Origin of the sequence: Streptomyces sp. NPDC005533, assembly GCF_042871845.1 — a bacterium.
In the GTDB taxonomy this organism is placed as follows: Bacteria; Actinomycetota; Actinomycetes; order Streptomycetales; family Streptomycetaceae; genus Streptomyces.
The window spans coordinates 1-55,175 of sequence record NZ_JBIAJH010000022.1 but is presented as its reverse complement, the minus strand read 5'-3'; the positions used below and the strand labels follow the sequence as shown (position 1 = coordinate 55,175).

Here is a 55,175-nt window from a genome sequence, read left to right as displayed (position 1 = left end):
CGCCCAGCACGCTGGACGGATGAGCAACGCACCGGTGATCGCAGCCGTCGACGGGTCCGAACACAGCCTCAAGGCCCTGGAGTGGGCGAGGGCCGCAGCCGTCCGGCACGGTACGGAGCTGATGATCGCCCATGTTCTGCCCGACCACGCCCAGTTGTATGCGGGCCGCCGGGCCGCCCTGCACGACGCCTCGCAGCCGGAGGAGTTCGCCGACCCCGTGAAGGACTGGGTCCACGCCCTGCTGGGCGGCGGCCCCGAGCTGCCCGAGGGGGTCCGGTACGAGGCCCTGGAGGGCTCCGTCCCCGAGGCGCTGCGGGTGACCGGCGCGGGGGCCCTGATGCTGGTGATGGGCTCCCGGGGCCGCGGCGGCTTCGCCAGCCTGCTGCTCGGTTCGAGCAGCCGCGCGGTGGCGTCGACGGCCCCGTGCCCGGTGGTGGTGGTCCCGCACGCCGAGCGCGACGCCGGGGCGGCCGCCGCCGAGGAGTCCGCCGGGCGCGTGGTGCTCGGGCTGCACGCCGCCGAGACGCCCGACGACGTCCTGTCCTTCGCCTTCGCGGAGGCGGCCGTGCGGGGGACCACCGTCCAGGTGGTCTCCGCGTACGCCGTGCCGCCCGCACCGGCCCTGGTGATCGACCGGCCCTTCGAGGTGATCCCGCCGGAGGGCCTCGCCGACGAGGGGGACGGCGTACCGGCCGAGCGGGAGATGCTCCGCTCCCAGACGGCGCGGCTGGCCCCCCTGCGCGCGCGCTACCCGGACGTCCCCGTCGAGCAGGTCGCGGTCCCCGGCGATCCGGCGGGCCGGCTGGTCGACGCCTCCCGCTCGGCGGCCCTGGTGGTGGTCGGCCGCCACCACCCGCGGCGCACCGCCCTGTCCCTGCAGATCGGCTCGGTGGCCCATGCGGTCCTGCACCACGCGCACGGCCCGGTCGCGATCGTCCCGACCCTCAAGGACGACGTCTGACCTGCGCAGGGGTGGCATCAAACGCCCCGTCCGGGGGAAGGTGGGTGCAGGGGGAAACGACCGACCAGCCCAGGGTGGTGGCCGATGCCCGACACGCAGCCGAGCGACGATGCGCCGGAGACCGCGGCCCAGCGCCGAGCGCGCCGCGCGCAGTTCCTGCGCGACCTCATGGAGGCCCGCGCCCTGCGCGACCGCGTCCAGCCCCGCCGCGCCCGCGCGGCCCGCATGCGCCAGCAGATGCGGATGCGCACCTTCCGCTGGTGACCGCGGAACCGGGCCCCGGCCCCGCCGGCGTTCGAGGCGCGGGGTCCGGGGCGGAGCTCCGAGAGCCGGCCGCGGGTCCGGCACGCCGCGACACGGCCGAGCCGTACCGCCCGCCGCGCACCCCCCGGCACGGCCCCGCCACCCCGCCCCCGCAACCCCGCCAGCCCCCCGCAGGGACACGGCACGGCACGACGCAAGCGTCGAAGACCTCTCGCAAAGCCGCTGTTTCTGCCACGATGCCGATTGGGCGGGGCACGAACGGCGAGCACGCGGCCGTCGCGGCCCCAACCTCCGGCCGGGGGGACCTCCAACCGGCACGCCTAAGACCAGTGGGAGAGTCACGGTGTATTTCGCCGCACTGCTCGCGCGCACCGAAGACGGGTGGGAAGCGAGCGACATGGAACTCGACGACGTCGAGTCCCTCAGTGATCTGATCGATCTCGCCCGTTCCGCCGCTGTCGACGACGACACGGTGGTCGCCCTCATCGAGCAGGAGGACGCCTGGTTCGGCGTCGTCCGCGTGGACGGCGAGGAGGACCCTCGGTACTTCGTATCGAACGCCTCCGTGGCCGCCCGCAGCTCCTACGGCTCGATGCTGACCAAAGAGCTGCTGGGCAGCGACGAGGAGGACGACGAACTCGACGAGCTGGACCTGGACGGCACCGAGGACGGCGAGGAGGACGCCGTCGCCGCCTACGCGGACGAGGAAGCCGACGAGGGCGGGGCGGGCGGGAGCGGCGCGGAGCCGGTACCGACCGGTCCGCTCGGCGACCCCCTGCTGCTGGACGACCTCGGGGTGACCAACAAACAACTGATGACCCTCGACGGGGACGCCCTCTCGGAGATCGCCGAGTCCCTCGGCGCCACCGAGGTGCTGGAGGCCGTCCGCTAGTGATCCGCACGCACGACACGCGCACCACCACCGATCCCGTACGGGACCCGTGGCGCGACTCCATGCGCCTGGCGCTCCAGGAGGCCGCCCGGGCGGTGCCGGCCGGCGATGTGCCGGTCGGCGCCGTCGTGCTGGGCCCGGACGGGGAACTCCTCGCCACCGGGTACAACGAACGCGAGGCGACCGGCGACCCCACGGCGCACGCCGAGGTCGTGGCGCTGCGCCGGGCGGCCGCCGCACGCGGCGAATGGCGCCTTCCGGGGTGCACCCTCGTGGTGACCCTGGAGCCGTGCGTGATGTGCGCGGGCGCGCTCGTGCAGTCGCGGGTCGCGCGCGTCGTCTACGGCGCGGACGACGAGAAGGCGGGCGCGGCCGGGTCCCTGTGGGACCTCGTACGGGACCGCCGGCTCAACCACCGCCCCGAGGTGGTCCGCGGCGTCCTCGCCGAGGAGTGCGCCCGGCAGCTGACGGACTTCTTCCGTGAGCTGTGACGGCGGGCCCCCGGAATTGGATTTCAGCGCACGGGCCACCTTGGGCTAAGCTCTCTCTCGGTAGCGTGTCCGAGCGGCCGAAGGAGCACGCCTCGAAAGCGTGTGATGGTGCAAGCTATCCGTGGGTTCAAATCCCACCGCTACCGCTCTGAACGAGAGCCCCGCCCCGCAAGGGTCGGGGCTCTCGGCGTTGGTGGCGCTCCCGTCCGGCGGACAGCCGCGTGACCGCCCGCCCCTTCGGCCGTTGTCACGGCATGACCAAGACCCAGCGCATCCTCGCCGCCATCGCCCTCGCGGGGGCCGCCGCGGGCCTCGCCGCACCCGCCGCCTCGGCCGCCCCGATCGCCCCGCTCGCCCTCCCGGACCTGCCGACGGCCGCGCCCGGGATGCCGGCGGGGGCCCAGCCCACTTCCGTCTCGGACATCGGGTCGAAGCTCAGCGAGGGTGCGAACCAGCTCAACGCCCTCATGGAGGTGCCGAACCAGCTGTACCCGGTGATCGCGCCCGTGGAGCCCGTGCTGGGCCTGGCCGGCGGCATCGAGTAGTCCCGTACGCGCACTCCCGTACGCCGGATTCCCGTGCGACCTGGTCCCGTACGACGCGGAGAAGGCCCCGACCGGGGTCGGGGCCTTCGACATGTGGGACGGGGGAAGTGGCATCGGGGGGACGAGGCCACTTCCCCCGACGAGGACGGACCTGCCGGTCCGGGCCGCGCTCAGGGGGAAGCCCGCGGCTCGGACCCCGCAGTGAGGCCCAGTCCCTCGCCCACCGATTTCCTGCCAGAACCGGTGGACTCACCCCCATCCTGCGCCCGCCTCGACCCCGCACCCAGCGGCAAAGGACCCGGAGCACCGGGTCATTGGTCCTTAAAGGACACGTCAGTGTCCAATCTTGACCGGTTAGACTCACCCGACTTGCAAGGACCGGTTGGGGAGGCCGCCCGCTCGTGGACACCAGGAAACTCATCACGGGTGCCCTCACCGTGTTCGTCCTCTTCGTGATCATCACCCAGCCGAAGAGGGCGGCCGAGATGGTGGAAATAGGCTTCCAGGGGATATCGGATGCCGCATCCGGCATCGGCGAGTTCATGACCGAACTGGTGCGCTGACCCCGTACGCTGAAGCGGTTCCCGGAATTCCGGCCCCCCACTCCGACGGGTGGGGGGCTTTTTGCATCCCCATCACTGGGGCATATTGCCCTGATATGCCCAACTTGCCCTCAACACGGCGTTATACGGTGCTTGCACACAGTGCACATCTCTTGTGATGCTATGACCGCTTTTGACGGATGAGTTGACTGAAGGGGTGGCGTGACCGTGCCGGCCAGTACTGCGCCTCAGGTGCCACCCCAGCAGGACCCCCAGGTACCGACCCAGCAGGAGCCCCGCCAGGAATCCGGGCAGGAGCCGGCACATGGGTCGGGGCACGGGTCGGGGCACGAACCGGCGCAGGAGCCGGCGCAAGGCTCCGGGCCGCAATCCCGTCCGGAGCCCCTTCTGGAGCCCCGCCAGGAGTCGCCTCCCGAGGAACCGCCGGCCGCCCCGAGACCTCCGAGCCGGGGCGCCGACACCCGCGCCCTCACCCAGGTCCTCTTCGGCCAGCTGAAGGGCCTGGAGGCGGGCACCAGCGAGCACACCCGGGTGCGCGGCGCCCTCATCGAGGCCAACCTCCCGCTCGTCCGGTACGCGGCCGCCCGCTTCCGCAGCCGCAACGAGCCGATGGAGGACGTGGTCCAGGTCGGCACCATCGGCCTGATCAACGCCATCGACCGCTTCGACCCGGACCGCGGCGTGCAGTTCCCGACCTTCGCGATGCCGACCGTCGTGGGCGAGATCAAGCGGTACTTCCGCGACAACGTCCGCACCGTCCACGTACCGCGCCGCCTCCACGAGCTGTGGGTCCAGGTCAACGCCGCCACCGAGGACCTCACCACGCTCCACGGACGCACCCCGACCACCTCGGAGATCGCCGAACGCCTGCGCATCACCGAGGACGAGGTGCTGTCCTGCATCGAGGCCGGGCGCAGCTACCACGCGACCTCGCTGGAGGCCGCCCAGGAGGGCGACGGCATGCCCGGGCTGCTGGACCGCCTCGGCTACGAGGACCCGGAGCTGGCCGGGGTCGAGCACCGCGACCTCGTCCGCCACCTCCTCGTACAACTGCCCGAGCGCGAACAGCGGATCCTGCTCCTGCGGTACTACAACAACCTGACGCAGTCACAGATCAGCGCCGAGCTCGGGGTCTCCCAAATGCACGTCTCACGGCTGCTCGCGCGGAGCTTCGCCCGACTGAGATCCGCAAACAGGATCGAGGCGTAATCCCAACGAGTGGAGATCATCCGCACGTTTCCCGACAGATCGGGCTGATCAGCCGAAGAGCAATCCTGTCGCTGGAGATATATGTCGACATGGCGCTACAGCGTGTTGCCGACATGTGACATTCTGCTTGAACCGCGTTTGCCGCAGCCCCGCCTCCGGTATTCAGGTGGAGGCTGCGTTCCTCCGACGGACGCGCCGTACGCGACCGTCCGCGACCTCAAGGGGGTGGCATGTCCGTAGACCAGGGCAGCTCCAAGGTGCTCACACTCGTCAAGAGCGTGACGCCGCCGGCAGCGTCCGACCGCTCGGAAGCCATCGACACCCGCACCCTCTCCCGCTCCCTCTTCCAGCGACTCGCCGCCCTGGACGCGGACAGCCCCGACCGGGCGTACGTACGCGACACCCTGATCGAGCTGAACCTGCCCCTCGTGCGGTACGCCGCGGCCCGCTTCCGCAGCCGCAACGAGCCGATGGAGGACATCGTCCAGGTCGGCACCATCGGCCTGATCAAGGCGATCGACCGGTTCGACTGCGAACGCGGGGTGGAGTTCCCGACGTTCGCGATGCCGACCGTCGTGGGCGAGATCAAACGATTCTTTAGGGACACCTCCTGGTCCGTCCGCGTCCCGCGGCGGCTCCAGGAGCTGCGCCTGGCGCTGACCAAGGCCAGTGACGAGCTCGCCCAGAAGCTGGACCGCTCGCCGACCGTGCCGGAGCTCGCCGCCGTGCTCGGGGTCTCGGAGGAGGACGTGGTCGACGGTCTCGCCGTCGGCAACGCCTACACCGCCTCCTCGCTCGACTCGCCCTCCCCGGAGGACGAGGGCGGCGAGGGCTCGCTCGCGGACCGCCTCGGCTACGAGGACACCGCGCTCGAAGGCGTCGAGTACCGCGAGTCCCTGAAGCCGCTGCTCGCCAAACTCCCGCCTCGGGAACGGCAGATCATCATGCTGCGCTTCTTCGCGAACATGACGCAGTCGCAGATCGGCGAGGAGGTCGGCATCTCCCAGATGCACGTCTCCCGGCTGCTGACCCGCACCCTCGCGCAGCTGCGCGCAGGCCTCATCGGAGAGTGACCGGGCGCCGCCCGCTTTCCAATTGACGATGCGTCAGCAAAACTGGCGCGATGCGAAAGGGATCGCGAGCGGCCACCGCCCTCCTCGCCCTGTGCTGCACGGCCGCCGCCGGCCTCACCGGCTGCGGCGGCCCGGCACGGGACGGCTACGTCGCCGTGGGCGCCGCTGCCCCGGGCCCCGAACGGGGTGCGGGGGAGAACGTGGCACCGCGGGGAGAGGTGGAGTTCCAGCAGCTCGGCGGCCCGTCCGCGGCGGGCGGATCCGCCGCGTCGTCCGGTACGCCGTCCGGTACGTCGTCCGGCGCGTCGGCCCCGGCTGCGGGATCCGGGCTCGCGGGCGGCTCCACCCCGGGCGGAGCCGCGACCACCGCCCCCGGCGGCGCGGGCGCTGCCGGCGCCCCGGCCGGCCCCGGGCGGACTCCGCCGACGGCGGGCACGCCGAACGCACCGGACACGCCGGGGACCCCGTCGACCCCCTCCACGGGCCCGGGCGGCCCGTCCACCAAGCCCGGCACCACGCCCCCGGCCCCGCCCACGACCCCGGCGAAGCTGACGCTGTCGGCCCCGAGCAGGGCGGCCGCGGCCGACCGCTGGTGCGAGCGGGTCACGGTGACCTTCACGAACACGGGCACGACCGCGGCCCGCGCGGGCACGGTCAGCTTCGCGACGCACATCATCGGCGCGCTCGGCATCGACTGGGCCACGATCACCACGACCCAGCCGCTGCCCGCGCCCCTCGCGGGCGGAGCCTCGAAGACGCAGACCTACACGGTGTGCGTGGAGGCCTGGCGGGTGCCGCTGGGCATGCACGTGGACACCCGGAGCGTCACCGCCACCTGGAGCTGAGGCCGGCGGACCCGGCCCGCGCCCCGGCGGTCAGTGCAGGACTGCCCGCGCCCCGGCCGGCCCGGCGGTCAGTGCAGGACCACCCAGGCGGCCGCGCCGATCATGAGGACGAGCCCGATGATCAGGGCCACCTTCGCGGTCGAGCCGGAGGATCCGGACCGCTCCTGCTCGGCGGCGCGGCGCTGCTGGCGGGAGCCCGGTGCCGTCTGGCGGGCCGGTGCGGCCTCCTCGACGAACGCCCGGAACATCTGCGTGCTGCCCGCGGGGTCGTAGTTGCCCTCGGGGACCTGTGAGTTGTGGTTCTCAGCCATGGAGCAGGACCCTAGCCGGTTTTCCGATTCTTTTACCGCCCCACCCCCCGGATTCGTTTGCCTGTAGCAACCATTCGCTTCTATGGTTGCCTGAAGCAACAAGATGGGGGGACCCGGTGACGATGACCGCGCGGACGACTGCGACCGCCCCGACCACTGCGCCCACTCCCCACGAGGAGCTGGCCCGCCAGCTCACCGGGATCGGCGCGGTCAAGCGCGAGCTCGCCCGCAGCCTGCCCGCCGACTGTCCGCCCGGCGCGGCCGCCGTCCTCACCGTGCTCGACCGGCACGGGGAGATGCGGCTGAGCCGGCTGGCCGAGTTCATGGCGGTGGACATCTCGGTGACCAGCCGGCACGTCACGCACGTCGCCGACCGCGGCTGGATCGAGCGCGAGACCGACCCCGGCGATGGACGCTGCCGGATCCTGCGGCTCACGCCGACCGGCCGGACCGTGCTCGCCGAGCTGGGCGCCCGCCACACGGCCGCGCTGGAAAGAGCCCTGCACGGCTGGTCCGTCCAGGACATCGACGTACTCAACACCCTGCTGGCCCGACTCCGATCGAGCTTCTAGACAAAGGAAAGACATGGCCCAGTCGGAGACGACAACCGACAACACACCCAAGGCCACGGCCGCGGGAGCATCCGCTTCCGCGGCCGTGACCATGACCCACCCGCAGATCATGAAGGCGCTGTCCGGGCTGATGCTCGGCATGTTCGTCGCGATCCTGTCCTCCACGATCGTCTCGAACGCCCTGCCCCAGATCATCAGCGACCTCGGCGGCACCCAGTCCTCGTACACCTGGGTGGTCACGGCGGCCCTGCTGTCGATGACGGCGGCCACCCCCCTGTGGGGCAAGCTGTCCGACCTCTTCAGCAAGAAGCTGCTGGTCCAGATCTCCCTCGTGATCTACGTCCTCGGCTCCGTGGTCGCGGGCCTGTCCCAGAACACCGGCACGCTCATCGCCTGCCGCGTGGTCCAGGGCATAGGCGTCGGCGGTCTGTCGGCCCTCGCCCAGATCGTCATGGCCGCGATGATCTCCCCGCGCGAGCGCGGCCGGTACAGCGGCTACCTCGGCGCGGTCTTCGCCGTCGCCACCGTCGGCGGCCCGCTGCTGGGCGGTGTCATCACCGACACCGACTGGCTGGGCTGGCGCTGGTGCTTCTACGTCGGCGTGCCCTTCGCGATCATCGCCCTGATCGTGCTCCAGCGGACCCTGCACCTCCCGGTCGTCCGCCGTGACGTCAAGGTCGACTGGCTGGGCGCCTTCCTGATCAGCGGGGCCGTCTCGCTGCTGCTGATCTGGGTCACCCAGGCCGGCGACTCCTACGAGTGGATCTCCTGGCAGACCTGGGCCATGACGGGCGGCGCGGTGGTGCTCGGCCTGCTCTTCGTCCTCGTCGAGTCCCGCGCGAGCGACCCGATCATCCCGCTGCGGCTCTTCCGCAACAAGACCATCAGCCTGGCCTCGGCGGCTTCGCTGTTCGTGGGCATCGCGATGTTCTCGGGCACCGTGTTTTTCAGCCAGTTCTTCCAGTTGGCCCGCGGCGAGTCCCCCACGATGTCCGGAATCCTCACGATTCCGATGATCGCCGGCCTCTTCGTCTCCTCCACCCTTTCCGGTCAGGTGATCACCAAGACCGGCAAGTGGAAGGCCTGGCTCGTCTCCGGCGGCGTGCTGCTGACCGTCGGCCTGGGCCTGCTGGGCACCCTGCGCTACGACACCCCGTACTGGCACATCGCGATCTACATGGCACTGACCGGCCTCGGTCTCGGCATGATGATGCAGAACCTGGTCCTCGCCACCCAGAACCAGGTGGCCCCCGAGGACCTGGGCGCGGCCAGCTCGGTCGTCACCTTCTTCCGCTCGCTCGGCGGCGCCATGGGCGTCTCCGCGCTCGGCGCGGTCATGGCCAACCGGGTCACGCACTACGTCCAGGACGGGCTGGCCGCACTCGGGCCCAAGGCCGCGGCCGCGGGCCGGGGCGGCGCCGCCGGGGGCGGCATCCCCGACCTGGACAAGCTGCCCGCGCCCATCCGTGAGGTCATCGAGTCCGCGTACGGGCACGGCGTCGGCGACGTCTTCCTCTACGCGGCACCGTTCGCGCTCCTCGGCCTGGTGCTGGTGGTGTTCATCAAGGAGGTCGCGCTGAAGTCGAAGGCGTCGGCCCACTCCCCGGCGGCTTCCTCGCCCGAGGCGGCGGCAGCCGCGGCCGAGACGCCGGTCAAGGCCTGAGCGGTCTCGGGGCCCTGGCTCGGTCAGGGCCCTGAGCCGCCGGGGGTGACGGCCTTGGGCCACGGCCTCAAGCAACGGGCTGGGCGTCGGCCTCGGGCCGCGCCTCGGCCTCGGGCCGCGCCTGGTCCTCGGACCGCGCCTTGGCCTCGGGCCCGGCTTTGGTCTCGATGCCCGCGATCAGGACGTCGAGCGCGAGGCAGAAGTCGGCCTCGGACGCCCGCCGGACCGCGCCCCCGCAGCCCTGCAGGAACTGCGACACGGCCAAGTGGGCGCCGGTCCGGGCGGCGTCGGCCAGGCCGGTGGCGTCCAGCAGCCGCTGGAGGGCGGCGTCGAAGGCCCGCGCGTGCGGGCCGATGTTCGGATAGGCGGCGGTGAGCGGAGCCACCCACGGGTGGTCCGCCAGCACCCTCCGGTAGCCCCGGGCCAGCGTCTGCAGCCGGCCCGGCCAGCCCGCCTCACCGGCCCCCGGCGGCACGGCCGGCAGCGCGAACTCGCCCAGGGCGCGGTCCAGGGCGAGTTCGAGCAGATCGTGCTTGGTGTCCACGTACCAGTACAGGGACATCGCGGTGACCCCGAGACCGGCGGCGAGCCGCCGCATCGAGAAGCGGGCCAGCCCCTCGGCGTCGAGCAACCGTACGGTGGCGGCGGTGATCCGCTCCCGGTCGAGCCCGGAGGGTGCCTCGGTGCGGCGTCTGGCGGGAGCGGCGGGCCTGGAGGTCAGCCACACACTGGTCCGGGTCTCACCCGGATCCGCCGCGGTCACCATCGAGGCACCCTCCTCACGACAGGTGGATCAGCCCGGAATGCCCGGTCCGCCCTCTTGATGCTAGGGGGTGTCCCCAGGATCGGGCCGGATGAGACCCGATCGGACCGGATCCGACCGGATCAGGACGTCGGGGCGGTGAGGTCGTAGAACGTGGCCCCGCCGACCGTGGACTTCTTGAAGCCCGCCGTGACCCAGTTCTCGATCTCGCTGCTGGTGCCGCCGCCGGGGCCGCCGCCCATCCGCGCGCCGCCCTCACCGGTGCCCGGTCCGCCGGTGGTGCCGCCCTGGCCGATGAACCAGTGGATCTTCCCTGCCCGCACGTACGCCTTGAACTGCTCCAGGGTCGGCGAGGGGTCGCTGCCGTTGAACCCCCCGAGCGCCATGACGGGCGCGCCCGAGGCCAGCTGGTAACCGGCCGCGTTCTGCGAGCCGATGGTGGCCGCCGCCCACGTGTACTCGTCGGCGTCGGTGGTGAGGGCCGCCTTCGCCTCGGCGCCGACCCGCGCCCCGTTCAGCAGACCGCCCGCGCCGCCCGGGCCGCCGCCCGTGCGCGCGCCGCCACGGCCGCCGTCGCGTGCGCCCGCGGTGCCCGGACCCGGGGCCGTACCGCCCTGCGACGGACCGCCGCCCGGCAGGCCGCCGCCCGGCAGCGCGGCACCCGGCTGCCCGGCACCCGGCTGACCGCCCTGGCTGCCCGGCCCGCCCTGCGGCAGCCCGCCGGGGATGCCCCTGAAGCCGCCCATCATCCCGCCGGGCCCGCCCCGGCCGCCGGCCACCGCCGGGCCGGCGGTCACGATGGAACCGGTGTGGCCGGTGTTCACCGTGGTCAGGCAGTACGCCAGCGGCCCGGCCAGGGCCGCCGCCACTCCCAGCGCGGCCACGGCCGGCAGCATCCGGCGGCCCGCCCGCGCGGCGAACGGCAGGGCGGCCGCGGCGAGCAGCCCGCCCACCAGCACCGCCCAGCGCAGCCACGGCAGATAGCCGGTGGCGCGGCCCAGCAGGACGTACGACCAGACGGCCGTGAGGGCCAGCGTCCCGGAGAGGGTGATCGCCGCGGCCGCGCTGCCCCGCTCCTCCCACAGGACGGCGACGCCCATGCCGATCAGAGCGGCCACGAACGGCGCCAGGGCCACGGTGTAGTACTCGTGGAAGATGCCCTGCATGTAACTGAAGACGATCGCGGTGATCAGCAGCGAGCCGCCCCAGGCCAGGAAGGCCGCCCGGGCCATGCCGTCCAGCGAGTCGGTGGCCCGGCGGGCCCGCCAGGTCACCACCAGCCCGGCCACCAGCAGCACCAGGGCTGCGGGGAGCAGCCAGGAGATCTGCCCGCCGATGTTGCCCGCGAACAGCCGGTCGATGCCGGTCTCCCCCCAGCCGCCTCCCCCGGCCCTGCCGCCCGGGCCGCCCATGGCGCCCTCGGGCAGGCCGTAGGCTGCGGCCCCGCCGGTCCGGGAGCCGCCGCCGACGCTGCCGGTCTCGTTGCCGTTGATCCGGCCCAGGCCGTTGTAGCCCAGGGTCAGTTCCAGGAAGGAGTTGTTCTGCGAACCGCCGATGTACGGGCGGGAGGACGCGGGCCACAGCTCCACGATCGCCACCCACCAGCCGCCGGCCGCCACCATCGCGAGCCCGGCCAGCAGCAGCTGGCCCAGGCGCCTGCGCAGCCGGGTCGGCGCGCACACCGCGTACAGCAGAGCGAGCGGCGGCAGGATGACGAAGGCCTGCAGGGTCTTGGTGAGGAAGGCGAAGCCGACGGCGACACCGGCCCAGACCAACCACCGGGTGCGGGCCCCGTCGAGGGCCCGCAGCACGCAGTACACGGTGACGGTCAGCAGCAGCGTCAGCAGCGCGTCGGGATTGTTGAAGCGGAACATCAGCGCGGCGACGGGCGTGAGCGCGAAGGCCGCCCCGCTCAGCAGCGCCGCACCGGGCCCGAACTGCCGGCATACGGCGGCGTACAGCACGGCCGTCGTGCCGACGCCCATCAGGGCCTGCGGGACGAGGATCTGCCAGGAGCCGAGCCCGAACAGCCGGACCGACAGCATCATCGGCCACAGCGCCGCCGGGGGCTTGTCGACGGTGATGGAGTTCCCGGCGTCGGAGGAGCCGAAGAAGAAGGCCTTCCAGCTCTCGCTGCCCGCCTGCGCGGCGGCGGAGTAGAAGGAGTTGGCGTAACCGGAGGAGCCCAGGTCCCACAGCAGCAGGGCGGCGGTGGCGATCAGCAGTCCGGCGAGGGCGGGCCGTTCCCAGCGGGGCCGTTCGACGGCGCGCCGACCGGTACGGGCCCGGGTCTCGGGGACCGGGAAGAGCGGAGTGGCTGCGGTCGTCATCGAATGTCGTCCTTCGCAGGAGTGTCGCGCCGGTCGGGGAAGACCCAGGCGCGGAAGAGCAGGAACCGCAGCACGGTGGCGGCGAGGTTGGCGGTGATCAGGACGGCCAGTTCGGTGCCGTGCGCGGGATCGGCGGTGGCCGCTCCGAGCGCCGCGAGGGAACCGCTCGTCAGGGCCAGCCCGATGCCGAACACCACCAGACCCTGGGCCTGGTGACGCACCGCCCGGTCCCGGCCTCGGACACCGAAGGTGAGCCGGCGATTGGCCGCGGTGTTGGCGACGGCGGAGAGCAGCAGGGCGGCGCCGTTGGCCGTCTGCGGGCCGGTCCCGCCGCGGAAGGCGGAGTAGAGCAACAGGTAGAGCAGGGTGGACAGGGCTCCGACGGCGCAGAAGCCGAGGAGCTGACGGGCCAGTCCGCCGTCCACCCCGGGCAGTGCGGTGCGGTCGCGCGGATCGTCGCCGAAGGGGCGGGCGAGCCGGTCGAGCGGGAGCGCTCCGACGGCCAGCGCGCGGCCCACGCGCCAGACCCCCTTCAGGTCCTCGGTGGCGGTCCTGACGATGTGGACGGTGGAGTCGGGGTCGTCGACCCAGTCCACGGGCACCTCGTGGATTCGCAGCCCGGCCCGCTCCGCGAGCACGAGCAGTTCGGTGTCGAAGAACCAGCCCGTGTCCTCCACCAGGGGCAGCAGCCGCTCGGCGACCTCGCGCCGGATGGCCTTGAACCCGCACTGGGCATCGCTGAACCGGGCGGCGAGCGAGGACCGCAGCAGGAGGTTGTAGGCCCGGGAGACGAACTCCCGCTTGGCTCCCCGCACCACCCGTGAGGACCGGGCGAGCCGGGTGCCGATGGCCAGGTCGGAGTGACCGGAGATCAGCGGTGCGACCAGCGGCAGCAGGGCGTTCAGGTCGGTGGAGAGGTCCACGTCCATATAGGCGAGGACGGGCGCTTCGGAGTCGGACCACACGGTGCGCAGCGCCCTGCCCCGGCCCTTCTCCTCCAGCCGGGTGCTGCGTACGCCGTCCAGTGCGGCGGCGAGCCCGGCCGCGACCTCGGGGGTGCGGTCGGTGCTCGCGTTGTCGGCGACCGTGATCCGGAAGGGGTAGGGGAAGGTCCTGGTGAGGTGCTCGTGCAGCCGGCGTACGCACGGGCCGAGGTCCTTCTCCTCGTTGAAGACCGGGATCACCACGTCGAGGACGGGCTCCCCCGGCACGGGCGCGAGGGGCGTTCGTGCCGGAAGGGCCCCGGGAGAGGTGTCGGTTGGCATGCTCCGACCCTCGTGGAGCGGCCTGTCACCGCTGTGTGGTGAGCCTGTGCCCCGTCTGTGAGTCCGGCTCCGCCGTGGCGGCGGGCCGGGCGAGCGGCAGCACGACCTCGAACCGGGTCCGCCCGGGCTCGCTCTGTACGCCGACCCGCCCGCCGTGCGCCGCGACCACGGCCTGGACGATGGCGAGCCCGAGACCGGTGGAGCCGGCCGTGCGGGAGCGGGAGGCGTCACCGCGGGCGAAGCGCTCGAAGACGTGGGGGAGCAGCTCCGGTGGAATACCGGGCCCGTCGTCCTCGACGCGCAGCCGGACGGCCGATGTTTCACGTGAAACGTCGGCGGTGACGGTGGTGCCGGGCGGGGTGTGCGTGCGGGCGTTGGCGAGGAGGTTCACGAGGACCTGCTGGATCCGGGCCGGGTCGGCCCGTACCGGCGCGGGCTCCTCGGGCAGGTTCAGGCGCCAGTGGTGCCCGGGGCCGGCGGCCCGGGCGTCGCTGAGGGCGTCGACGACGAGCGGGGCCAGATCGGTTTCGGCGTCGGCGGCGGAGAGCGGACGGCCCGCGTCGAGCCGGGCCAGCAGCAGCAGGTCCTCGACGAGGCCGGTCATCCGGGTGGCTTCCGACTCGATCCGGCCGAGGGCGTGCCGGGTGTCGGGGCCGGGCTCCTCACATCCCCGACGGGTCAGTTCGGCGTAGCCGCGGATGGAGGCGAGCGGGGTGCGCAGCTCGTGGCTGGCGTCCGCGACGAACTGCCGGACCCGCATCTCGCTCTGCTGGCGGGCCGTGAGGGCGGAGGAGACGTGGCCGAGCATCCGGTTGATGGCTGCGCCGACCTGGCCCACCTCGGTGCGGGGGTCGGCCTCCGCGTCGGGCACCCGCTCGTGGAGGGCGGGTTCGCCCTTGTGCAGGGGAAGTTCGGAGACCCGGGTGGCGGTGGCGGCCACCCGGCGCAGCGGGCGCAGTGCGACCCCGACCAGGGCCTGCCCGGCGAGGGAGGCCGCGATCAGCCCGGCCAGGGTGACGCAGACCTCCACCCCGACCAGGGTGCCCACGATGGAGTCGACCTCGCGCAACGGAAAGGCGAGGGCGAGGCTCCCGTCGGGCGCGGCCAGCACCCGGTAGGAACCCAGGCCCGGGAGGTCGGCGTCCACGGGCCCGGTCCCGGCCCGCGCGCCCTGACCGCCCTGCGCGGCCTTCCGGGCGGTCGCGGCGAGCACCTTGCTCTGGGCCTCGGTCAGGACGGGCACCTCGTCGGGCACGCCCTCGACACGGACGTTGCGGGCGGTCCCGAGCACGCTGCCGTCGGGGTCCAGACGTACCCCGGTGGCGTTCAGCGGGCTGCCGGGGGCCGTGACGAAGCCGACGCTGCTCTGCCAGGACGGCTTCCCGATGGGCCCCCGGGCGGCCAACCTGACGGAGGTTTTCAGCTGGTCGTCGAGCTCGTTGACCAGGTACGAGCGCAGGGCGAGGGTGGTGACGGTCCCGATGGCCGCCCCCACCACGGCGATCAGCGCCACGGCCGAGACGACGAGCCGGGTCCGCAGCGACCAGGGCCGGCGGAGACGCGGTCGCCGCGGCCTGCGGGAAGGGCGGCCGAGGCGGAAGCCCACTACTCGGCCGGCTTGATCAGGTATCCGGCGCCGCGCCGGGTGTGGATCATCGGAGCCAGGCCGGGACCGCTCTCCAGCTTCCGGCGCAGGTAGGAGATGTAGAGCTCGACCACATTGGCCTGGCCGCCGAAGTCGTACGACCACACCCGGTCCAGGATCTGCGCCTTGCTCAGCACCCGACGCGGGTTGCGCATCAGGTAGCGCAGCAGCTCGAACTCGGTGGCGGTCAGGTGGATCTCCCGGCCGCCCCGCACCACCTCGTGGCTGTCCTCGTCGAGCCGCAGGTCGCCGACGGCCAGCACCGAGCCGCCGCGTGCGGCCTGCGCCGCGCCCGAGCGCCGGACCAGGCCGCGCAGCCGGGCCACGACCTCCTCCAGGCTGAAGGGCTTGGTGACGTAGTCGTCGCCGCCCGCCGTGAGGCCGGCGATCCGGTCCTCCACGGAGTCGCGGGCGGTCAGGAACAGCACGGGGACCTGGGGGATCTCCCGGCGCAGCCGCCCGAGCACGGCGAGACCGTCCATGTCGGGGAGCATGATGTCGAGGACCACCACGTCGGGCCGGAACTCCCGCGCCGCCCGGACCGCACCGGCACCGTCGCCGGCGCTGCGGACCTCGCAGCCCTCGTACCGCAGGGCCATGGACAGCAGCTCGGAGAGCGAGGCCTCGTCGTCGACGACGAGCACCCGGCAGGGTCCGCCGTCGGGCCGCACGAGGGCCGTGGGGTTGCTGGTGGACGTGGACGCGTGGGAGGTGGTCGTCGCAGTCATACCGACCACGCTGGCCGGGACCTCTGAGAGCGATCTTGTCCCTGCCTGTGAATTTCCTGAGAAACGGAAGAGGGCCGGGCCGCCACCGCGGAACGGGCCCTCAGCCCTCAGCCGTCCAGTCGGAAGAGCCGAACGCCGTTGTCGTGGCAGACCGCCCGGAGCCAGTCGTCACCGAGGCCGAGCCGTTCGAGGGCCACGAGCTGGTGCTCGTAGGGGTAGGGGATGTTCGGGAAGTCGGTGCCGAGCAGGATCCGGTCGCCGAGATCGACGAGCCGGCCCAGGTCGCCGGGCGGGAAGGCGCTGATCCGCTCCGAGAAGTCGGTGAAGGCCATCGTGGTGTCCAGGCGCACCTCCGGGTACCTGTCGGCGAGGTCGAGGAAGTCGGCGTACTCGGGCATCCCCATGTGGGCGATGACCAGCGGCAGCCGTGGGTGGCGGGCCAGCAGCCGGCCGACCGGCTCGGGTCCGGTGTACTTGCCCGGCACGGGACCCGAGCCGCAGTGGATCACGATCGGGATGCCGGCCTCGGCGAGCAGACCCCACACCGGATCCAGCCGGTCGTCGTTGGGGTCGTAGCCGCCGACCTGGAGGTGTGCCTTGAAGATCCGGGCCCCTGAGTCGACGGCCTGGCGGACGTACGCCGCGACGCCCTCCTCCGGGAAGAAGGTCGCGGTGTGCAGGCAGTCGGGGGTGCGGGCGGCGAAACCGGCGGACCAGGCGTTGAGCCAGGCGGCCATCTCCGGCTTGTGCGGGTAGAGCATGGCCGTGAAGGCCCGGACCCCGAACTCCCGCAGCAGCGCGACCCGCTGCTCTTCCTCGTGCCGGTAGGTGATGGGCCATTCCACGCCGGTCAGCGGGCCGACCGCGTCGAAGTACTGCCAGACCTTGTCCAGGACCCGCTCGGGCATGAAGTGCGTGTGGACGTCGACCAGTCCGGGCAGCCCGAGGCGCTCCCGAAAGGCGCGGACCGCCTCAGCCGTTGCGGACAAAGCCGTGGCTCCGCTCGACCGTCGCGACGTGCAGGGTGTAGCTCTCGTACCAGTCGGCGCGGCCCTGCTTGATGGCCGCCCGGTGCTCCACGTCCTCCCGCCACGCGGTGAGGGACGCGTGGTCCCGGAAGTAGGCCACGGTGATACCGAGACCGCCGGGGGTGCGGGCGGACTCGTACCCGAGGTATCCGGGATTGGTCGCGACCATCTCCTCCATCCGGGCGAGCGTCTCGGGATATCCGCTGGCGTCGTCCGTGCGGACATTGCTGAAAACGGCCATGACGTAAGGCGGTTCGAAGGCCGGTACCGGCTGAATGCTCATGCCCTCCACCCTCCGTGGACCCTCCTGGCGTGTCCACCGCAAACGGCTCCCGGAGGCCAACGGGATCCAAGTTTTGACCTTGGCCGCCCGCCCCTGACCGGGGGCTGACCGGGGGGCGAACCCGGGCCGGCGGGAGGCCTCAGAACAGCCCGCCCTGCTCGGCGGGCGGCCCGGCGGCCGACGCGATCTCCGTCACCGGGACCGATGTCACCGCCCCGTCCCCCGGCGCGGTGAGCTCCCAGCCGGCCAACAGCCGGGTGTCCACGACGAGCCCGTCCTCGAGGTGCAGATCGGGACCGGCCGCGCCCACCAGCCGCCCCACGACGGCCCCGCCGGGAACCATCTCGGTGAGCACCCGCGCGGGCGCCGGCAACCCGTCCAGCCCGAACGCCCCCGCGTGGTCGACGACTTCGCACCCCACCCGCTCCAGTGACTCCGGCCATCCGGGCAGCGCCGCCGCCCGCGCGTGCAGTTCGGCCACCTCCCGGGCCCGGTCCGGCCCGTGCGGCAGCCGGGCCCGTACGGCGCGCTTGCGGGCGTACGCGATCCGGTCCGGCACCCCGAGGGCCGCCCGCAGCAGCTCCTCGGTGCGCCGGGTCGCCATCAAAGGTCCCCGGCCCAGCCAGGCCCACGCCACCGCGCCCTGCTCCAGCAGCCGGGCGGAGCCGCGCTCCTCGGCGGTGATCCCGACCTTGACCAAGCCGGGCCCGAACCAGGCCAGGTAGACCCGGTAGGTGCGCGGATCGGCGGCGTTGGTGTCGGCCGCCACGGAGAACGACCTGTCGAGGCGGGCGCATTCGGGGCACTGCGCGTTCCCCGCACGGCCGGGCACGAGGGCCGCAGTCGGACAGGGCGTCCGCCTCCCGGCCCGCCGCACACCGAGACAGTGCCGCTCCCCGCTCGCCGCGAAGGCCAGCCGCTGCCCGTACACCGGCACGCTCGTCCGCTCGCCACGCCCCTCGCCGTACCACCCGATGGCCGGTCGGCCGTCCTTCCACCGGACCCCGGTGCACCACCACGTCACAGCGGGAGCGGCCGTTCGAAGAAGGTGTTCAGCACGACCGTGGCGTGCGTGCCGCTGACTCCCTCGATGGCGTAGAGGCGGCGCAGGACGTCCTGCAGCTGCTCGGTCGAGGCCGTGCGCACCTTGACCAGCACGGAGGAACTGCCCGCGATGACGTGCGCCTCCTGGATCTCGGGGATCGCGGCGAAGTCGGCGCCGGACTCGCCCATCCAGGCGTTGGAGTCGACCATCACGTAGGCGAGGACCCCACTGCCGACGGCCGCCGGGTCGACGTCGATGGTGGTCCGCCGGATCACCCCGCGCTCCCGCAGTTTGCGTACGCGCTCGTGGGTGGCCCCCGCCGAGAGGCCGACGGCCGTGCCGAGAGCGGCGTACGACTGGCCGGCGTCCTGTTGGAGGCGCAGGACGAGCGCACGGTCGATGTCGTCCACGCATCTTCCCCTCTTGGGCCTGTCGACCCTTGCGGAGACGGTACCTGATCCTGCAATCGCGCCCTCAGACCGAACAGAATTCGGTAAAGCCTCACTCCCTGGTGATGTCGGTGACCGGCCTCCCCCGGGCCCTCCAGCTCCCGCCGCCTCCCGCTACCGAGCGACGAACTGCGTCAGGATCGCCTGCACCTCATAGATGTCGACACCCTTGGTGAAGGTCTTCTCGATCGGCGTCGAGCTCCCGGATATCCAGATCTTGAGCTCGGCGTCGAGATCGAAGTGGCCGGCGGTCTCCACGGAGAAGTGGGTGATGCTCCGGTAGGGGACGGAGTGGTACTCCACCTTCTTCCCCGTGAGCCCCTGCTTGTCGACGAGCACCAGCCGCCTGTCGGTGAACAGGATCGTATCCCGGATCAACAGGAAGGCGGCGTGCACCTGCTCCCCCTGCCCCAGCAGTCGCGCGTAGTCCCGCTGCGCCGACACGGGGTCGACGGTGTGCGCATTCCCGAACAGTCCCATGAGTGCCCCCGTTTTCAGCTTCGGACGATCTTCGAAAACCGTACCGAGGCCGACGGGTGGTCGGCGTCCCCCGCCAGAGCCATCCCACCCCTGAATACCTCCGGGGGACCCCCTCCCCATCAAGGAGGAGACACCCCGACAGGACATGCACAGGACATACGACGAAGGCCCCCGGGATTTCTCCCGGGGGCCTTCGTCTTGCTGTGCACTCGGCAGGATTCGAACCTGCAACCTTCTGATCCGTAGGCGGGTGCACCCCCAACTAGGTCCCGTTCGGGCCTAGCAACACGTGACGTGACACCACGTCTGCGCGATACGTGACATCCCTGGGTGTCCGCCGGCGTGCGCCGACGTTGATGTCAGCTACTGATGTCACCCCGCGTGGTGCTACTGCTTGCCGCCAACCGCTGCGAAGGCATCACAAACGAGATCCGGCGCTGGCATCCTGACGGTCACCAGCGGATCAGGGGGGGCCATGTCCTGGATCACCGAAGTTGCTCCAGTCATCACTTCGGTTGGAAGTCTTGCCGGCGTCGGCGCAGCCCTTTACGTGTCTGTCAAGACGCGGAAAGAAGTTCGCGCGGACCGATTGATTCGCGTACTTCCGGTCCTCGCATTCGAGCGCGGCGGATATCGAATCGACGTAAACCGAAGCGAATTCAATCACAGAATCGGATGCTTTTCGCCAGAATCAGTAAAGGAAGTATTCGCCGCTACCCCAGGGGACGCTTTGGTTAATCGCCTAATCGAAGCAAACTTCCCGGTGAGCGTGGGTAGCCTCATCAATCACGGCCAAGGCACGGCATTCGACATTCGAATTACCTGGGTTGCCCGAACTGTACACCTTAAATCTGAAAGCTTCGCAATCGACGCACGCAAGGGAGAGGAGCCCAGGTACCACACGGCGACCAACACGCTGCCGGCCGTACCTTCGAACCTGCCACCAGGCAGTTCAGCTCACATCCCCCAGATCCCAGCCTTCGCCTACATGGACACTGAGGCCCAACTGAAGTCCGCCGACGGCCACGTCGAGATCAACTACCGTGACGCGTTCGGAAATAACTGGAAAACCGTGCAAACTGTCTACATCGCCATGGGATACGAGGAAAAACCGTACTTCCATTGCACGTTTCTCGACTTGGAAGAACTGCCTTCGATCAAGCAATTGCCCTAGCGGCCGATCCGGTCGCAATCAAATTGCTGTCGGCGGCATAGTGATGTCCTCAAGATCGAGCTGTCCCGCCGGTCCTGCGGGGCGCTGAGCTAGCCATCCGGAGACCCGGGGGCCGCCATTTACTGCTCCACCTTCAGTGACCGTGCGAACGTGCGTGAAGCCATGTCGAAGGTAGTAGTCCTGGAGTCGAGGATTCGTCGTCCAGGCGTCTAGGCGAAGCCAAATTGCACCCGCGCGATGGGCACGGGCGCCCGCCCAATCGAGCAGCCGTCCACCGAGGTCGCAGCCCGCGTGGCTCCTAGCAACCGTCAATTTGTTCACGAACATTGACGGCTCGGCCAGCTCCTCGCGTGACCACAACCCCTCCTCGACATCAGGCGTCAGGGTGATCGTCGCGGCGGTGACACCTCCGTCGCGAACCATGAAGACCCTCCCGGCCTCGATCGTGGCCATGAGCCGGTCCGCCGGGTACGGGCGGCGCCACTGATCGGAGCCAAGCTCGCTCAGCCAGGCTGCTGCCTCCTCGCGAAAGGCCAGGAGCTTGGCCACGTCTGCGGCCGTCGCGCTTTCGATGATCACTTCGGCTCGCTCCCGGGCCGGGCGGACAGGTCACCGATCTCATAGTTCATCCGGTTGAGGTCACCCCGGAAGGTAGTGATCGTGCACCGAATGGGTCGCTCGTCCGAGTAGCCCGTGCGGGTCCAGAGCAGCACGGGAATGCCGGCTCCCATGTCCAGGAGCCGGGCCTCATCGGGCGTCGGCATCCGGGTGGCGATCTCGTCGAAGTACCCGATCTGCTCGATGCCGGCAGCAGCGAGATAGCGCGTCGTACCCTCTGCGATATCGCCCGGCTCGGCGAGCCGCGGCGCCTCCTTTGCGAGCCAATCCGGGTAGTACGTCGCCTGCGTCGACCACGGCACGTCATCCACGAACCGATGGCAGAAGCGGAGAACCGTCGTCGAGCTGGCATCCACGGTCAGTCGCTCGGCGACGTACTGAGTGGCTGGCGTCATCTCCACCCGGAACGTCTGGCTCGGTCGGCGTCCGGCGTTGGTGACGTCCGTGTTGTAGGCGTCGCCGTTCTGCTCGAAGGTCAGATTCTCGAAGCGCGACGCGTTCAACTTGAACACCTCGTGCTTGCGAACCTCGTACCCAAGACCTTGGCTGGACGAGATCAACCCTTCGCTGACCAGCTGGTTCAGCCCCGACCGCACGGTGTTCCGTGACGCGTCAAAGCGGGCTGAGAGTTCACTCTCAGACGGCAAACGAGATCCCGGCGGGTAGATGCCGTTGTCGATCTCCCGACGGAGCGCGTCGGCAACCTGCCGGTACTTCGGCTGCTTGTTCATCTGCCCATCATGACGCACTCGCTCAACTTGTTGGTACATGTGGGCCCCAATCCCTTGACGACTCACTGTCCGTGGGTGCAACATCACTGCATCAGCTTGTACCAACAAGTTGAGCAAGCAGTGCAGCAGGGGCAAGTGTGCCCTGAAGTGCGCTGTTCTCGTGTGGCTGCACCAGCCGGAAGTACCGGGAAGGCGACTTCGTCGCTCGCCGACGGGCTGGGAGCGATCGCTGTTTGAGAACTGAAAAGAGTGCCGACCCAGCCACCTGTTCACGGGTGGTCGATGGGTCCGAGTGAACGAACACCCCCGCGGCCAGGGTTGGCCGCGGGGAGCACCAGTACCCACGGTCCCTGGCATCCCCGGATGCCAGGGAGCCGTGGCCGCTCGTGCAATTCGAGAGGTCTCCTCAATCGACGGGCAGCCTCCGGCGCTGGAACGCCGGGGGCTGCTGAGTCCCGTTCCTCCTCAGAAGGAGCAAGACCCATGAAGTCCATCGCTGCACTTCACGACGTTGTTACCCCGTGGTCGGACGGTTTGGAGCCGTCGGCTGCGGAGCTGGACGCGATCGAGTGGGAGATGCCGCTGATCCTGGCGGACGTCGACCTGCTCGACGCGGAGATCGCGGTTCTGGACCGGACGCCGTCCGAGCTGGACGAGCGGCGGATCCGCCGGGCCCGCCGCAAGAAGCTGGCCATCCGCCGGGTACTGCTGAACCAGGCCGCCGCCGCGGCCACCACGAGCGTGCCGGGCGGTGCCGCATGACCACTCCGATCCCCCTCTCTGCCCTGGGCTCGCCATTGATGGCGCTGCGCATCTTCGCCGACGAATTCCGGCACCTGCCGGCGCCGTGCGTGTCGGTGTCCACGGTCTACCCGAACCTTCTGGAGCTGTCGTTCCACGACGACCTCGACGGGTTCGAGACGTGGTGCGAGGCGCTGAGGATTCCCTCCCGGAACGTCTCTCACGGTGTTCAGGGCGGTGGTCGCACTCGCGTGCTGAAGGCCGAGACCAGCTACTCCGGCGGGCGCGTGCGGCTGATCGGCTACGCCAGGATCCCGGTGTCCGACGGGGAGCGTTCATGGGCGGAGGTCACGCCGTGAAGGATGTTCAGATCCGTTCATCCGAGCGGGCCCTGTCGGTCGGAACGTGGCTGATCGTCGGTGGGGCCATGCTCTACTCCGTCCTCACCGTCACCCCGCTCATGGCCGACCACACGCCGGAGGCATGGCGGTGGACGGCCCCGATCCTGCCCCTCGTCGTGGACGCGGCGGTCGTCATCGTGGTCCGCCTCGACTCCGTCCTGGCCCGTCTCGGCGGGCACGGCGGGCCGTGGCCGGTGGCGCTGCGGTGGATGACGGGCGCCATGACCCTGGCCCTGAACATCGGCGCGTCCGCGCTGGCTGGGGACCTGGTCGGGGTCGCGATCCACTCCGTCGCACCGCTCCTCCTGATCGTCACCGCTGAAGCCGGACTCGCCTACCGGCGGGCCATCACCGCCGCCGTGCGCGGGCTCGAAGAGCGCGACCGCGCAGAGCGGCGGGCGCGGGAGGAGGCGGCCGAGGCTCGGGAGGAGGCTCGGCAGCAGCGGGTGCGTGAACGCCATGAGCATGAGGCGGCTTTGGCCCATGAACAGCGTGAACACGAGGCCCGGCTGATCCGCGAGGAAGCCGACAGGCAGGACCGCATTCGCCGCGAGGAGCGAGAGCGCGCCGAGGCTGCCGCAGCTGCTGAGCGCGAAGCCCGTGAACGCCGTGAACGCGAGCGCGAACAACAGCAGGCCGAGCGTGAACGCCTTGAGCGCCAGGCAGTGCAGCAGCGCGAGTTGAAGGCCCAGGAGCAGGCCGAGCGTGAACGCCGTGAAGGGGTCCGTGAACAGGAGCGGATGGAGCGTGAACGCGCCGCCCTCCTGGCCGCCGGCCCTCCGCCGGAGAAGCTGCCGGAGGAGCGGGCCCGCGCCATCGTGGCCGCCGCGTTCGCGGCCGGGGTGCCGGTGAGGGTCGCGGCCGAGCTGTCGGGCTGGTCCGTCGGCTGGGCCTCCGCCCGCTACCAGGAATACCGCGACGCCACCACCGCCAACGCTCCGGCCCTCGGCCGATGAGCACCCTCCCCGTCTACCGGTGGCGGCTGGCCCCTGACGGGCTTGCCACCCGCCGCCAACTCCGCGCGGTCGGACTCCGCCCTGGTGGTCAGGACGTCGTCGCACAGCTGGAGCGCCCCCGCCGCCGGCGCGGACCGCTCGTCGCCTACCTCTACCTGGTCGACCTGGCGAAGCCGGTCCGGCCGATGACGCCCAAGCGGGCCGCCGCACTCGCCAAGGCGAATGCTGCCCGCCGCCGGTGCCCGGCCTGCCACATGGACGCCGGGTACGTGATCCCGTCCTCGCTCGGCATGTGCGTCCCGTGTGCACACCCCGATGAACAGCGCGTCGCCTGAAACGTCCGCAAGGGCCCGGCCGCATGCCTCCTACAGCGCCGGCCGGGCCCTCTTCTCCCCTGAAGGAGCACGTTCAGCATGACCGACACCGTCACCGAACCGCAGGCTCCGCCCCAAGAACCCACCCCCACCCTTGCCGCGCCCGACGCCGGTACAACGGCGGAGGCGAAGCAGGTGGAGCACACCGCGGGGGGCTTCCCCGTGGTGCCGCTCTCCCTGTCCGGCACGAACACCGCCGCCGGCCTGCTGGCCACGGCCGCCCTGGCCGGTGGGCCCGTCGCCGCGGTCGTGGCGATGACCGGGGCCGCCGTCCTCGGCGTCGCCGCCGCTCGCCAACGCACCATCAAAGCGAAGAAGAAGGCCCCGAACGGCAAGTCCGCCCCGGCCGCCGGCCGCGATACGAGCGGGATCGGGGGGCGTGGTCTCGTGGGTCGTGTCCCGTCCCAGCCGCAGAGCGGATCCCGCTCGGTCGGCCGGGGCGGGGCCGGATCCCGCAAGGCGTCCGGTGGGCACGCCCGGTACCACACGGCCGGGGGTCCTGGAGGACGCCGATCCGGCTCGGCTGGGAAAGACGGCAAGCCGTCGGCCCGGCAGCGCGCGGCGCACGCCGCGGGCGGTCTGGCCGGTGGGCGGGCGGGGCAGGTGCAGGCGCTGCGTCAGCAGGCCAAGGCCCAGACGCCAACGCGGGCCGCGGCCCGTACGGCTGCGGTGCAGGCCCGCCGGCAGGTCGCCGACACCCGGCGGGCCGCCAAGGCCGCCACCCGCAACTCCGCCCCACCCAAGCACCGCACCGCCAGCGGCGCGGGTGGCGACACCCGAGGCGGGAAGGCCCGCGGCCCGGCGGCCCGCACGCTGGCCAGGACGATGGGCAAGGCGGCCGCGGTCCGGGATAGGGCCGTCGCCGCCGGGCGCAAGGCCCGGGACCGCAGCGCCGGCCGAACGGTAGCCGCAGGCCGGCAGGGAGCTCGGGGGGCCGCGCACCGCAAGCGGACCGCGCAGCTCAAAGCCCCCGCCCAGAAGGCCGCGAGGAAGTCCCTGCGCCGCTCCGCCGCACGATTCCAGGCCCGCCGCGCGGTCGCCGCCGTCCTCGGCGGACTGCTGGGCGCGCTCGGGATGGTCACCACCCGGCTCGGGCGCAAGCTCGGCTGGGCCTGGCTCCAGAACCCCGGCCGGCGCCTCTACCGGTTCCTCCTCGGGCGAGCCCGCGCCGAGCGTGAGGACCGGGACACAGACATCCACAACCAGCTCGAAGACGACGAGCGGGCCGCCATAGAACAGGCGGACGCCGAACGCGACCAGGACACCGACAGCGACACGATCGGGGACCGGGCCGCCCGTCCCACCACGCACGTTCCCGCACCTCCCACCCGTCAAGGAGTAGCCGTGAGCAACGTTTCCGGGTTCCGGTTCGAGGAGCTGGCCGCCGAGATGGAGCAGGCCGCCCAGTCCTACGAGCCCGAGAGCGCCATGGAGATCCTCGCCATGGTCGAAGGCCTGCCCGAGGCCCTCGCCTCGATCGCGAACATCATGCAGATCCTCGCGGAGCGCTCCGACTCGGAGTTCCCGCTGGAGAAGTCCATCGCGGACGGCTTCTCCGACATCTACGGCGCCCTCAACAGCGCCACGGCCGTCGCCGAAGACCTGGGGCCCGCGTTCCGGCAGGCCCACGAGCAGGACATCGCCCGCCACGAGGACCCCCGCAACGGTCCCGACGCCGAGAAGGGCTGGAACGTCTGAGATGAGCGCATCCACCATCAAGCACGAAGGCCTGGCCCTGGACTGGGCCGCCGGACACGGCCCCATCACCGGCGCCCTGTCCGCCACCACCGGCGCCTACGCGGTCGCCACCGTCGGCACCCTCGCCCACATGCCGCCCACCTGGGCCCTCGCGGTCGGCGTCGCCGGCGCGATCGGGCACACCGCCACCGGCCTACGCCAGAAGCTCGCCGCACGCACCATCGGCGCCCGCGCCGCGTCGTGGCTCCTCGGCTCCGGCTGGACCACCTGGGCGCTGGCCACCAACCCCCTCACCTGGAGTGCGCTGGGCTCCCTCGCCGTGATCGGCGTCGGCATGGGCGCCGCCGCTCGCTCCGTCGGGCTGTACGAGGAGGCCCGTGAGCTGGAGGCCATTGCCGCCGCAGAGCGGCAGGTCGCCCGGGAACTGTCCGCCGGGCGGCGGGCGATCGCCGCGGAGTGGGTGGACCGGGTCCAGCGGGTCTGCGGAATCACGCTGCGGGTGGTCGCGGTGGAGATGTGGCCCACGAACACCGGGTTCACCATCGACGCCGAACTCCCGCCGGGAGGAACCACCTACGACCGCATCGCCCGCGAGAACGCCCGCCTCTCGGCGGATGCCCGGCTGCCGCACGGCTGCACCGCCGCCGCCTCCCCGGGCATCGACCAAGGCCGCGTGCTGATCGACGTGACCACGGTCAACGTGCTGGCCGCCGAAGTCCCCTACCCCTCCGAGTACAGCGCCCTGTCGATCCACACAGGGATCCCGTGGGGCTACCGCACCAACGCCGAAGAGATCTGCGCCTACCTGCGCGAGCAGTGCGCACTCGTAATCGGGCCGACGGGATCGGGCAAGACGAACATGGTCCACGTGATCCTGGCCGGGTTCGCCCGCGCCGAGGACATCCTGACCTGGGTCATCGACCTCAACGCCGGATCCGCCGGCCTGCCGTGGATCCGCCCCGCGATGGAACCGACCGACGGCAACGAGAAGGCGGTGAGGCCGGGGATCGACTGGCTCGCCGCCAGCCACGAGGAAGCCCACCTGATGCTGGACGCGGCCCTGCGGGTCGGCAACTACCGCAAGCGGGCCTACCAGGACCTCATGGCCAAGGCGAACACCGACCTTCTGCCGATCAGCCACGAGATCCCGCAGATCATGCTCCTGATCGACGAGGGCGCGGAGGTCCTGATCAGCCGGGACCCGGAGACCCGCAAGCTCGCCAGGAAGATCATGGAAGTGATCCGGATGCTCCGCGCAATGGGGATCCGGACCGTCCTGACCGCCCTCGGCGCCACCGGGGCGGTGCTCGGGGACATGATGATCCGCCGCGAGGCCAAGACCCGCGTCGCCCTCACCGGCGGTGCAACGGAGGGCATGGACCTGGCCAAGCTGTTCCCCGGCGGGACCGGGCTGCGGATCGAACAGGCCCCCCACAAGGGCACCGGGTTCATGGGCACGCCCGAATCCCCGGCTGCCCTGTTCGGGACGTGGCGGATCCTGCCCAACCAGATCCGCGACATCGTCCACGCGACCTCGGACCGGCACCCCTACCTCGACGCCGTCTCCGCCCAGGCTGCCGGCCCTGACTACGCCCGCCGCTGGGACACCAACCGCACCGCCTGGATCACCGAACACCAGCACACCCACCCCGACAAGACCACCCCGGCCCCGGGCGGGACCGCACCGGCGGGCGGGGGACTGAACCTCTCCGCCCACCGCACCACCCCGACGGCACCGGCTGCCGTGGATGAGGACGCGCTCGCCGAGCAGTTCCGACGGGAGATCGATGCCCAGTTCGCCACCGCACCCGAACCGACCGAGCCGACGGAACAGCCGCGGCCGGGACTGAACCTGTCCGCCCACCGCGAGGACAGCGCGCGGGAGACCGGACCGGGATGGCTCGCGGACGCGATCACCGCGATCTACGCCGCAGGGGCCGACGGCATGAAGCCGGCCGCCGTTGCAGACCTCGTCGGCAAGGACCGCAAGACCGTCCGCGCCGCCCTGCGCGCCGCCGCCGAGCGCGGCGAGCTCGTCTACCGAGACAACGGACCGCACTCCGTCTACGTCCACCCCGACCACGCCTGAACACGATCACAGAAAGCTACTGGGTAGTGGGTAGTGGGGCACACCCCACTACCCACTAGAACACCCCACTAGCGCCCCCACCGGCCTCAAACAGGCCTTTCTACTGGGGACCCCACTACCCACTACCCAGTAGCCACCCACTGGAGACCACGCAGAGCGACCACCCACGCGGGCGGCCCCACCACCAAAGGGGCCGCCCGCACCGCGTCCAGGAGCCTGCAATGCCCTATGAGCACACGACCGCGAGCCCCACCGAGCCCGCCCGCTACGGCGACCCGATCTACTACCCGACGGCCGTACAGCAGCCGGTGATGCTGTCCGCCGAACTCCCGCCCGGGGTCGAGATGGTGACCCTGCCGAACGGCTACCGGACCCTCGCCTACACCCACCCCCAGCCCCTCACGCCCGCCCCGGCCGTGCAGCCGATCCCGGCGTGGGCCAAGACCACCGCCCTGCTCGCCCCGACCGTCGGCGGTGGGATCGCAGCGGCCGGGTTCGGGATCTCCTACGCCGCCCCGGGACTGATCGCCATGACCGAAGCCCTCTGGGCCGCTATCGCCCTCATTGCCGCCGGCACCCTCGCGCCCCTCCTCCTCCGCACCGGACGCGGAATGGGCGGGCGGGACAAGGCGCCGGTGCAGCACGTCACCCAGAACATCACCGCCACCGGCATGTTCGGCCGCGCCACCGGCACCCTCAACAACCGCTGACCAAGGAGCACCGCATGCCCGAGGACGACTACGCCTCCGAGCTGGTCGCCGTCGAACTCGACTGGGACGACCTCGACGAGCCGTATCGACGGAACATCACCCGCCGACAGCTCGGCCAGCTCCTCTTGCAACTCGACGACATGGCCGACACCACCGCCGGCCAGTAGCCCCGCCCCGGACACAACGAAGGCGGCCCCCTCTCACGCCAATGAAGCGGGGCCGCCCTCATCCACAACCCATCAAAAGACCTGTGGAGGTCACCAGCATGACCCAACTCACCGACATTCGGCGAGACCACAACGGCCAGCGGCCGTTACTCCTGGACGCCGCCCTAGCCATTGCCGGCCGAGGCTGGCCGCTCTTCCCGCTCCGCCCCGGGACGAAGACCCCCGCCCTGCACCGCCAGGCGAGCTGCCCCGAAACCGGCGTATGCGCGGGCGGGCACGTGAAGTGGGAGCAGCGCGCCACCACCGACCAGACCGCCATCGTCCGCTGCTGGAGCCACAAGCCGTACAACATCGGCCTGGCCACCGGCCCCGCCGGGCTGATCGTGGTCGACCTCGACATGCCCAAGGCGAACAGCAGTCAGGACGCGCCTGGCGGCGCGGACAACCTGTTGGCGCTCTCCGAGCGCGCCGGGCAGCCCGTCCCGACCACCCTCACCGTCCGGACTCCCTCCGGCGGGATCCACCTGTACTTCACCGCCCCCGACGGCGTCCGCCTCGGGAACACGGCGGGCAAACTGGCCCCGCTCATCGACACCCGCGCCCACGGCGGATACGTCGTCGCCCCCGGCAGCACCACAGCGGCCGGTACCTACGAGATCACCGACGACTCCCCGCCGGCCGAACTCCCCGCCTGGGTCCTGACCCTCCTTCAGCCCCCGGCGCCGCGCCCGCTCTGCATCCGGATGCCGGGAGCGGTCCGCACTGGCACCGCGGCCCGCGCGGCGCTGGACGCCGAATGCGACATGGTCCGCCGGGCGCCCGCGAAGCAGGCGAACAACACGCTTAACCGCAGCGCCTTCAAGGTGGGGCGCTTCGTCGCGTGGGGCGACCTCCCCCGCGAGGAGGTCGAGGAGGCCTTCCAAGCGGCGGGGGAAAACCGCGGACTCACCGTGGCCGAGTGCCGCGCCACGATCCGCAGTGCCCTCGACAGCTCCGCCCGCACGGTCCGCGCCCGGGAGACGGCATGACCACCCACCCCCATCCCCCCTTGGAAGGCCCCACCCCCACCCCTGCCGGCACCAGCCCCGCCGAACCAGCCTCCGCCCCCGACGGCAGTGGCGCGCCGAAGGTCGTCGCCGAAGGCGTCCCTTCATCTGTTCGCCCTAGCCCCCACAGTGACGACGGACGCCGGCCCGTCGCCTGGCTCCATATCGTCGCCCCCGGACGTGGCGTCACCCCGTCCGTGCGCTCGTGGTGCCAGTGCGGCCGGGATCTGTTCGCCGCAGGACAGATCCGGGCGCTTGCCCTGATCGACGACCACGTCCAGCACCGGACCCTCTGCCCGCTGCTCGTATCCCAGGAAGGGAAGGCCGCCTGATGAGCGACCACAAGCCCCAGGCCGCATCCATCGACGGGGCCGCGCTGCTGGACGAGGTGGAGGCCTTCCACCGCCGGTTCAACATCTTCCCCCGCGAGGGGGCCTACGTCGCTGTCGCGCTGTGGGACGCGCACGCCCACCTGCTCGACGCGTTCGACTCCACCCCCCGCATCGCGTTCCTCTCCCCGGAACCCGGCTCCGGAAAGTCGCGGGCGCTGGAGATCATGGAGACGCTCGTGCCCAACAAGATGGCCGCCGTGGACGCCTCGCCCTCCGCGCTCTTCCGGTCCGTGGCCGGTGTCGAGGGGGAACGGCCCACGATCCTCTACGACGAGATCGACACCGTGTTCGGCCCCAAGGCCGGAGAGAACGAACAGCTCCGAGGCTTCCTGAACGCCGGACACCGGCGAGGGCGGCTGATGTACCGGTGCGTGGGCGACGGCGCCAACCAGTCCGTGCAGGGCTTCCCGTCCTACTGCGCCGTGGCCATGGCCGGCCTCGGCGGCCTGCCCGACACGATCCTGGACCGCTCCGTCATCATCCGCATGCGGCGCCGCGCCCCCAACGAAAAGGTCGAGCCCTACCGGCTCGGCACCCACGAACCGCAGGGCAACGCCATCCGCGACCGCCTCGCCGCCTGGGCCGACCAGGTCCGCGACCAGGTCAAGGGCGCGTGGCCCGCCATGCCCGAAGGCGTTGCCGACCGCCCCGCCGACGTCTGGGAACCCCTCCTCGCCGTCGCCGATGCGGCCGGAGGCAACTGGCCCGAGCGGGCCCGCGCCGCCTGCGTCGAACTGATCAAGTCCTCCCAGACCAACGACAAGGCATCACTCGGGATCCGGCTGCTCACCGACCTGCGCGACCACGTCCTGATCGGGCTCGACAAGCTGCCCACCATCGCCGTCCTCGACAGGCTCAACGCCCTCGAAGACGCCCCCTGGGCCGACATGGACGGCAAGCCCCTCGACTCCCGCCGCCTGTCGAAGATGCTCAAGGAGTACCGGACCGGCACGGACGAGCCGATCGTCTCCCGCAACATCCGCACCGCCGGCGGCATCCTCAAGGGCTACTACGCCGTGGACCTCGAAGACGCGTGGACCCGCTACTGCCCGCCGCCGCAGAACAGCGCTACATCCGCTACGCCGCTACAGCCCAGCTCACAGCCGGTGCTCGCGTAGCGGCAACCCCACATGTAGCGGCTACACCCCCAACTGTCACAGGGCTCTCCCAGAGCAGCCCGACACGCCTTTCCGGCCCCGCCCGAGGACGTCGTGAAACGGGATGTAGCCGCTACATCGCACCCTTCCGCTACACCAGCACGCCCGCTGACCTGCGATGTAGCGGCGTAGCGGATGTAGCGGACCTGCCAGAGGGGGTGCGCCCCCACCTCACACCACTGGAGCCCGCATTGAGCTTCACGCTGCCCGCGACCCATGAAGCCATCACCGTGCCCGAGGCCATGCAGGCCCTTCGGCTCAGCCGCAGCAAGCTCTACGACCTGCTGCGCTCCGGAGCCTTGCCCAGCTACACCGAGGGCCGCGCACGGCGCATCCCTCTCGTCTCGCTCCAGACCTACATCCACAACAAGCTTGAGGAGGCTGCCTGATGGCCAAGAGGCGCGCCAACGGGGAAGGCACCATCACGAAGCGCAAGGACGGCCGCTACCAGGCGGCCGCCTACGTCTACCGGCCGGACGGCACGCGGGTCCGGAAGTTCGTCTACGGCAAGACCCGCGAGGAGGTGAGCGACAAACTCATCGAGCTGCAAGACAAGACGCGCCAGGGCATCCCGGCCGCCACGTCGTCGATGGCCTTCGGGGAGTACCTGACGTACTGGCTCGCGGCCATCGCTCCCAACCGGCTCAAGCCCGCAACGCTCAGCAGCTACGAGGGGCTGTCCCGCCTCTACATCCGTCCCGCGCTCGGCACGAAGCGGCTCAACCGCCTGTCGCCCACCGACGTCCGCAAGTTCCTCGCTGATTTCAAGGCCGGGTGTCTCTGCTGCATGCGCGGGGCCGATGCCGCTCGCGCCAAGGAGGACCGAACCTGCTGCGCGGTCAGCCGCTGCTGCGCGCGCCGGCCGTCGGCTCGAACCGTCCAGTACGTGCACGCCGTGCTCCGCTCGGCGCTCCAGCAGGCAGTCCGTGAAGAACTCGTGGCGCGCAATGTCGCCCGGATCGTGGAGACGCCCACCGTGAAGCGAGACGAAGTGCACCCCCTGGACGCGGCAGAGGTGCGGATGCTCCTGAAGACCGCCCGGCCTCACCGCCTGTACGCGCTGTGGCTCCTGCTGATCTCTACCGGGCTGCGGCGTGGAGAAGTCCTGGGACTCACCTGGTCGGACGTCGACCTGGTGGGCGGACAGCTCAGGGTCCGGCGCAACCTCCAGCGAATCCGGCGAGAGCTGATCTTCGGGACACCGAAAACGGCGCGCTCCATCCGTACCGTGTCGCTCCCCAAGCGGTGCGTGGACGCGCTGCTCGCTCACCAGGAGCAGCAGGAGACGGCCCGGAAGGTGGCCGGCGATAAGTGGCAGCCGCTCGCCCACCAGCCGAGCGGTCTGATCTTCACGACGGCGACAGGCCGCGCCACCGATCCGCGCAGCCTGAACCGAATGCTCACGATCTTGTGCGGTAACGCCAAGGTCCGCCGGGTCCGTGTGCACGACCTGCGTCACACCTGCGCCTCACTGCTGCTCGCACAGGGCGTGGACGCTCGCACGATCATGGAGACACTCGGGCACAGCACGATCACCATGACCCTGGACACCTACGCACACGTCATGCAGACGACACTGCGGGCTGCCGCTGACCGGATGGACGACGCACTCGGCGTTGACGAATCCGGCGAGGAGGAGGGTGACGCCCGGGAAGAGTCCCCGGCTGCCTGATCGGTCCGGCTTCACACGTTGATGTCACCCGCTGATGTCAAAGGCCCCCTGGAGAATCTCCAGGGGGCCTTTGATCTGCGTGCACTCGGCAGGATTCGAACCTGCAACCTTCTGATCCGTAGTCAGATGCTCTATCCGTTAAGCTACGAGTGCTTGGGCTTCTCGGGGTTTTGCGCCCCGTTGGCCTTGCGAGAACAACAATACATGGACCTCGCCGGGACGCGAAATCCATTAGCTCCACCCATGCTGACCTGCACAAACACCTCGGATGAAGATCGTCCGGATGGGTTCGCACAGAGGTCGGAGCGGAGCGGTTTGCCCCGGAACGCATCGAAGCCCCGGTCCGTCAGGACCGGGGCTTCGATGAGGTGCGGAGGCGGAGGGATTTGAACCCTCGATGGGGGGTAAGCCCCAAACCGCATTAGCAGTGCGGCGCCATAGACCGGACTAGGCGACGCCTCCAGCACACCCCCGCGTACGAAGGTGCGTGCAGATGATGACACAGGCGCAGGGCCCCTCACCAATCCGCTCCCACGGTACTAGCAGGGACGGGCGGAGGGCAAAGCCTTAAAGCAGCCGCAGCACGCAACGTCGGCGGGCCCGCGTCGTTGGTCAGGCGTACGACGTACGGACGACCTGGAGTGCCCCATGCTGCGTCTCGCCGCCTTCGCCGTCACCTCCGCCCTGGCCGCCGCGGCCGCGGGGCCGCTCCCGCCGCTGCCCGAACCCCTGAGCGGGCTGCTGGCGCCACCCGACCGCCTCACCATCGCCATGGCCGACACCGGGAACCGTCAGTTGGACCGGGAGTACCGGCTCGAATGCGACCCCGTCGGCGGCGACCACCCCCAGGCCGCGGGCGCCTGCGCACGGCTGGACCAGCTCGCCAAGGAGGGGAAGGACCCCTTCGCCCCGGTCTCCCAGCGGCAGCTCTGCACCATGCAGCACGGCGGCCCCGCCACCGCCCGCATCACCGGAACCTGGAACGGCCGCAAGGTGGACGCCACGTTTCGGCGGACGAACGGATGCGAAATCAGCCGCTGGGACGAGTTGGAACCTCTGCTTCCGAGTGGGCGTTCCTGACCTGGGAGGATGCGCGGAATGTGCGGTATCCACCGTACATCGGCCGCCCCGCCGCGGGGCTGTGGCCTTAGACTCCTCCCGTGACTTGCCGGTAGTTGTGGTCAGGGAGGAAGCTCGTCGTGAGCAGCAGGCCATCCCGAGGCGCTGCTCGCCTCGCAGCAATACTCGACGCCCTTCCGGACGCGCTGTTGCTCGTCAACGCCAACGGCACGGTCGTCAACGCCAATTCGATCGCCCTCGAGGTCATGGAGAGTCCCGGCACGGGACTCGTCGGCCGCGGCGTGCTCGACCTCCTGCCCGAGTTCGACTCCAAGCTGATCCCGGGCTCCATGCGCCGGCCCGGCGAGGACGACGGCGGCCGCGCCAAACCCAAGCGGATGATCGCGCGCCGCACCGACGGCTCCGAGTTCCCCGTAGAGATCACCAGCGCCCATCTCGACGGCCGCGACGCCTACCGCGAGCCGCAACCCTCGTACACCGGCGACGAGCTGCTGATGCTCGTGGTCCGGGACCTCTCGCAGACCGTGGACACCGAGGCCGAGCTGGCCCGCTCCCAGCGGCAGACCGAGATGATCCTGCGCGCCGCCGCCGAGGGCGTCGTGGGCACCGACACCGACGGCCGCGTCGTGCTGGTCAATCCGGCCGCCGCCCAGATCCTCGGCTACCGCGCCACCGACCTCGGCAACCGCGAACTGCACGGCCTGGTCCAGCACTCCCGCGCAGACGGCTCGCCGTTCCCCTTCGAGGAGTCCCCGCTCGCCGACACCCTGCGCAGCGGGCGCAAGCACCGCGTGCGCGGGCAGGTGCTGTGGAACAAGGCCGGCCAGCCGGTCTCCGTCGACCTGACGACCTCTCCCGTACGGGACGGGGAGCAGCTCGTCGGCGCCGTCATGACCTTCACCGACCGGCGGCCCTACGACGCCCTGGCCGCGCGGCACGCCCAGCTGCTGGCCGTCCTCGGCGACTCGCTGCGCGGCCCGCTGGACGAGCTGCGCGGTGAGCTGGCGACCCTGGCCGCCGACGACGCGGGACAGCTGTGGCCGGAGGCCAACCAGCTACTGCACCACCTGGCCGCCGGGTACTCGCGGATGACCACGCTGGTGGACAACGTCCTCGGCTTCCAGCGCCTGGACTCCGGCGGCGCGCGGCTCGCGAAGAAGAAGGTCCTGATCAACACCGTCGTGACGGCGGGCGTCGACGGCGCGGTCGAACTGATCGGTCCGGGCCGCGTGCAGTTCGCCGTCCACGCGCCGACCATCGAGGCCGAGGTGGACGGCGCCCGGATCGCGACCGCGCTCGCGCACCTCGTCGCGGACGTCGCCGGAGTGGACGCCACCGGCAAGACCGCCCAGGGCAGCGGGTACGGCGACTCGACGATCGTCGTGGCCGCCGCCCAGCGCGGAGACGTCGTACGGATCGAGGTGCGCGGGCCGTACGAGGGCGGGAGCCCGGTCCACGAGCCGATCGTGCGGGGGATCGTGACCGCGCACGGAGGCGTGCTGCAGACGGTGGAGGTGCCGGGCGCGCCCGGCGGGGCGTACGTGCTGGAGCTCCCGCTCGGCTCGGGTGCCGGGACGGTCACGCTGCCGGACCCCCCGGAGGAGCCGCCGGCCGGTCCGACCACGGACGGCGCCGGGACGTCCGGGGGCGCCGCCCCCGGCAAGGTCTCCGGCGGCCGACGGGGCCGCCGCGGAGTGGACGCCTTCCTGGACGACGAGGCCCCGGGTGCGGCAGCCGCGCCGGCCGGCCAGGGCGGTGGCGCACTGGCGCTGCCCTCCGGACGGCGGCGGGCCGGCGAGGCGGGCCTTCCCGACGCGGGCCCGGAGCTCGCCCAGTCACCGGTGAATCCGGCCGGACTCGGTACCGGGCGCAGGCGCGGCCGGGCCGGTGACGGCAGCGGGGAGGCCGACGGCGCCGGTGGTCCGGGCGGAGTCCGCGGTCCCGGCGGCCTCGGAGGCCCTGGCGGCCCTACTGGTCCCGAAGGCCTGGGCGGCCAGGGCGGATCCGGGCGTCCCGTGCCCCCGCAGGGCACCGCCATGCCGGCGCTCCCGCCCGTACCCGCCGTGCCGCCGGTTCCGCTGACCGAGCACCCCGCCGGGCGACGCCGGGCGCTGGGTCCGGCCGGTCCGGCGCAGCCCGGCGGTCCCGTTCCGGCGACGGGGCTCGGGCCGACGCCCGCTCCCGCGCGGCCCATCGCCCCCGAGGGCGGCTTCGCGCTGCCCGCCGGCCCGACTCCGGCTCCCTCCGCTCCGCAGACCCCCGCCATGGCCGGTCCGGCAGCCGCCCCCGCCGAGGGCGACGCCGACACTCCGGCCGGGCGCCGCGGTCGCCGCGTGCTGGGGGCGCCCGGCGGCGAACCCGAAGCCCCCGCCGCGCAGCCCGCCGAGTCCGCCGAGTCCGCCGCGAATCCGACCGGGCGGCGACGGGCATTGCCCGGCACCCCGGCCTGGCCCGTTCCGGCGGCCCGTACCGGTTCCGAGGACGACGAGGCCCCCGGGCCGGTCGCCGTACCGGGAGCGCGTCGGCCGCAGGACGCCCCGGCGGAGGGTCAGGCCGCGCAGCCGATCAGCGTGCGCGCCCTCGGCACCCTCGGGCAGGGCATCTCCGTGGACCCCAACGCCACCGGGGCCGGCGCCGGCTCCGGATCCGGCCGCCGCCGCCGGCTCGCCGAGCCCGCCCCGCAAGGCCGGGCGTTCGCCATAGGAGCCCCCGAGGCGGGCTCCGCCGAGGGCCCCGAGCCGCTCGACGGCCCGGGCGGCGCGGTCGAGGTGGTCAACCGGCCCGCACCCCGGCCCGTGGACGACGAGCTCCCGCCGGAGCCCCTGGACAACCCGCGCCGGCTGCTGGTGTGGCCCGCGCCCGACGTGCAGACGCAGCAGGCGCTCAGCGACCGCGGCTACCGTCCGGTGATCGTGCACTCCCGCGAGGAAGTGGACGCGCAGATCGCCGCGTTCCCCGCCGCGCTGTTCGTCGACCCGCTGACGGGTCCGATCACCCGGACCGCCCTGCAGTCCCTGCGCCAGGCCGCGGTGGCCGCCGAGGTGCCCGTACTGGTCACGGCCGGGCTGGGGCACGCCACGCGCGAAGCGGCGTACGGCGCCGATCCGGCGGTCCTGCTCAAGGCATTGGCGCCGCGCGACAGCGAACAGCACCCCTCCCGGGTCCTGCTGATCGAGGAGCACGACGAGATCGCGACCGCGCTGACCGCGGCCCTGGAACGGCGCGGCATGCAGGTCGCCCGGGCGGGCGCCGACACCGACGCCGTGGAGCTGGCGACCCGGATGCGGCCCAACCTGGTGGTCATGGACCTGATGCAGGTGCGCCGCCGCCGGGCCGGAATCGTGGACTGGCTGCGCGCCAACGGGCAGCTGAACCGGACCCCGCTGGTCGTCTACACGACGACGGGCATCGACCCGGCGGACCTGCCGCGGCTGGCCTCGGGCGAGAGCGTGCTCTTCCTCGCCGAGCGGGCCACCACGGCGGACGTACAGGGCCGCATCGTGGACCTGCTGGCCAAGATCGGCACCAACTAGTAATCCTGGGCCGATGGCCATCACCCACACGACCGAGCACACCGTCCCCGCCGACAACGGGGAGGTGAACCTGCTCATCGCGCGCCAGGTGGAGCCTGGGCACGAGGAGACCTTCGAGGCCTGGGCCCACGGGATCCTGGAGACGGCGGCCGGCTTTCCGGACCACCTCGGGTACGGGCTCTTCCGCCCGGCGACGGAGGGCGGGCCGTGGTTCCTGGTCCACCGCTTCCGCAACCAGGCGGCGTTCCAGCGCTGGCAGGACTCCCCGGAGCGGGCCCAGTGGTTCTCCAACTGCCTCGGCCACCACCACACGGAGATAGCCCGCCGGGAACTGCACGGCATGGAGACGTGGTTCGCCAAGCCGGGTACGACCCGGCCCGCGCCGCCTCGGTGGAAGATGGCGATCAGCTCGGGGCTGGCCATCTTCCCGATCTCGCTCGCCGGCAACGCGGTGCTCGGGCCGTACCTGGTGGATCTGCACTTCGTGCTGCGGACGGCGGCCTTCGCCGTCGTCTTCAGCACCCTGATGACCTACGTGGCCATGCCCGCCGTCAGCAGGCTGCTGCGGCCGTGGCTCACCGGGGGCCGGCCACCGGCCTCGCGCGTCAGTCGAGCTTCGTGACTTCCAGCGCGCCGTCCGCGTACTGCTGGCGGATCACCTTCTTGTCGAACTTGCCGACACTGGTCTTCGGTACGGCCTCGATGACCGTCCAGCGCTCCGGCAGCTGCCACTTGGCGATGGACTGTGAGAGGAACTCGCGCAGTCCGGTGTAGCTCACGGTCGCGCCCTCCCTGAGGACGACGGTGGCCAGCGGACGCTCGCCCCACTTCTCGTCCGGGACGGCGACGACGGCGGCCTCGGCGACCTCGGGGTGCGCCATCAGCGCGTTCTCCAGCTCCACGCTGGAGATCCACTCACCGCCGGACTTGATGACGTCCTTGGCGCGGTCGGTGAGGGTGAGGAAGCCGTCGGGGCTGATCACGCCGACGTCCCCGGTCTTGAGCCAGCCGTCGGCGCTGAACTTGTCCTCGGGCCGGAAGGGTTCGCCGGACGCCCCACCGTAGTAGGAGCTCGCGATCCAGTTGCCGCGCACCTCCAGCTCGCCCGCCGACGCTCCGTCCCAGGGCAGGAGGTCGCCGGCGGGACCGACCAGGCGGGCCTCGACCCCTGCGGGGAAGCGGCCCTGGGTGATCCGGTACGGCCACTCCTCCTCGGCGGTCAGACCGGCCGGCGGGTGGGCCATCGTGCCCAGCGGGGAGGTCTCGGTCATGCCCCAGGCGTGACAGACGCGGACGCCGATCTTGTCGTACGCCTCCATCAGGGAGGGCGGACAGGCCGAGCCGCCGATGGTGACGTGCTTCATCGAGGTCAGGTCACGCGGGTTCGCGGTGATCTCGGCCAGCAGGCCCTGCCAGATGGTCGGGACGGCCGCGGCGTGCGAGGGCTTCTCCCGCTCGATCATCTCGGCGAGCGGCGCGGGCTGCAGGAAGCGGTCCGGCATCAGCATGTTGACGCCGGTCATGAAGGTGGCGTGCGGCAGCCCCCACGCGTTCACGTGGAACTGCGGGACCACGACGAGGGTGGTGTCGCGGTCGGTCAGTCCCATCGACTCGGTCATGTTGACCTGCATGGAGTGCAGGTAGAGCGAACGGTGGGAGAAGACGACGCCCTTGGGGTCCCCGGTGGTGCCGGAGGTGTAGCACATGGCCGCCGCCTGGCGCTCGTCCAGCTCGGGCCAGTCGTAGCTGTCCGGGCGGCCCTCCAGCAGCTCCTCGTACTCGTGCACGCGCACGTTCAGGCCGTCGAGCACGGAGCGGTCACCGATGCCGGAGACCACTACGTGCTCGACGGTCGGCAGGTGCGGCAGCAGGGGCGCGAGCAGCGGCAGCAGGGTGCCGTTGACCAGCACGACCCGGTCTGCGGCGTGGTTGACGATGAAGACCAGCTGCTCGGGAGGCAGCCGCAGGTTGAGCGTGTGCAGAACGGCGCCCATGGAAGGGATCGCGAAGTACGCCTCGACGTGCTCGGCGTTGTTCCACATGAGCGTGGCGACCCGGTCGTCCTGCTGCACGCCGAGTTCGTCGCGCAGGGCGCTCGCGAGGCGGGTGGCGCGGGTGCCGATCTCGGCGAAGCTGCGGCGGTGCGGCTCAGCCTCCCCGGTCCAGGTCGTGACCTGGGACTTCCCGTGGATCGTCATCCCGTGACGGAGTATGCGGGTGACGAGGAGCGGTACGTCCTGCATGGTGCTGAGCAAAGCGTCCTCCCGATGAGCGCTGCGGCGCTGCGGCGGCTACGGATGCTGCCGATTCTGCGCACATACCGCTCGGCATGTCACTACCCGGAGGTGGAAACCGCACCGTGTTTCACGTGAAACATCCTCTGGTTTCACGTGAAACATCCACCGCCTCATCGGACCGGAGTGAGCTCCGGGTCCTCGCGGAGCTTGCCCAACGCGCGGGAGACCGCGCTCTTGACCGTGCCGACCGAGACGCCCAGCAGCTCCGCGGTCTGCACCTCGCTCAGGTCCTCGTAGTAGCGCAGGACGACCATGGCCCGTTGCCGGTCCGGGAGCCGGGTCACGGCGCGCCACATCGCGTCGCGCAGGGCCTGGGCCTCCGCGGGATCGGACGCCGGCACCCCCTCGGTCTCGGGGAGCTCGTCGCAGACGAACTCGTCGACCTTGCGCTTGCGCCACTGGGAGGTGCGGGTGTTGACCAAGGTCCGCCGGACGTAGCCGTCCAGGGCGCGGTGGTCCTCGATGCGGTCCCAGGCCACGTACGTCTTGGCCAGGGCGGTCTGGAGCAGGTCCTCCGCATCGCACGGGTTGGCGGTGAGGGAGCGCGCGGTGCGCATCAGGACCGTGCCGCGGGTCCGGACGTACGCCGAGAACGACGGATACGGCGTCGGGTTCGAGGCGAGCGTGCACACAGGCGTGGTCATGTCTCCACGCTAGGAGCGCCCGCCCGTCCTGGGATCGGCCGCAGGTGCCGATGGGGGATCCACCTCAGGTTGTAGGAGTAGGGCGGGCCCCACCCCCTGAAGGTGGAGGGGGCGGGGGCCCAGAGGACCGGGTCTCAGCCGTCGGCTCCGAGGATCAGCCCCGAGGTCGGCACCCCGGTCCCGGCCGTGACGAGGGCGTGCGCCGCGCCCGCGACCTGGTTGACGGAGGTGCCGCGCAGCTGGCGGACGGCCTCGGCGATGCCGTTCATCCCGTGCAGGTACGCCTCTCCGAGCTGGCCGCCGTGGGTGTTGATCGGCAGGGCGTCCGCGGCCACGAAATCGGCGGCCTCGCCGGGCCCGCAGAAGCCGAACTCCTCCAACTGCATCAGCACGAAGGGGGTGAAGTGGTCGTAGAGGATGCCCACGTCGATGTCCGAGGGCCGCAGTCCGCTGGTCCGCCACAGCTGGCGCGCGACCACGTCCATCTCCGGCAGCCCGGTGAGGTCGTCGCGGTAGAAGGAGGTCATGGCCTCCTGGCGGCGTCCGGCTCCCTGCGCCGCCGCGGTGATCACAGCGGGCGCGTGCCGCAGATCCCGGGCCCGCTCGGCCGTGGTGATGACGAGGGCCTGGCCGCCGTCGGTCTCCTGGCAGCAGTCCAGCAGCCGCAGCGGCTCCACGATCCAGCGGGAGGCGGCGTGGTCGGCGAGGGTGATGGGCTTGCCGTGGAAGTAAGCGGCCGGGTTGTTCGCGGCATGCCGGCGGTCGGTGACCGCAACGTGCCCGAAGGCCTCGGGGGTGAGGTGGTAGGTGTGCAGGTATCGCTGGGCCGCCATGGCCACCCAGGAGGCGGGGGTCAGCAGCCCCCAGGGCAGGGACCAGCCGAGGGCCGCACCCTCCGCCGAGGGTTCGCGTTGCTGGACCCCGGAGCCGAAGCGGCGCCCGGAACGCTCGTTGAAGGCGCGGTAGCAGACCACGACCTCCGCGACCCCGGTGGCGACGGCGAGGGCGGCCTGCTGGACGGTGGCACAGGCCGCGCCGCCGCCGTAGTGGATGCGGGAGAAGAAGGACAGGTCCCCGATTCCGGCCGCCTGGGCGACGGTGATCTCGGGGCTGCTGTCCATCGTGAAGGTGACCATGCCGTCGACGTCGGCGGGGGTGAGCCCGGCGTCGTCGAGGGCGGCGTGCACGGCCTCGACGGCCAGTTTGAGCTCGCTGCGGCCGGAGTCCTTGGAGAACTCGGTCGCGCCGATGCCTGCGATGGCGGCCCGGCCGCCGAGCTCGTCCCGCGTGCGGACGCTCATGCCGGCACCTCCGCGGTGACCGTCCCCGACACGTGGTGGCCGATGCCGTTGGCACCGACGACCCGGATCTCGACGGTGTTCCCGGACACGGCGGTGACCGTCCCGGTGAGGGTCATCGTGTCGCCCGGATAGTTGGGGGCGCCGAGGCGGATGGCCACCTTGCGCAGGACGGCGTGCGGCCCCAGGTGGTCGGTGACGTACCGGCCGACCAGGCCGTTCGTGGTCAGGATGTTCATGAAGATGTCCGGGGAGCCCTTCTCCCGCGCGAGCGCCGCGTCGTGGTGCACGTCCTGGTAGTCGCGGGAGGCGATCGCGCCCGCGACGATCAGCGTGAGGGTGACCGGGATCTCCAGCGGTGGCAGCGTGTCGCCGATGTTCATGCGTGTTCTCCCTCGGCTGTCGAAGCGATCGAAGCTCCCAGTTCGGCCAGCAGCTCGCTGCCGCAGCCCAGGTAGGCGTCCAGCTGGCGCCCCCACAGGAAGTGCCGGTGCACGGGGTGGTCCAGGTCGGCGCCCATGCCGCCGTGCAGGTGCTGGCCCGCGTGCACGACCCGCTTGCCCGCCTCCGAGGCCCACCAGGCCGCCGTCAGCGCGTGCTCCCGGGCCGGCAGGCCCTGGTCGATGCGCCAGGCCGCCTCGTACGCGGTGACCCTGATCGCCTCGGTGTCCATGTACGCGTCGGCGGCACGGAGCATCACCCCCTGATTGGTGGAGAGCGGCCGGCCGAACTGCTCACGGGTGGAGGTGTGTTCCACCGCACGGGCGAGCGATCCCGCGCAGACGCCCGCCTGGAGCCCGGCGAAGGCGGTCCGGGCAGCGGCGAGGGTGTCCTCGTAGGCGCTGTCGCTCCCGATGCGCTCGGCTTCGGCTCCGGTCAGGGTCAGCCGGCCCGCCGACCAGGGGGCGGTGGTCTCCACCGGCGCCGTCTCCACTCCGGGCGCGCCGGTCCGTACGAGCCACAGCGCCCGGTCCGCGTCCGGGACCAGTACGTGCGTGGCATCGCGCAGCCAGGGCACGGCGGGGGCGGTGCCGGTGAGGCGGCCATCGGAGGAGGCGGTGATGCGGCCGCGTGCGGGGAAGGCTCCGGTGGCGACGGCCTCGCCCGCACCGAGGGCGGGCAGCAGCCGGGCGCGCTGCTCGGGGCTGCCGTGCGCGGCCACGGGGAGGATCCCGTACGCGCAGGTGGCGGCGTACGGGACCTGCGCGGTGGTGCGGCCCTGTTCCTCCAGCAGCAGGACCAGCCCCAGCAGGCCGATCTCTTCGACGGCGGCGGTCAGTCCGGCCGTGGTGAGGGCCTTCCACAATGCGGCGTCGCTGCCGGTGCCGGCGGCGGCGAGGCGTTCGTGGGTGGCGAGATCGGCGAAGATCCGGGCGGCGAGACCGACCGCGGCGTCCTGTTCCTCGGTGGGGTGGAAGTCCATCAGCCCTCACTCCCCCGGAAGACGGGGAGTTCGAGGTCGTCGTCGACGCGCAGGAACTCCAGCTGGACGGGCAGGCCGATGCGCACCTTGTCGTACGGCACGCCGGTGATGTTGCTGATCATCCGGACGCCCTCGGCGAGCTCGACGAGGGCGACCGCGTAGGGCGGGTCGAACGCCGGGAAGGGCGGGTGGTGCATCACGACGTAGCTGAACACCGTGCCGGCGCCGGAGGCCTCGACGGTGTCCCAGTCGGGGCTCGCGCAGGCGTTGCAGCCGGGCAGCCACGGGAAACGGAGGGTGGCGCAGGAGGTGCAGCGCTGGATCAGCAGCCTGTGGTCCCGGACCCCGTCCCAGAAACCCTGGTTGTCGCGGTTGACCACCGGGCGGGGACGCCGGACCTCGGGCTTCTTCTCCCGCTTGGCCGCGGGGGCGTACTTGAGGATCCGGAAGCGGTGCGTCCCGGCCGGTTCGCCGTCCGCCTGGACGTCCATGCGTGTGGTCACGAAGTGGCCGGTGCCCAGCTTGGTCGTCTTGCGGGGCGACACGGACTCGATGACGGCGTCGAAGGTGATCGCGTCGCCCGGGCGCAGGGGGCGGAGGTACTCCTGCTCGCAGTCGGTGGCGACCACGGAGGTGAAGCCGGCGCCGTCGAGGAGCGCGAACAGCTCGTCGTAGGCGGAGGCGCGGTCGGAGTGACCGGAGAGACCGCCCATCGTCCAGGCCTGGAGCATGGTCGGCGGGGCGATGGCGTCAGGCCCGGTGTAGGCGGGGTTCGCATCGCCCATCGCCTCGCACCAGTGGCGGATCATGGGCGCGTTGACGGCGTCCTTGCCCCGACCCGCGGTGGCGGCCGGTTGGCCCTCGAAGGCGGCCAGCAGTGCGTGGAACCGGGCTGCCTCGTCGGCCGCACCAGTTCCCGCGTCAGCGCCGGCTGCCGCGCCCGTGGCGTCCGTGGTCATCGCTTCCTCCCCTTCATGCCGAGCCGCATCATGGCGACGATCTCCCGCTGGACCTCGCTCACCCCGCCGCCGAAGGTGTTGATCTGGGCGGCACGGTTCATCCGCTCCAGCTCCCCGCCCGCGAAGACGCCCGGCCCCGGTCCGCGGATCAGGGCCTCCTCGCCCACCACCTCCTGGCACATCCGGTACACCTCGACGGTGGACTCGGTGCCGAGGAACTTCACGCCGCTGGCATCGCCGGGGGCCAGGCTGCCACCGCCCACGTCCTGGACGAGGCGCCAGTTGAGGAGGCGTACGGCGGCCAGTCGCGCATGGGCCTCGGCCAGGCGGGCCTGCACCCAGGGCAGGTCGGCGGGCCGCTCTCCGGTGACCGGGTCGGGGGTGCGGGCACGGCTGAGGGCGTACCCGTAGAAGTCCTCCGCCTGCATGCCGATGGCGGCGAGGGCCACGCGCTCGTGGTTGAGCTGGTTGGTGATCAGGCCCCAGCCGCCGTGCTCGGGGCCGACGAGGTTGCCCGCGGGCACGCGGACGGAGTCGTAGTACGTCGCGGTGGTCGTGAGGCCTCCGACGGTCTCGATCGGGGTCCACGAGAAGCCGGGGGCGTCGGTGGGCACCAGGATGATCGAGATGCCCTTGTGTTTGGGGGCCTCGGGGTCGGTGCGGCAGGCGAGCCAGATCCAGTCCGCGTTCTGGGCGTTGGACGTGAAGATCTTCTGCCCGTCGATCAGCCAGTCCGCCCCGTCGCGGACCGCACGGGTGCGCAGGGAGGCGAGGTCGGTGCCGGCCTCGGGCTCGGAGTAGCCGATGGCGAAGACGAGCTCGCCCGCGAGGATCCGGGGCAGGAAGTAGTCCTTCTGCTCCTGCGTCCCGTACTTCATGAGGGTCGGCCCGACGGTGTTGAGCGTGACCATGGAGACGGGGGCGCCGGCCCGGTAGGCCTCGTCGAAGAACACGAACTGCTCGTCGGCGCCGCGACCCTGACCGCCGTACTCGACGGGCCAGCCGAGGCCGAGCAGCCCGTCGGCGCCTATGCGGCGCAGCAGTTCGCGCTGGCGTGCCGGGTCGTCGGGGACTCCGTCCGGCAGCAGGTCCTGGAAGTACTCGCGCAGCTCGGAGCGGAGCCGCAACTGGCCTTCGGTCGGGGCGAGGTGCACGGCGCGGGCCTCCCGGCATCACATCATCGAGGAAACCTGACTGTCCGTCAGATTTACCCGTGGTGTCAAGGTCGGGAGAGGAGGCGGGGCGGCGGGATTCCCCTCGCTCCGCGCCCGGGGAGGGCGGGCATGCGCGAGGGCGCCTGCGCTACCGGACCCCAGCCGGTCCGGTCGCACAGACGCCCTCAAGAATCGGAGCGGCTCAGGCCGCATTTACCACCAGGGGTGGAAGTTGACCGCCACGTTCGAGTTGGCCTGGTGGAGCGCCGTGAAGGCCGAGCCGTTGACCTGCGCGGTGTTGTTCTGGTTGGAGGCGCCGGAACCGGTGGCCACCTGCTGCGAGGTGGACGAGTTGCCGGTGTTGTTCCCACCCACGCCGCTGCCGATGATGCTGGCGACGCTCGCATTCGATCCGTCGTTCGCGAAGGAGCCGTTGTCGGCCGATGCCACGCCGCCGAAGAGCGCGACGGCGAGGGGCAGAGCGGCGACGGCGGCGATGACGCGGGCGGTACGGATGCTTGCCATGTCTTTGTCCTCCAGAAAACCGAAGTGGGACTTGCTCCAAGGCAGTTGGCCGACCGCCTCGGTCGTTCGTGGTGACGACGTCGCGAGACCAGAGTTGCCCACCGAATCCCCGGCGAACCACCCCGGAGTCCCCGATTCCCCCGCAAGTATGACCAACATCGGATAAACCTCATTCGCGCCCTCGAAGGCCCAGGTCAGCCCCTTGGGACCGGCTGCGGCCCGCGGCTCATCAGAGAGAAAACGTTCCGCCAGATCGACTGGTCGCGGACATGCCGAAAAGGGCCGCGCCGTCCGGGAACCCCACCGTCTCCCGGGCCTGCGGCCCTGCGATGCCAAGCTTCACGCCCCCTGCGCCCCCCGGCGCACGCCGGGGCGATCCATCCGTGCCCCGCTCCGGGGGCACCACGCGGCGCGATCCACGGTCGCGACCGACCGGGCTCCAGCGCCGTACGACTACGACTACGACTGCGGGTACGACTACAAGTACGTCTGCGACTGCGACTGCGGGATCACGCGGCCAGCGCGAGCGCTCCTCGGGCGGTGGCCACGGGGACTCCCACTGTGGATCCGACGCGTGCTCCGACCGGGGCCGGGAGGGGTGTGACGGTTTCCTGCCCGGCACCCATGGCCGCGGCGGTGGTGGAGCGGCGGACGGAGGGGGTCTTGCCGTGAGCCTCGGCGCGGATCCGCTGCTTGATGGTGGGCGGCAGCGAACCACCCCGCATCATCGCCCGCCAGGTCCGCCGGGCCGCGACGGCCGGCCGTACGACGGAGAGGGCGGCCCCGGCGGCCGGAACCGGGAGGTCTCCAGCGGGGGCGGCGGCCAGAGCAGCCTTCCCACCGAGGCCGAGAGCGGACAGGAAGGCCACGAGGGCGGTGAGGAGGGAGGTCCAGATCGACGTGAGGGCGCTGCGGTGAGCCATGACGGGGTGCCTCGATTCGCGATGTTCCGACGGGCGGATCTGAATACATTCGTCATGATGTGTTCGCAACCGCACCGCCCCCACCTTCCGCGCCGATGTTCCGACAAACACCACCCGGAAAGGCGTATGAACGCGAAACCAGACCTGGACGGACGGACATCCGCCGCCGGCGGGACCGCACACGGAGGGGACGACGAAGGGGCGCCCCTCGGTGAGGGACGCCCCTTGTGTCCTGCTACTTCTCTGACCTGGCGGTGGGTGTGGGATTTGAACCCACGGTGACATCGCTGCCACGACGGTTTTCAAGACCGTTCCCTTAGGCCGCTCGGGCAACCCACCCTCGCCCCTGCCGACCAGCGGCGGAGCGGGTACAGCGTACCGGCTGGCGGGGATGCTCGCGGCTCCGTTGATTCACCGTCGCCTCTTGCCGGGTGGGGAGCCCCGCTCACCCCGGAGGGGTGTGGCTCTGCCGGGCCCCCCACGCCGCGTCAGGACGCCTGGGCCTTGTCGTAGGCCGCCTTCGCCTCGTTGCCGAAGTAGGGGCCGTACATCCGGTTCGGCAGGAAGGTGTAGCCGAAGCTGTTGACCGAGACCTGGGTGCCCAGGCCCGTGGCCTCGTTGAAGTCCTGGAACCAGGGGCCGCCGCTGGAGCCGCCGGTCATGTTGCAGGCCAGGCCGTGGTCCCGGGTCAGCAGGAAGTCCTTGCTGCTGTTGCCGCTGCAGTAGACGAGCTTCGTGCCGTCGTAGGGGGCGGCCGCGGGGAAGCCGAAGGAGTACATCTTCTTGTTGTAGCCGCCGTTGAAGAGGATGCCCTGCGCGCCGACGGCCTGGCTGAGGGTCTGCCCGTTCAGCGGGGCGACGACGGCCAGGCCGACGTCCATGTTCATGTCCTCGCTCGCCGCCCACTGGTCGGTGGCGAAGGTCTTGGTGGCCGACCACTGGCCGTAGGGCGCGGACCCGTTGTTGTAGGCGGGGACGAAGACCCAGTTCGTGTGCCAGGCGCCCTGGTACTTCACGCAGTGGCCGGCCGTGATGACCGTGCTGCCGTTGGCGCTGGTCACCGAGTCCCCGGAACAGGAGGCGGTCCGGTCGCCCATCGTGAAGAAGACGCGGCCCGAGGTCTTCACGACCGCGCCGCCGCCCGTCCACGCGCCGCCCGCCTGGGGGAAGGCCGTGGGGGACGCCGCGGCCGTCGGCGCGACCCTGGTGGGCGCCGCCGAGGTGGCGACCGCGCTGCGGGCGGCACCCGGGACGGCCGTCACGTCGAGCGGGGTGGCGCTCCGCATCCGCTCGGCGGTCCAGAAGCCGGAGGTGTGCTGTTGCCGGAAGGACGCGGGGGCGTCCGCCGCGACCGAGGGGGTGGCCGCCGTCAGGGCGCCCGTGACCAGGGCGCCCGCTGCGAGCAGGACGGATAAGGCCGTGCGATGACGATTCACGCATGACTCCTTCTGCCGTGCCCGGTCCCGTTGAAGCCGGGCAGGGTGGGGGTGAAGAGCGGTCGGTGCGGATCGGCTGTGCCTGGTGCGGGGTGCCTGCGGTGCATGGTGCGGCCTTGCCGGGGCAGAGTGGCACGGCCGCGCGTCAATGTCAGCGGCCAGTCGGAACGTTCGGTCGGTTCCGGCCAGGAAATGGCCAACTCCCCGCCGTTGTGCCGTCATGCGGTGAGCAGCACGCCCGCGTAGGAGACGCCCGCGACCACCACCCACGCCCCGAGTCCCAGCGCCGCCGCCCGTCCCCCGGTCCGGGCCAGCGTCGGCAGGTGCACTGCGCTGCCCAGGCCGAACAGGGCCGCCGCGAGCAGTGCCTCCTGCGCCGTGTGCGCCCACTCCAGCGCCACGTCGGGCAGCACGCCGGTGGCGCGGAGCGCGGCCGCGGCCAGGAAGCCGGCCACGAACAACGGAACCGGGGCCGGGCGGCGGCCCGAGGCCGTGCGCACCCCGCGCCGCCGGGCCCGTACGGAGAAGGCCACGGCCGCCACCAGCGGGGCGAGCAGGGCCACCCGCATGAGCTTGACCAGGACCGCCTCGCCCAGGGCGTCGGGACCAGCGGTCTGCGCGGTCGCCACCACCTGGCCGACGTCGTGGACACCGGCGCCGACCCACCGGCCGAAGGCCGGGTCGGAGAGGCCCAACGGGCCCTGGAGGAGGGGGAGTACCGCGATAGCGAGGGTTCCGCACAGGGTGACCAGGGCCACCGACGCGGCCACGTCCTCCTCGTCGCTGCCCGAGACCTCGCTCACCGCACCGATGGCCGAGGCCCCGCAGATCGAATAGCCGGTGGCGATCAACAAGGGCTGATCGCCGGGGAGTCCTAGGCGCCGCCCCAGCCAGACCGTTCCGAGGAAGGTGGCCGCGACCACCAGCACCACCATCGCCACCGTGGCCCAGCCCAGCCGGAGCACCTGGTCCAGCCCCAGGCCGAGGCCCAGCAGGACGATGCCGATGCGCATCAGCCGCCGGCCGGCCAGGGAGAGGCCCAGGCGTGCGTTTCCTCGTACGAAAGCCCGCAGACCGGGGAGATGCGCCACGGCTATGCCCAGCACCACCGAGGCGGTCAGCATGGGTACAGCGGGCAGGACGCGGTGGATGCCCCACGCGGTCAGCGCCCCGCCTACGGCCATCGCCAACCCGGGCCAGGGCGTGGATGTTTCACGTGAAACATGCCGGACCGCCGCACCGTGCGGGCGGTGGAGGAGGGCCATCAGTCGACGGGGAGGGCGTAGACACGGCGGATGCTGGTGCCCAGCCTGGACACGTCGGCGCCGTAGACGTGCACGGATATCGCCTTGGTGTCACAGGCGTTGCGCACCTTGTGGATGTCTCCGGGCGGGGCGAAGCCACAGACCTCGCCCTGGGCGTTGACCACCTCCTCGGTGGCCACCAGGCGGGCCGGGCCGACGCCCGGCGCCAGACGGAAGCGGCGTTCGCTCTCCTCGCCCTGGTGCACCCCGGCCACGCACCACGACACGTGGTCGTGGATACAGGTCTCCTGCCCGGGCAGCCACACCAGGGCCACCACCGAGAAGCTGCCGTCCGACTCCGCGTGCAGGACGTGCTGCCGGTACCGCTCCGGGTCACCTTCCTGCTGCGCCGGCGCCAGCAGGTCGGGTGAGCCCAGGTGCGGGGCGAGCTTTTCACCCACCAGGTACGCGGTGAGGTCGGGAGCCAGGCCCCGTTCCACGACCGTGCGGATCTCACTGACGAGGGCGGCCATCCTCGTGGTGGTGCGGGCCGGTGTGGTGGTGGTCATATCGGCAGCGTGCTGCCGTCGTTCCATCACGTCCAACGACAGTTGTGACCTGAAATCCCAAGCAGCGCTTATGGGTTGGTCAGCAGCCGACCCGGTTCGCCGCCACCTGCTTCAGCGCGTCGAGCACCACCGCCGTCGCCGGTATCCGCAGGTGGTCCCGGTAGACGTAGGCGGCGATGTGCCGGCGGGCGGCGGGCTGGAGCGCCCGCCCGCAGACCCGGTTCAGCGAGAGGGAGGGCAGTACCAGCGCGGGCATCATCGCGACCCCCAGGCCCTGTGCGACCAGGCTCTGCACCACCAGGTTGTCGTCGGTGGCGAAGCGGATGTCGGGCACGAAGCCCAGCTCCGCGCACTCGTGCAGCAGGTTCGCCCGGCAGCGCGGACAGCCGGCGATCCAGCGTTCCTCGGCGAGGTCGGCCAGGTGCACGGCGCGACGGCGGGCCAGTGGATGCCCGGTCGGGAGCAGCACCGTCAGCTGGTCCTCCAGCAGCCTGACCTCGGCGACCTCCTCGGGGATCTCCTCGTGCAGGCCGGGATAGGTGAAGGCGAGGGTGATGTCGCACTCCCCGCGCTCCAGTCGGCGCAGGGACTCCGGCGGCTCGCCCTCCAGCAGCTCCACCTGTACGCCCGGATGGTCCTTGGCCAGGCCGCTCAGGGCCTCCGGGACGAGGGTGACGTTGGCGCTGGGGAAGCCGCACAGCCTGACGCGGCCGGTGCGCAGGCGGGCGTACGCCCTCAGCTGCGCCTCGGCGGCGGAGAGGTTGCCGAGGATGGTCTCGGCGTGCCGGGAGAGGGACACCCCGGCCTCGGTGAGCTGCATCCTGCGGCCCACGCGGGTGAACAGCGGAGTGCCGACGGCGCGTTCGAGCGCCTTCATCTGCTGGGTGATGGCGGGCTGGGTGTACCCCAGTACGCGGGCGGCGGCGGAGTACGACCCGGAGGCGACCACCGCGTGAAAGGTCCGTATGTGCCGAGAATCGAACACCAGCGAAGCATAAGCGGACGTTGGAGGGGGCCGTAGGCAGATTCCGCCTACGGCCCCCTCCTCGTCGGGCCACCGCCGTGGCCTGTGGTGCTACTTGTCGCCGACCCGCGAGCCGAGCGTGATGTCGACCGTGGTCGGCTTGCCGCTGCGCAGGTAGGTCAGCTTCACGGTGTCGCCGGGCTTGTACGTCCAGATCATGCTGATCAGGCTCGGGCCGCTGTCGACCGGCTTGCCGCCGAACTCGGTGATGATGTCGCCGGGCTTCAGACCGGCCTTGCCGGCCGGGCCGTTGGGGTCGACGAGCTCGTTGGCCGCCGCACCCTGCTCGGAGATCTTGGCGCCCTCCGCCTTGGCCTGGAGGTCCACGGAGACCGAGATCACCGGGTAGACCGGCTTGCCCGTCTTGATCAGCGATTCGGCCACGTTCTTGGCCTGGTTGATCGGGATGGCGAAACCGAGCCCGATCGAACCGGCCTGGCCGCCGCCGAAGCCGCCGTTGCCGGCCGACTGGATCGCGGAGTTGATGCCGATGACCGCGCCACGGCCGTCAAGCAGCGGGCCTCCGGAGTTGCCCGGGTTGATCGAGGCGTCCGTCTGGAGGGCGCTCATGTACGAGTTCTTGCTGCCGCTGCCGTCTCCGGAGGCGACCGGGCGGTTCTTGGCGCTGACGATGCCGGTGGTGACCGTGTTGGACAGGCCGAAGGGGGCGCCGATCGCGATGGTCGAGTCGCCGACCGCGACCTTGTCGGAGTCGCCGAGCGGCAGCGGCTTGAGGCCGGCCGGCGGGTTCTTCAGCTTGAGGACCGCGACGTCGTAGCCCTGGGCACGGCCCACGACCTCGGCGTCGTACTTCTTGCCGTCGGAGAAGGTCGCGAAGAGCTTGCCGCCGTTCGCGGCGGAGGCCACGACGTGGTTGTTGGTGAGGATGTGGCCCTGCTGGTCGTAGACGAACCCGGTGCCGGTGCCGCCCTCGCCGTCGCCGGCCGAGGCCTCGATGGTGACCACGCTGGGCAGTGCGCCCGCGGCCAGGCCGGCGATGGAGCCGGCCTCGCGCTTCAGGTCCTTGGGGGTGTTGGTCGCACTGATCGTGGTCGAGCCGGTGCCGTTGTTGCTGCGCTCGGCGGCCCAGTAGCCGACACTGCCGCCGATGCCGCCCGCGAGGAGGGCCGCCACCAGCACGGCCGCGATCAATCCGCCCTTGCCCTTCGACTTGGGCGCGGGGGAGCCGTCGGCGGTCAGGGGAGCGCCCCAGGCGCCGCCGTGGCCACCGCCGCCGTACGCCGGCACGGTGGGCGGCGGGGGCGGCCAGGCCTCGGCCCCGTGCGCGGCCGGGGCGGGAGCGTGGCCGTAGGCCGGGGCGGGCGGGATCTGCTGGGTGTGCTCCGTGCCCGGCGCGGGCGTCGGCGGCAGCTGCTGGGTGGCCGGCTCGGCGGCGGCGTGCCCGGGCTCCGGAGCGGCCGGGACCGGCGCCAGGGGCTGCGCCGCCGCCTGCGGCGCGGCGTCGGCCGGCTGTGAAGCGGGCGCGGGTCCGGGCGCCTGCGTCTCGGAGGCCGGAGCAGGGGGTACGGACGGGGCCGCGGGGGGTGTGGGGGCCGCGGTGCCCTCGTTCTCGGTGCTCACAGCGCTCTCTCCTCGTCACACACGGCTTCGAAAAATCTCTGGCGATCGGTCCGACTGAACGTTCGACGTGCCGCACAAGTTCCTGGGCAAAGCCTTTCCCATGACCCGTCAGAGCACTGTAAGCCGGACCTGTGCATCTCTCCCCATTCTTTATATCCGACATTTCGGACGCATCCACAGGATGGACCTCGACGCCGGGGGCCCTGGCGATGGCACCATGACCCGGTGACCCACGCAATGCCGCGCACCATCCAGGTCGTCGCCCACCGCGGCGCTTCGGAGGATGCCCCCGAGCACACCCTGGCCGCCTACCGCAAGGCGATCGAGGACGGCGCCGACGGCCTCGAATGCGATGTCCGGCTCACCGCCGACGGGCACCTGGTTCTGGTCCACGACCGCCGGGTGAACCGCACCTCGAACGGCCGCGGCGCCGTCTCGGCCCTGGAGCTGGCCGATCTCGCCGCCCTCGACTTCGGCTCCTGGAAGGACCGCGAGGAGTCCCCCGACTGGGACGCGGACCCCGAACGGACCTCCGTCCTCACCTTGGAGCGCCTGCTGGAGCTCGTCTCCGACGCCGGACGGCCGGTGCAGCTCGCGATCGAGACGAAGCACCCGACCCGCTGGGCCGGACAGGTGGAGGAGCGCCTCCTCTTCCTCCTCAAGCGCTTCGGACTGGACGCCCCGCCCGCCGAGGGGCCGCACCCGGTCCGCGTCATGAGCTTCTCCGCGCGCTCCCTGCACCGGGTGCGGGCGACCGCCCCGACGATCCCGACCGTGTACCTGATGCAGTTCATCTCGCCCCGGATGCGGGACGGGCGCCTGCCGGCGGGTGTGACGATCGCCGGCCCGGGCATGCGGATCGCACGCAACCATCCCGGCTACATCCGCAAGCTCCAGGACGCGGGCCACTCCGTCCACGTATGGACAGTGAACGAACCAGAAGACGTTCAGCTCTGCGCTGATCTGGGTGTGGAAGCGATCATCACGAACAGACCCCGCCAAGTTCTGTCCCAACTAGGGCGCTGACGTCCCGATTTGCGCACCCGTCACCCCCGACCCACCCGTAACAGGGTGTGCTCCGGCGCATCCGCTCCGCATTCGTTCGGCATGAATGCGTCAGAGCGGCCCGCTTCGGCGGTTTCCGGTCCAGGCCATTGGGGCATCCAGACCATGCGTGGGGCTAAGGAGGTTCCGGGGGTGGCGTTGGTGGTGGCACAGGAAGTGCCCACGTCGTCGTGCATGGACGTACGCCATGGTCCTGCGGGCGTGAGCGAGGCGCGACACCGGATGCGCGAACAACTGCGTATCAGCGGTGTGCCCGAATCGGTCGTGGACGATGCCGTACTGATCCTTTCCGAACTGCTCAGCAACGCCTGCCGACACGGCAGGCCCCTGGGCACACGGGAAGTCGGGGACGGGGAGATACGCGCCGCATGGCGCGTCGACAGAGCGGGGCGGCTGACGGTCGAGGTCACGGACGGGGGCGGTCCCACCCGCCCTGTTCCTGCCACGCCCTCGGTCACCGCGCGCGGCGGCCGGGGGCTGAACATCATCAGCGCCCTTGCCCAGGACTGGGGTGTCCGGGACGGAGCGGCGGGTGAGGTCACCGTGTGGGTGGTCGTTGCCTGTGGGCTCCGGCACGAGGATTTCGCTACGCGCGTTGCGCCCCCGGCGATCGACTTCAACACGGCGTTCGACGACCTGGATCCCTGACCACGGATCCCTGACAGCACAGCCCCGCAGCACGCGAAAGCACAACCACAGCACAACCACAGCACAGCGAAAGCACAGCGAAAGCACAGCGAAAGCACAACGAACGACGCAGAGAACAGAACAGCAGTACCGGTCATCCGTACAGGCGGCCGTCCGGGAGCGCACGCCGACCGTGCTCCCGGCCGCACCCCACCGGTTCCGGCGGTACGAACAGCTAGGCTCGCGCCCAGACACGACGCCGTACCGCCGCAACCGGGAGACACGCACGATGGCCAAGAAGCGCCCCGCAGCCAAGACTGCAAAGCCGCAGCTCAACAACGGTGAGATCCCCGTTGTAGGCGCGCGCGAGCCCTGCCCCTGCGGGTCCGGGCGCCGCTACAAGGCCTGTCACGGCGCGGCCGCCGCGCACGCCGTCACCGAGCACGTGCGCCGCCCGTTCGA

General features: G+C 71.5%; 56 protein-coding genes, 4 tRNA genes and 1 pseudogene. 31 read left to right on the top strand and 30 right to left on the bottom strand.

What is annotated here, in order from left to right; all coding sequences use genetic code 11:
* Positions 1 to 19: 19 nt before the first annotated feature.
* The 10 genes from ACFYP3_RS22525 (at position 20) to ACFYP3_RS22480 (ending at position 6,843) form a co-directional block, all read left to right on the top strand.
* The gene (locus tag ACFYP3_RS22525; protein ID WP_388835282.1) at positions 20 to 961 is read left to right on the top strand and encodes a universal stress protein; all 942 of its coding nucleotides are present in this window, start codon (positions 20 to 22) and stop codon (positions 959 to 961) included.
* An 84-nt stretch (positions 962 to 1,045) separates the two neighbouring features.
* On the top strand, positions 1,046 to 1,225 hold the full coding sequence (locus tag ACFYP3_RS22520) for a hypothetical protein (RefSeq protein WP_030027564.1): 180 nt from the start codon (positions 1,046 to 1,048) through the stop codon (positions 1,223 to 1,225).
* A gap of 343 nt (positions 1,226 to 1,568) precedes the next feature.
* On the top strand, positions 1,569 to 2,117 hold the full coding sequence (locus ACFYP3_RS22515; RefSeq protein ID WP_388835279.1) for a hypothetical protein: 549 nt from the start codon (positions 1,569 to 1,571) through the stop codon (positions 2,115 to 2,117).
* A 62-nt stretch (positions 2,118 to 2,179) separates the two neighbouring features.
* Positions 2,180 to 2,608 (top strand): tRNA adenosine(34) deaminase TadA, encoded by a 429-nt coding sequence (tadA, locus tag ACFYP3_RS22510; RefSeq protein WP_051836524.1) that lies wholly within the window; start codon positions 2,180 to 2,182, stop codon positions 2,606 to 2,608.
* Between the two features lie 59 nt (positions 2,609 to 2,667).
* Positions 2,668 to 2,754: transfer RNA gene (locus tag ACFYP3_RS22505), tRNA-Ser, on the top strand.
* A gap of 108 nt (positions 2,755 to 2,862) precedes the next feature.
* Positions 2,863 to 3,153: a hypothetical protein gene (locus ACFYP3_RS22500; RefSeq protein ID WP_388835276.1), complete on the top strand. Its 291-nt coding sequence runs from the start codon at positions 2,863 to 2,865 to the stop codon at positions 3,151 to 3,153.
* Positions 3,154 to 3,554: 401 nt separating this feature from the next.
* Positions 3,555 to 3,716: a hypothetical protein gene (locus ACFYP3_RS22495; protein WP_199808029.1), complete on the top strand. Its 162-nt coding sequence runs from the start codon at positions 3,555 to 3,557 to the stop codon at positions 3,714 to 3,716.
* A 387-nt stretch (positions 3,717 to 4,103) separates the two neighbouring features.
* Positions 4,104 to 4,925, top strand: a complete 822-nt coding sequence (locus ACFYP3_RS22490) for an RNA polymerase sigma factor SigF (protein WP_388835477.1) — start codon at positions 4,104 to 4,106, stop codon at positions 4,923 to 4,925.
* Positions 4,926 to 5,155: 230 nt separating this feature from the next.
* Positions 5,156 to 5,998: an RNA polymerase sigma factor SigF gene (locus tag ACFYP3_RS22485; protein WP_362856503.1), complete on the top strand. Its 843-nt coding sequence runs from the start codon at positions 5,156 to 5,158 to the stop codon at positions 5,996 to 5,998.
* A gap of 50 nt (positions 5,999 to 6,048) precedes the next feature.
* Positions 6,049 to 6,843: a hypothetical protein gene (locus tag ACFYP3_RS22480; RefSeq protein WP_388835272.1), complete on the top strand. Its 795-nt coding sequence runs from the start codon at positions 6,049 to 6,051 to the stop codon at positions 6,841 to 6,843.
* Positions 6,844 to 6,911: 68 nt separating this feature from the next.
* Here the strand turns inward: ACFYP3_RS22480 and ACFYP3_RS22475 are convergent, their stop codons facing one another.
* Entirely contained in the window at positions 6,912 to 7,154 is a 243-nt protein-coding gene (locus ACFYP3_RS22475) for a hypothetical protein (RefSeq protein WP_388835270.1), read from the bottom strand.
* Positions 7,155 to 7,276: 122 nt separating this feature from the next.
* On the opposite strand from ACFYP3_RS22475, the gene ACFYP3_RS22470 reads away from it, so the two are divergent.
* Together ACFYP3_RS22470 and ACFYP3_RS22465 are read left to right on the top strand one after the other, a co-directional pair.
* Complete coding sequence (locus tag ACFYP3_RS22470; RefSeq protein WP_388835474.1) at positions 7,277 to 7,726, top strand: MarR family winged helix-turn-helix transcriptional regulator; 450 nt, start codon at positions 7,277 to 7,279, stop codon at positions 7,724 to 7,726.
* 91 nt (positions 7,727 to 7,817) lie between these two features.
* Positions 7,818 to 9,386: pseudogene (locus tag ACFYP3_RS22465) on the top strand (MDR family MFS transporter); the annotation flags it as partial.
* Positions 9,387 to 9,456: 70 nt separating this feature from the next.
* On the opposite strand, the gene ACFYP3_RS22460 reads toward ACFYP3_RS22465, so the two are convergent.
* The 10 genes from ACFYP3_RS22460 to ACFYP3_RS22415 form a co-directional block, all read right to left on the bottom strand.
* The gene (locus ACFYP3_RS22460) at positions 9,457 to 10,155 is read right to left on the bottom strand and encodes a TetR/AcrR family transcriptional regulator (protein WP_388835268.1); all 699 of its coding nucleotides are present in this window, start codon (positions 10,153 to 10,155) and stop codon (positions 9,457 to 9,459) included.
* A 119-nt stretch (positions 10,156 to 10,274) separates the two neighbouring features.
* Complete coding sequence (locus ACFYP3_RS22455; RefSeq protein WP_388835265.1) at positions 10,275 to 12,482, bottom strand: ArnT family glycosyltransferase; 2,208 nt, start codon at positions 12,480 to 12,482, stop codon at positions 10,275 to 10,277.
* A complete protein-coding gene (locus ACFYP3_RS22450) occupies positions 12,479 to 13,747 on the bottom strand; it encodes a glycosyltransferase (RefSeq protein ID WP_388835262.1) in 1,269 nt (422 codons plus the stop codon). The genes ACFYP3_RS22455 and ACFYP3_RS22450 overlap by 4 nt, the downstream gene beginning before the upstream one ends.
* A 25-nt stretch (positions 13,748 to 13,772) precedes the next feature.
* On the bottom strand, positions 13,773 to 15,353 hold the full coding sequence (locus ACFYP3_RS22445; protein WP_388835260.1) for a sensor histidine kinase: 1,581 nt from the start codon (positions 15,351 to 15,353) through the stop codon (positions 13,773 to 13,775).
* Entirely contained in the window at positions 15,353 to 16,120 is a 768-nt protein-coding gene (locus tag ACFYP3_RS22440) for a response regulator transcription factor (RefSeq protein ID WP_388835257.1), read from the bottom strand. The genes ACFYP3_RS22445 and ACFYP3_RS22440 overlap by 1 nt, the downstream gene beginning before the upstream one ends.
* A 107-nt stretch (positions 16,121 to 16,227) precedes the next feature.
* Positions 16,228 to 17,109, bottom strand: coding sequence for an amidohydrolase family protein (locus tag ACFYP3_RS22435; protein WP_388835254.1), 882 nt, complete (start codon positions 17,107 to 17,109; stop codon positions 16,228 to 16,230).
* On the bottom strand, positions 17,093 to 17,431 hold the full coding sequence (locus ACFYP3_RS22430; RefSeq protein ID WP_388835251.1) for an antibiotic biosynthesis monooxygenase family protein: 339 nt from the start codon (positions 17,429 to 17,431) through the stop codon (positions 17,093 to 17,095). The genes ACFYP3_RS22435 and ACFYP3_RS22430 overlap by 17 nt, the downstream gene beginning before the upstream one ends.
* 139 nt (positions 17,432 to 17,570) lie before the next feature.
* Entirely contained in the window at positions 17,571 to 18,455 is an 885-nt protein-coding gene (locus ACFYP3_RS22425) for a DUF2797 domain-containing protein (protein ID WP_388835248.1), read from the bottom strand.
* Positions 18,452 to 18,886, bottom strand: a complete 435-nt coding sequence (locus ACFYP3_RS22420) for an Lrp/AsnC family transcriptional regulator (protein ID WP_388835245.1) — start codon at positions 18,884 to 18,886, stop codon at positions 18,452 to 18,454. Before ACFYP3_RS22420 ends, ACFYP3_RS22425 begins: the two co-directional genes overlap by 4 nt.
* Positions 18,887 to 19,039: 153 nt before the next feature.
* The gene (locus ACFYP3_RS22415; protein ID WP_030839590.1) at positions 19,040 to 19,405 is read right to left on the bottom strand and encodes a PH domain-containing protein; all 366 of its coding nucleotides are present in this window, start codon (positions 19,403 to 19,405) and stop codon (positions 19,040 to 19,042) included.
* A gap of 475 nt (positions 19,406 to 19,880) precedes the next feature.
* Here ACFYP3_RS22415 and ACFYP3_RS22410 point away from each other — a divergent pair, with 475 nt between their 5' ends.
* Positions 19,881 to 20,579, top strand: a complete 699-nt coding sequence (locus ACFYP3_RS22410) for a hypothetical protein (protein ID WP_388835242.1) — start codon at positions 19,881 to 19,883, stop codon at positions 20,577 to 20,579.
* 18 nt (positions 20,580 to 20,597) lie between these two features.
* Here ACFYP3_RS22410 and ACFYP3_RS22405 read toward each other — a convergent pair whose 3' ends face one another.
* Both ACFYP3_RS22405 and ACFYP3_RS22400 read right to left on the bottom strand, forming a co-directional pair.
* On the bottom strand, positions 20,598 to 21,158 hold the full coding sequence (locus ACFYP3_RS22405) for a GNAT family N-acetyltransferase (RefSeq protein ID WP_388835240.1): 561 nt from the start codon (positions 21,156 to 21,158) through the stop codon (positions 20,598 to 20,600).
* A complete protein-coding gene (locus ACFYP3_RS22400) occupies positions 21,155 to 21,928 on the bottom strand; it encodes a GntR family transcriptional regulator (RefSeq protein ID WP_388835237.1) in 774 nt (257 codons plus the stop codon). Before ACFYP3_RS22400 ends, ACFYP3_RS22405 begins: the two co-directional genes overlap by 4 nt.
* A 483-nt stretch (positions 21,929 to 22,411) precedes the next feature.
* Between ACFYP3_RS22400 and ACFYP3_RS22395 the strand changes: the two genes are divergently transcribed.
* The 12 genes from ACFYP3_RS22395 to ACFYP3_RS22340 all read left to right on the top strand — a co-directional run bounded on the left by ACFYP3_RS22395 (position 22,412) and on the right by ACFYP3_RS22340 (position 33,331).
* On the top strand, positions 22,412 to 22,690 hold the full coding sequence (locus ACFYP3_RS22395; RefSeq protein ID WP_388835234.1) for a DUF6284 family protein: 279 nt from the start codon (positions 22,412 to 22,414) through the stop codon (positions 22,688 to 22,690).
* The gene (locus ACFYP3_RS22390) at positions 22,687 to 23,028 is read left to right on the top strand and encodes a hypothetical protein (RefSeq protein ID WP_388835231.1); all 342 of its coding nucleotides are present in this window, start codon (positions 22,687 to 22,689) and stop codon (positions 23,026 to 23,028) included. The genes ACFYP3_RS22395 and ACFYP3_RS22390 overlap by 4 nt, the downstream gene beginning before the upstream one ends.
* Positions 23,025 to 24,026 (top strand): DUF2637 domain-containing protein, encoded by a 1,002-nt coding sequence (locus ACFYP3_RS22385; protein ID WP_388835228.1) that lies wholly within the window; start codon positions 23,025 to 23,027, stop codon positions 24,024 to 24,026. The genes ACFYP3_RS22390 and ACFYP3_RS22385 overlap by 4 nt, the downstream gene beginning before the upstream one ends.
* Positions 24,023 to 24,361: an RRQRL motif-containing zinc-binding protein gene (locus tag ACFYP3_RS22380; protein ID WP_388835225.1), complete on the top strand. Its 339-nt coding sequence runs from the start codon at positions 24,023 to 24,025 to the stop codon at positions 24,359 to 24,361. Before ACFYP3_RS22385 ends, ACFYP3_RS22380 begins: the two co-directional genes overlap by 4 nt.
* Positions 24,362 to 24,439: 78 nt before the next feature.
* A complete protein-coding gene (locus ACFYP3_RS22375) occupies positions 24,440 to 26,098 on the top strand; it encodes a hypothetical protein (protein ID WP_388835222.1) in 1,659 nt (552 codons plus the stop codon).
* Between the two features lies 1 nt (position 26,099).
* On the top strand, positions 26,100 to 28,187 hold the full coding sequence (locus tag ACFYP3_RS22370; RefSeq protein WP_388835219.1) for a hypothetical protein: 2,088 nt from the start codon (positions 26,100 to 26,102) through the stop codon (positions 28,185 to 28,187).
* 221 nt (positions 28,188 to 28,408) lie between these two features.
* Positions 28,409 to 28,897: a hypothetical protein gene (locus ACFYP3_RS22365; RefSeq protein ID WP_388835216.1), complete on the top strand. Its 489-nt coding sequence runs from the start codon at positions 28,409 to 28,411 to the stop codon at positions 28,895 to 28,897.
* Positions 28,898 to 28,911: 14 nt separating this feature from the next.
* Entirely contained in the window at positions 28,912 to 29,064 is a 153-nt protein-coding gene (locus ACFYP3_RS22360) for a hypothetical protein (protein ID WP_388835213.1), read from the top strand.
* Between the two features lie 98 nt (positions 29,065 to 29,162).
* Positions 29,163 to 30,092 carry a bifunctional DNA primase/polymerase gene (locus tag ACFYP3_RS22355; RefSeq protein ID WP_388835210.1) on the top strand — a complete coding sequence of 310 codons (930 nt, stop codon included), beginning with the start codon at positions 29,163 to 29,165 and terminating at the stop codon, positions 30,090 to 30,092.
* 349 nt (positions 30,093 to 30,441) lie between these two features.
* A complete protein-coding gene (locus ACFYP3_RS22350; RefSeq protein WP_388835207.1) occupies positions 30,442 to 31,620 on the top strand; it encodes a DUF3631 domain-containing protein in 1,179 nt (392 codons plus the stop codon).
* Positions 31,621 to 31,850: 230 nt separating this feature from the next.
* Positions 31,851 to 32,048, top strand: coding sequence for a helix-turn-helix domain-containing protein (locus ACFYP3_RS22345; protein ID WP_388835205.1), 198 nt, complete (start codon positions 31,851 to 31,853; stop codon positions 32,046 to 32,048).
* The gene (locus ACFYP3_RS22340) at positions 32,048 to 33,331 is read left to right on the top strand and encodes a tyrosine-type recombinase/integrase (RefSeq protein ID WP_388835202.1); all 1,284 of its coding nucleotides are present in this window, start codon (positions 32,048 to 32,050) and stop codon (positions 33,329 to 33,331) included. Before ACFYP3_RS22345 ends, ACFYP3_RS22340 begins: the two co-directional genes overlap by 1 nt.
* Positions 33,332 to 33,411: 80 nt before the next feature.
* On the opposite strand, the gene ACFYP3_RS22335 is transcribed toward ACFYP3_RS22340, so the two are convergent.
* Together ACFYP3_RS22335 and ACFYP3_RS22330 are read right to left on the bottom strand one after the other, a co-directional pair.
* Positions 33,412 to 33,484, bottom strand: a tRNA-Arg gene (locus tag ACFYP3_RS22335).
* 218 nt (positions 33,485 to 33,702) lie between these two features.
* Positions 33,703 to 33,793, bottom strand: a tRNA-Ser gene (locus ACFYP3_RS22330).
* 186 nt (positions 33,794 to 33,979) lie between these two features.
* On the opposite strand from ACFYP3_RS22330, the gene ACFYP3_RS22325 reads away from it, so the two are divergent.
* The 3 genes from ACFYP3_RS22325 (at position 33,980) to ACFYP3_RS22315 (ending at position 38,566) form a co-directional block, all read left to right on the top strand.
* Positions 33,980 to 34,411 (top strand): SSI family serine proteinase inhibitor, encoded by a 432-nt coding sequence (locus ACFYP3_RS22325; RefSeq protein WP_388835199.1) that lies wholly within the window; start codon positions 33,980 to 33,982, stop codon positions 34,409 to 34,411.
* Positions 34,412 to 34,530: 119 nt separating this feature from the next.
* Positions 34,531 to 37,944: a PAS domain-containing protein gene (locus ACFYP3_RS22320; RefSeq protein WP_388835196.1), complete on the top strand. Its 3,414-nt coding sequence runs from the start codon at positions 34,531 to 34,533 to the stop codon at positions 37,942 to 37,944.
* A 13-nt stretch (positions 37,945 to 37,957) separates the two neighbouring features.
* Positions 37,958 to 38,566: an antibiotic biosynthesis monooxygenase gene (locus ACFYP3_RS22315; RefSeq protein WP_388835193.1), complete on the top strand. Its 609-nt coding sequence runs from the start codon at positions 37,958 to 37,960 to the stop codon at positions 38,564 to 38,566.
* Here ACFYP3_RS22315 and ACFYP3_RS22310 read toward each other — a convergent pair.
* The 15 genes from ACFYP3_RS22310 to ACFYP3_RS22240 all read right to left on the bottom strand — a co-directional run bounded on the left by ACFYP3_RS22310 (position 38,550) and on the right by ACFYP3_RS22240 (position 53,021).
* Complete coding sequence (locus ACFYP3_RS22310) at positions 38,550 to 40,199, bottom strand: long-chain fatty acid--CoA ligase (protein ID WP_388835191.1); 1,650 nt, start codon at positions 40,197 to 40,199, stop codon at positions 38,550 to 38,552. The two genes, ACFYP3_RS22315 and ACFYP3_RS22310, sit on opposite strands and share 17 nt — an antisense overlap.
* Before the next feature lie 152 nt (positions 40,200 to 40,351).
* Positions 40,352 to 40,885 carry a SigE family RNA polymerase sigma factor gene (locus ACFYP3_RS22305; RefSeq protein ID WP_388835188.1) on the bottom strand — a complete coding sequence of 178 codons (534 nt, stop codon included), beginning with the start codon at positions 40,883 to 40,885 and terminating at the stop codon, positions 40,352 to 40,354.
* 134 nt (positions 40,886 to 41,019) lie between these two features.
* The gene (locus tag ACFYP3_RS22300; protein ID WP_388835185.1) at positions 41,020 to 42,186 is read right to left on the bottom strand and encodes a lipid-transfer protein; all 1,167 of its coding nucleotides are present in this window, start codon (positions 42,184 to 42,186) and stop codon (positions 41,020 to 41,022) included.
* Positions 42,183 to 42,566: a MaoC family dehydratase gene (locus tag ACFYP3_RS22295; RefSeq protein ID WP_388835182.1), complete on the bottom strand. Its 384-nt coding sequence runs from the start codon at positions 42,564 to 42,566 to the stop codon at positions 42,183 to 42,185. Before ACFYP3_RS22295 ends, ACFYP3_RS22300 begins: the two co-directional genes overlap by 4 nt.
* Complete coding sequence (locus ACFYP3_RS22290) at positions 42,563 to 43,606, bottom strand: acyl-CoA dehydrogenase family protein (protein WP_388835179.1); 1,044 nt, start codon at positions 43,604 to 43,606, stop codon at positions 42,563 to 42,565. Before ACFYP3_RS22290 ends, ACFYP3_RS22295 begins: the two co-directional genes overlap by 4 nt.
* Positions 43,606 to 44,565, bottom strand: coding sequence for a bifunctional MaoC family dehydratase N-terminal/OB-fold nucleic acid binding domain-containing protein (locus tag ACFYP3_RS22285; protein ID WP_388835176.1), 960 nt, complete (start codon positions 44,563 to 44,565; stop codon positions 43,606 to 43,608). The genes ACFYP3_RS22290 and ACFYP3_RS22285 overlap by 1 nt, the downstream gene beginning before the upstream one ends.
* The gene (locus ACFYP3_RS22280) at positions 44,562 to 45,719 is read right to left on the bottom strand and encodes an acyl-CoA dehydrogenase family protein (protein WP_388835173.1); all 1,158 of its coding nucleotides are present in this window, start codon (positions 45,717 to 45,719) and stop codon (positions 44,562 to 44,564) included. The genes ACFYP3_RS22285 and ACFYP3_RS22280 overlap by 4 nt, the downstream gene beginning before the upstream one ends.
* A 213-nt stretch (positions 45,720 to 45,932) precedes the next feature.
* A complete protein-coding gene (locus ACFYP3_RS22275) occupies positions 45,933 to 46,244 on the bottom strand; it encodes a hypothetical protein (protein WP_388835170.1) in 312 nt (103 codons plus the stop codon).
* 509 nt (positions 46,245 to 46,753) lie between these two features.
* Positions 46,754 to 47,167 carry a DUF6344 domain-containing protein gene (locus ACFYP3_RS22270; protein ID WP_388835167.1) on the bottom strand — a complete coding sequence of 138 codons (414 nt, stop codon included), beginning with the start codon at positions 47,165 to 47,167 and terminating at the stop codon, positions 46,754 to 46,756.
* A 249-nt stretch (positions 47,168 to 47,416) separates the two neighbouring features.
* Positions 47,417 to 47,506: transfer RNA gene (locus tag ACFYP3_RS22265), tRNA-Ser, on the bottom strand.
* 149 nt (positions 47,507 to 47,655) lie between these two features.
* The gene (locus tag ACFYP3_RS22260; protein ID WP_388835164.1) at positions 47,656 to 48,603 is read right to left on the bottom strand and encodes a trypsin-like serine peptidase; all 948 of its coding nucleotides are present in this window, start codon (positions 48,601 to 48,603) and stop codon (positions 47,656 to 47,658) included.
* Between the two features lie 218 nt (positions 48,604 to 48,821).
* Positions 48,822 to 49,787 (bottom strand): YeiH family protein, encoded by a 966-nt coding sequence (locus tag ACFYP3_RS22255; RefSeq protein ID WP_388835161.1) that lies wholly within the window; start codon positions 49,785 to 49,787, stop codon positions 48,822 to 48,824.
* A gap of 80 nt (positions 49,788 to 49,867) precedes the next feature.
* On the bottom strand, positions 49,868 to 50,416 hold the full coding sequence (locus ACFYP3_RS22250; RefSeq protein WP_388835158.1) for a cysteine dioxygenase: 549 nt from the start codon (positions 50,414 to 50,416) through the stop codon (positions 49,868 to 49,870).
* Between the two features lie 79 nt (positions 50,417 to 50,495).
* The gene (locus tag ACFYP3_RS22245) at positions 50,496 to 51,401 is read right to left on the bottom strand and encodes a LysR family transcriptional regulator (RefSeq protein WP_388835155.1); all 906 of its coding nucleotides are present in this window, start codon (positions 51,399 to 51,401) and stop codon (positions 50,496 to 50,498) included.
* Positions 51,402 to 51,491: 90 nt separating this feature from the next.
* A complete protein-coding gene (locus ACFYP3_RS22240) occupies positions 51,492 to 53,021 on the bottom strand; it encodes a S1C family serine protease (RefSeq protein ID WP_388835152.1) in 1,530 nt (509 codons plus the stop codon).
* 237 nt (positions 53,022 to 53,258) lie between these two features.
* Between ACFYP3_RS22240 and ACFYP3_RS22235 the strand changes: the two genes are divergently transcribed.
* From ACFYP3_RS22235 to ACFYP3_RS22225, 3 genes are all read left to right on the top strand, one after another.
* The gene (locus tag ACFYP3_RS22235) at positions 53,259 to 54,047 is read left to right on the top strand and encodes a glycerophosphodiester phosphodiesterase (protein ID WP_388835471.1); all 789 of its coding nucleotides are present in this window, start codon (positions 53,259 to 53,261) and stop codon (positions 54,045 to 54,047) included.
* 171 nt (positions 54,048 to 54,218) lie between these two features.
* A complete protein-coding gene (locus ACFYP3_RS22230) occupies positions 54,219 to 54,734 on the top strand; it encodes an ATP-binding protein (RefSeq protein WP_388835149.1) in 516 nt (171 codons plus the stop codon).
* Between the two features lie 268 nt (positions 54,735 to 55,002).
* Positions 55,003 to 55,175 (top strand): SEC-C metal-binding domain-containing protein (locus ACFYP3_RS22225; RefSeq protein ID WP_388835469.1); only part of this gene is annotated, 173 nt, incomplete at its 3' end.

Excerpts from the sequence above, each read along its gene's own strand:
- ACFYP3_RS22525 (WP_388835282.1), top strand. The coding sequence starts at position 20 with ATGAGCAACGCACCGGTGATCGCAGCCGTCGACGGGTCCGAACACAGC.
- ACFYP3_RS22520 (WP_030027564.1), top strand. The coding sequence starts at position 1,046 with ATGCCCGACACGCAGCCGAGCGACGATGCGCCGGAGACCGCGGCCCAG.
- tadA (WP_051836524.1), top strand. The coding sequence starts at position 2,180 with ATGCGCCTGGCGCTCCAGGAGGCCGCCCGGGCGGTGCCGGCCGGCGAT.
- ACFYP3_RS22500 (WP_388835276.1), top strand. The coding sequence starts at position 2,863 with ATGACCAAGACCCAGCGCATCCTCGCCGCCATCGCCCTCGCGGGGGCC.
- ACFYP3_RS22485 (WP_362856503.1), top strand. The coding sequence starts at position 5,156 with ATGTCCGTAGACCAGGGCAGCTCCAAGGTGCTCACACTCGTCAAGAGC.
- ACFYP3_RS22480 (WP_388835272.1), top strand. The coding sequence starts at position 6,049 with ATGCGAAAGGGATCGCGAGCGGCCACCGCCCTCCTCGCCCTGTGCTGC.
- ACFYP3_RS22475 (WP_388835270.1), bottom strand. The coding sequence starts at position 7,154 with ATGGCTGAGAACCACAACTCACAGGTCCCCGAGGGCAACTACGACCCC.
- ACFYP3_RS22470 (WP_388835474.1), top strand. The coding sequence starts at position 7,277 with ATGACCGCGCGGACGACTGCGACCGCCCCGACCACTGCGCCCACTCCC.
- ACFYP3_RS22460 (WP_388835268.1), bottom strand. The coding sequence starts at position 10,155 with ATGGTGACCGCGGCGGATCCGGGTGAGACCCGGACCAGTGTGTGGCTG.
- ACFYP3_RS22455 (WP_388835265.1), bottom strand. The coding sequence starts at position 12,482 with ATGACGACCGCAGCCACTCCGCTCTTCCCGGTCCCCGAGACCCGGGCC.
- ACFYP3_RS22450 (WP_388835262.1), bottom strand. The coding sequence starts at position 13,747 with ATGCCAACCGACACCTCTCCCGGGGCCCTTCCGGCACGAACGCCCCTC.
- ACFYP3_RS22440 (WP_388835257.1), bottom strand. The coding sequence starts at position 16,120 with ATGACTGCGACGACCACCTCCCACGCGTCCACGTCCACCAGCAACCCC.
- ACFYP3_RS22430 (WP_388835251.1), bottom strand. The coding sequence starts at position 17,431 with ATGAGCATTCAGCCGGTACCGGCCTTCGAACCGCCTTACGTCATGGCC.
- ACFYP3_RS22415 (WP_030839590.1), bottom strand. The coding sequence starts at position 19,405 with ATGGGACTGTTCGGGAATGCGCACACCGTCGACCCCGTGTCGGCGCAG.
- ACFYP3_RS22410 (WP_388835242.1), top strand. The coding sequence starts at position 19,881 with ATGTCCTGGATCACCGAAGTTGCTCCAGTCATCACTTCGGTTGGAAGT.
- ACFYP3_RS22400 (WP_388835237.1), bottom strand. The coding sequence starts at position 21,928 with ATGAACAAGCAGCCGAAGTACCGGCAGGTTGCCGACGCGCTCCGTCGG.
- ACFYP3_RS22395 (WP_388835234.1), top strand. The coding sequence starts at position 22,412 with ATGAAGTCCATCGCTGCACTTCACGACGTTGTTACCCCGTGGTCGGAC.
- ACFYP3_RS22390 (WP_388835231.1), top strand. The coding sequence starts at position 22,687 with ATGACCACTCCGATCCCCCTCTCTGCCCTGGGCTCGCCATTGATGGCG.
- ACFYP3_RS22380 (WP_388835225.1), top strand. The coding sequence starts at position 24,023 with ATGAGCACCCTCCCCGTCTACCGGTGGCGGCTGGCCCCTGACGGGCTT.
- ACFYP3_RS22375 (WP_388835222.1), top strand. The coding sequence starts at position 24,440 with ATGACCGACACCGTCACCGAACCGCAGGCTCCGCCCCAAGAACCCACC.
- ACFYP3_RS22370 (WP_388835219.1), top strand. The coding sequence starts at position 26,100 with ATGAGCGCATCCACCATCAAGCACGAAGGCCTGGCCCTGGACTGGGCC.
- ACFYP3_RS22365 (WP_388835216.1), top strand. The coding sequence starts at position 28,409 with ATGCCCTATGAGCACACGACCGCGAGCCCCACCGAGCCCGCCCGCTAC.
- ACFYP3_RS22360 (WP_388835213.1), top strand. The coding sequence starts at position 28,912 with ATGCCCGAGGACGACTACGCCTCCGAGCTGGTCGCCGTCGAACTCGAC.
- ACFYP3_RS22355 (WP_388835210.1), top strand. The coding sequence starts at position 29,163 with ATGACCCAACTCACCGACATTCGGCGAGACCACAACGGCCAGCGGCCG.
- ACFYP3_RS22350 (WP_388835207.1), top strand. The coding sequence starts at position 30,442 with ATGAGCGACCACAAGCCCCAGGCCGCATCCATCGACGGGGCCGCGCTG.
- ACFYP3_RS22340 (WP_388835202.1), top strand. The coding sequence starts at position 32,048 with ATGGCCAAGAGGCGCGCCAACGGGGAAGGCACCATCACGAAGCGCAAG.
- ACFYP3_RS22325 (WP_388835199.1), top strand. The coding sequence starts at position 33,980 with ATGCTGCGTCTCGCCGCCTTCGCCGTCACCTCCGCCCTGGCCGCCGCG.
- ACFYP3_RS22315 (WP_388835193.1), top strand. The coding sequence starts at position 37,958 with ATGGCCATCACCCACACGACCGAGCACACCGTCCCCGCCGACAACGGG.
- ACFYP3_RS22305 (WP_388835188.1), bottom strand. The coding sequence starts at position 40,885 with ATGACCACGCCTGTGTGCACGCTCGCCTCGAACCCGACGCCGTATCCG.
- ACFYP3_RS22300 (WP_388835185.1), bottom strand. The coding sequence starts at position 42,186 with ATGAGCGTCCGCACGCGGGACGAGCTCGGCGGCCGGGCCGCCATCGCA.
- ACFYP3_RS22295 (WP_388835182.1), bottom strand. The coding sequence starts at position 42,566 with ATGAACATCGGCGACACGCTGCCACCGCTGGAGATCCCGGTCACCCTC.
- ACFYP3_RS22290 (WP_388835179.1), bottom strand. The coding sequence starts at position 43,606 with ATGGACTTCCACCCCACCGAGGAACAGGACGCCGCGGTCGGTCTCGCC.
- ACFYP3_RS22285 (WP_388835176.1), bottom strand. The coding sequence starts at position 44,565 with ATGACCACGGACGCCACGGGCGCGGCAGCCGGCGCTGACGCGGGAACT.
- ACFYP3_RS22275 (WP_388835170.1), bottom strand. The coding sequence starts at position 46,244 with ATGGCAAGCATCCGTACCGCCCGCGTCATCGCCGCCGTCGCCGCTCTG.
- ACFYP3_RS22270 (WP_388835167.1), bottom strand. The coding sequence starts at position 47,167 with ATGGCTCACCGCAGCGCCCTCACGTCGATCTGGACCTCCCTCCTCACC.
- ACFYP3_RS22255 (WP_388835161.1), bottom strand. The coding sequence starts at position 49,787 with ATGGCCGTAGGCGGGGCGCTGACCGCGTGGGGCATCCACCGCGTCCTG.
- ACFYP3_RS22250 (WP_388835158.1), bottom strand. The coding sequence starts at position 50,416 with ATGACCACCACCACACCGGCCCGCACCACCACGAGGATGGCCGCCCTC.
- ACFYP3_RS22235 (WP_388835471.1), top strand. The coding sequence starts at position 53,259 with ATGCCGCGCACCATCCAGGTCGTCGCCCACCGCGGCGCTTCGGAGGAT.